General features: G+C 64.2%; 52 protein-coding genes and 1 other RNA gene (2 of these 53 cut by a window edge). 15 read left to right on the top strand and 38 right to left on the bottom strand.

Going from position 1 to position 56,612, the window contains the following annotated elements:
• Positions 1-185, top strand: partial view of a hypothetical protein gene (locus AC3CB8_RS23170; protein ID WP_015317249.1) — the 3' portion only. 13 nt of this gene lie to the left of the window's left edge; 185 of the gene's 198 nt are visible here — the last part of the coding sequence; its start codon lies off the left edge, out of view; its stop codon occupies positions 183-185.
• On the opposite strand, the gene AC3CB8_RS23175 is transcribed toward AC3CB8_RS23170, so the two are convergent.
• A complete protein-coding gene (locus AC3CB8_RS23175; protein WP_023769701.1) occupies positions 182-661 on the bottom strand; it encodes an Lrp/AsnC family transcriptional regulator in 480 nt (159 codons plus the stop codon). The genes AC3CB8_RS23170 and AC3CB8_RS23175 overlap by 4 nt on opposite strands.
• An 89-nt stretch (positions 662-750) precedes the next feature.
• Between AC3CB8_RS23175 and AC3CB8_RS23180 the strand changes: the two genes are divergently transcribed.
• From AC3CB8_RS23180 to AC3CB8_RS23190, 3 genes are all read left to right on the top strand, one after another.
• Positions 751-1,659: an EamA family transporter gene (locus tag AC3CB8_RS23180; protein ID WP_023769700.1), complete on the top strand. Its 909-nt coding sequence runs from the start codon at positions 751-753 to the stop codon at positions 1,657-1,659.
• 185 nt (positions 1,660-1,844) lie between these two features.
• Complete coding sequence (locus AC3CB8_RS23185; protein ID WP_198026127.1) at positions 1,845-2,951, top strand: histidine kinase dimerization/phosphoacceptor domain -containing protein; 1,107 nt, start codon at positions 1,845-1,847, stop codon at positions 2,949-2,951.
• Positions 2,948-3,394, top strand: a complete 447-nt coding sequence (locus AC3CB8_RS23190; RefSeq protein ID WP_023782682.1) for a response regulator — start codon at positions 2,948-2,950, stop codon at positions 3,392-3,394. Before AC3CB8_RS23185 ends, AC3CB8_RS23190 begins: the two co-directional genes overlap by 4 nt.
• Positions 3,395-3,403: 9 nt before the next feature.
• Here the strand turns inward: AC3CB8_RS23190 and AC3CB8_RS23195 are convergent, their stop codons facing one another.
• Positions 3,404-4,291 (bottom strand): dienelactone hydrolase family protein, encoded by an 888-nt coding sequence (locus AC3CB8_RS23195; protein WP_023769697.1) that lies wholly within the window; start codon positions 4,289-4,291, stop codon positions 3,404-3,406.
• 254 nt (positions 4,292-4,545) lie between these two features.
• Between AC3CB8_RS23195 and AC3CB8_RS23200 the strand changes: the two genes are divergently transcribed.
• Both AC3CB8_RS23200 and AC3CB8_RS23205 read left to right on the top strand, forming a co-directional pair.
• Positions 4,546-4,701, top strand: a complete 156-nt coding sequence (locus AC3CB8_RS23200) for a hypothetical protein (protein WP_023792110.1) — start codon at positions 4,546-4,548, stop codon at positions 4,699-4,701.
• A 9-nt stretch (positions 4,702-4,710) separates the two neighbouring features.
• Positions 4,711-5,148, top strand: coding sequence for a hypothetical protein (locus tag AC3CB8_RS23205; protein ID WP_023782684.1), 438 nt, complete (start codon positions 4,711-4,713; stop codon positions 5,146-5,148).
• Positions 5,149-5,179: 31 nt separating this feature from the next.
• On the opposite strand, the gene AC3CB8_RS23210 is transcribed toward AC3CB8_RS23205, so the two are convergent.
• The gene (locus tag AC3CB8_RS23210; protein WP_023769694.1) at positions 5,180-7,495 is read right to left on the bottom strand and encodes a glucose/quinate/shikimate family membrane-bound PQQ-dependent dehydrogenase; all 2,316 of its coding nucleotides are present in this window, start codon (positions 7,493-7,495) and stop codon (positions 5,180-5,182) included.
• 256 nt (positions 7,496-7,751) lie between these two features.
• Between AC3CB8_RS23210 and AC3CB8_RS23215 the strand changes: the two genes are divergently transcribed.
• On the top strand, positions 7,752-10,472 hold the full coding sequence (locus tag AC3CB8_RS23215; protein WP_352563879.1) for an ATP-dependent helicase: 2,721 nt from the start codon (positions 7,752-7,754) through the stop codon (positions 10,470-10,472).
• A gap of 31 nt (positions 10,473-10,503) precedes the next feature.
• On the opposite strand, the gene AC3CB8_RS23220 is transcribed toward AC3CB8_RS23215, so the two are convergent.
• From AC3CB8_RS23220 to AC3CB8_RS23230, 3 genes are all read right to left on the bottom strand, one after another.
• Positions 10,504-10,818: a ferritin family protein gene (locus AC3CB8_RS23220; RefSeq protein ID WP_352563913.1), complete on the bottom strand. Its 315-nt coding sequence runs from the start codon at positions 10,816-10,818 to the stop codon at positions 10,504-10,506.
• 122 nt (positions 10,819-10,940) lie between these two features.
• Entirely contained in the window at positions 10,941-12,494 is a 1,554-nt protein-coding gene (locus AC3CB8_RS23225; RefSeq protein WP_352563878.1) for a trimethylamine methyltransferase family protein, read from the bottom strand.
• A gap of 15 nt (positions 12,495-12,509) precedes the next feature.
• On the bottom strand, positions 12,510-12,782 hold the full coding sequence (locus AC3CB8_RS23230; RefSeq protein WP_352563877.1) for a glycine cleavage T C-terminal barrel domain-containing protein: 273 nt from the start codon (positions 12,780-12,782) through the stop codon (positions 12,510-12,512).
• Positions 12,783-13,012: 230 nt separating this feature from the next.
• On the opposite strand from AC3CB8_RS23230, the gene AC3CB8_RS23235 reads away from it, so the two are divergent.
• The gene (locus AC3CB8_RS23235) at positions 13,013-14,482 is read left to right on the top strand and encodes an esterase-like activity of phytase family protein (RefSeq protein ID WP_352563876.1); all 1,470 of its coding nucleotides are present in this window, start codon (positions 13,013-13,015) and stop codon (positions 14,480-14,482) included.
• A 279-nt stretch (positions 14,483-14,761) separates the two neighbouring features.
• Positions 14,762-16,234 (top strand): MATE family efflux transporter, encoded by a 1,473-nt coding sequence (locus AC3CB8_RS23240; protein WP_352563875.1) that lies wholly within the window; start codon positions 14,762-14,764, stop codon positions 16,232-16,234.
• 33 nt (positions 16,235-16,267) lie between these two features.
• Here the strand turns inward: AC3CB8_RS23240 and AC3CB8_RS23245 are convergent, their stop codons facing one another.
• Positions 16,268-17,314 carry an MFS transporter gene (locus tag AC3CB8_RS23245; protein ID WP_352563874.1) on the bottom strand — a complete coding sequence of 349 codons (1,047 nt, stop codon included), beginning with the start codon at positions 17,312-17,314 and terminating at the stop codon, positions 16,268-16,270.
• Positions 17,311-17,475, bottom strand: coding sequence for a hypothetical protein (locus AC3CB8_RS23250; protein ID WP_352563873.1), 165 nt, complete (start codon positions 17,473-17,475; stop codon positions 17,311-17,313). Before AC3CB8_RS23250 ends, AC3CB8_RS23245 begins: the two co-directional genes overlap by 4 nt.
• 351 nt (positions 17,476-17,826) lie before the next feature.
• Between AC3CB8_RS23250 and AC3CB8_RS23255 the strand changes: the two genes are divergently transcribed.
• Positions 17,827-18,438 (top strand): TMEM175 family protein, encoded by a 612-nt coding sequence (locus AC3CB8_RS23255; RefSeq protein WP_352563872.1) that lies wholly within the window; start codon positions 17,827-17,829, stop codon positions 18,436-18,438.
• A gap of 168 nt (positions 18,439-18,606) precedes the next feature.
• Here AC3CB8_RS23255 and AC3CB8_RS23260 read toward each other — a convergent pair whose 3' ends face one another.
• Positions 18,607-18,888 (bottom strand): hypothetical protein, encoded by a 282-nt coding sequence (locus AC3CB8_RS23260; protein WP_023792142.1) that lies wholly within the window; start codon positions 18,886-18,888, stop codon positions 18,607-18,609.
• Positions 18,889-19,023: 135 nt separating this feature from the next.
• Between AC3CB8_RS23260 and AC3CB8_RS23265 the strand changes: the two genes are divergently transcribed.
• Complete coding sequence (locus AC3CB8_RS23265; protein ID WP_352563871.1) at positions 19,024-19,890, top strand: SDR family NAD(P)-dependent oxidoreductase; 867 nt, start codon at positions 19,024-19,026, stop codon at positions 19,888-19,890.
• Between the two features lie 77 nt (positions 19,891-19,967).
• On the opposite strand, the gene AC3CB8_RS23270 is transcribed toward AC3CB8_RS23265, so the two are convergent.
• From AC3CB8_RS23270 to AC3CB8_RS23285, 4 genes are all read right to left on the bottom strand, one after another.
• The gene (locus AC3CB8_RS23270) at positions 19,968-20,411 is read right to left on the bottom strand and encodes a low affinity iron permease family protein (RefSeq protein WP_031240724.1); all 444 of its coding nucleotides are present in this window, start codon (positions 20,409-20,411) and stop codon (positions 19,968-19,970) included.
• A gap of 404 nt (positions 20,412-20,815) precedes the next feature.
• Positions 20,816-21,457, bottom strand: coding sequence for a transferase hexapeptide repeat family protein (locus AC3CB8_RS23275; RefSeq protein WP_023782694.1), 642 nt, complete (start codon positions 21,455-21,457; stop codon positions 20,816-20,818).
• A gap of 75 nt (positions 21,458-21,532) precedes the next feature.
• Positions 21,533-21,826, bottom strand: a complete 294-nt coding sequence (locus AC3CB8_RS23280; protein WP_488377346.1) for a ClpX C4-type zinc finger protein — start codon at positions 21,824-21,826, stop codon at positions 21,533-21,535.
• Between the two features lie 83 nt (positions 21,827-21,909).
• The gene (locus AC3CB8_RS23285) at positions 21,910-22,404 is read right to left on the bottom strand and encodes a CreA family protein (RefSeq protein WP_023782695.1); all 495 of its coding nucleotides are present in this window, start codon (positions 22,402-22,404) and stop codon (positions 21,910-21,912) included.
• A gap of 256 nt (positions 22,405-22,660) precedes the next feature.
• Here AC3CB8_RS23285 and AC3CB8_RS23290 point away from each other — a divergent pair, with 256 nt between their 5' ends.
• From AC3CB8_RS23290 to AC3CB8_RS23300, 3 genes are all read left to right on the top strand, one after another.
• The gene (locus AC3CB8_RS23290) at positions 22,661-23,239 is read left to right on the top strand and encodes an SCO family protein (RefSeq protein ID WP_352563870.1); all 579 of its coding nucleotides are present in this window, start codon (positions 22,661-22,663) and stop codon (positions 23,237-23,239) included.
• An 11-nt stretch (positions 23,240-23,250) separates the two neighbouring features.
• A complete protein-coding gene (locus AC3CB8_RS23295) occupies positions 23,251-24,123 on the top strand; it encodes a 50S ribosomal protein L11 methyltransferase (RefSeq protein ID WP_352563869.1) in 873 nt (290 codons plus the stop codon).
• Between the two features lie 233 nt (positions 24,124-24,356).
• Positions 24,357-26,201 (top strand): aminopeptidase P family protein, encoded by a 1,845-nt coding sequence (locus AC3CB8_RS23300; protein WP_352563868.1) that lies wholly within the window; start codon positions 24,357-24,359, stop codon positions 26,199-26,201.
• 139 nt (positions 26,202-26,340) lie between these two features.
• On the opposite strand, the gene AC3CB8_RS23305 is transcribed toward AC3CB8_RS23300, so the two are convergent.
• The 23 genes from AC3CB8_RS23305 to mraZ all read right to left on the bottom strand — a co-directional run bounded on the left by AC3CB8_RS23305 (position 26,341) and on the right by mraZ (position 53,674).
• Positions 26,341-26,637: an AzlD family protein gene (locus AC3CB8_RS23305; protein ID WP_023769676.1), complete on the bottom strand. Its 297-nt coding sequence runs from the start codon at positions 26,635-26,637 to the stop codon at positions 26,341-26,343.
• Complete coding sequence (locus tag AC3CB8_RS23310; RefSeq protein WP_023769675.1) at positions 26,634-27,362, bottom strand: AzlC family ABC transporter permease; 729 nt, start codon at positions 27,360-27,362, stop codon at positions 26,634-26,636. The genes AC3CB8_RS23305 and AC3CB8_RS23310 overlap by 4 nt, the downstream gene beginning before the upstream one ends.
• A gap of 111 nt (positions 27,363-27,473) precedes the next feature.
• Positions 27,474-28,166 carry a DUF2461 domain-containing protein gene (locus tag AC3CB8_RS23315; RefSeq protein ID WP_023792162.1) on the bottom strand — a complete coding sequence of 231 codons (693 nt, stop codon included), beginning with the start codon at positions 28,164-28,166 and terminating at the stop codon, positions 27,474-27,476.
• Complete coding sequence (ligA, locus tag AC3CB8_RS23320) at positions 28,166-30,370, bottom strand: NAD-dependent DNA ligase LigA (RefSeq protein WP_352563867.1); 2,205 nt, start codon at positions 30,368-30,370, stop codon at positions 28,166-28,168. The genes AC3CB8_RS23315 and ligA overlap by 1 nt, the downstream gene beginning before the upstream one ends.
• Positions 30,371-30,522: 152 nt before the next feature.
• A complete protein-coding gene (gene recN, locus AC3CB8_RS23325) occupies positions 30,523-32,196 on the bottom strand; it encodes a DNA repair protein RecN (RefSeq protein WP_352563866.1) in 1,674 nt (557 codons plus the stop codon).
• A 185-nt stretch (positions 32,197-32,381) separates the two neighbouring features.
• Positions 32,382-33,251 (bottom strand): outer membrane protein assembly factor BamD, encoded by an 870-nt coding sequence (locus AC3CB8_RS23330; RefSeq protein ID WP_023769671.1) that lies wholly within the window; start codon positions 33,249-33,251, stop codon positions 32,382-32,384.
• Between the two features lie 258 nt (positions 33,252-33,509).
• Positions 33,510-34,460, bottom strand: coding sequence for a UDP-3-O-acyl-N-acetylglucosamine deacetylase (lpxC, locus tag AC3CB8_RS23335; RefSeq protein WP_352563865.1), 951 nt, complete (start codon positions 34,458-34,460; stop codon positions 33,510-33,512).
• Between the two features lie 281 nt (positions 34,461-34,741).
• A complete protein-coding gene (gene ftsZ, locus AC3CB8_RS23340; RefSeq protein ID WP_015317216.1) occupies positions 34,742-36,427 on the bottom strand; it encodes a cell division protein FtsZ in 1,686 nt (561 codons plus the stop codon).
• A 66-nt stretch (positions 36,428-36,493) separates the two neighbouring features.
• On the bottom strand, positions 36,494-37,801 hold the full coding sequence (gene ftsA / locus AC3CB8_RS23345; protein ID WP_023782702.1) for a cell division protein FtsA: 1,308 nt from the start codon (positions 37,799-37,801) through the stop codon (positions 36,494-36,496).
• Positions 37,798-38,739 carry a cell division protein FtsQ/DivIB gene (locus AC3CB8_RS23350; RefSeq protein ID WP_352563864.1) on the bottom strand — a complete coding sequence of 314 codons (942 nt, stop codon included), beginning with the start codon at positions 38,737-38,739 and terminating at the stop codon, positions 37,798-37,800. The genes ftsA and AC3CB8_RS23350 overlap by 4 nt, the downstream gene beginning before the upstream one ends.
• Positions 38,727-39,653 carry a D-alanine--D-alanine ligase gene (locus AC3CB8_RS23355; RefSeq protein WP_023769667.1) on the bottom strand — a complete coding sequence of 309 codons (927 nt, stop codon included), beginning with the start codon at positions 39,651-39,653 and terminating at the stop codon, positions 38,727-38,729. Before AC3CB8_RS23355 ends, AC3CB8_RS23350 begins: the two co-directional genes overlap by 13 nt.
• 302 nt (positions 39,654-39,955) lie before the next feature.
• Entirely contained in the window at positions 39,956-40,921 is a 966-nt protein-coding gene (gene murB / locus AC3CB8_RS23360) for a UDP-N-acetylmuramate dehydrogenase (RefSeq protein ID WP_031251925.1), read from the bottom strand.
• Positions 40,918-42,318 carry a UDP-N-acetylmuramate--L-alanine ligase gene (gene murC / locus AC3CB8_RS23365; RefSeq protein WP_023769665.1) on the bottom strand — a complete coding sequence of 467 codons (1,401 nt, stop codon included), beginning with the start codon at positions 42,316-42,318 and terminating at the stop codon, positions 40,918-40,920. Before murC ends, murB begins: the two co-directional genes overlap by 4 nt.
• A complete protein-coding gene (murG, locus tag AC3CB8_RS23370; protein ID WP_352563863.1) occupies positions 42,315-43,442 on the bottom strand; it encodes an undecaprenyldiphospho-muramoylpentapeptide beta-N-acetylglucosaminyltransferase in 1,128 nt (375 codons plus the stop codon). The genes murC and murG overlap by 4 nt, the downstream gene beginning before the upstream one ends.
• A 1-nt stretch (position 43,443) precedes the next feature.
• On the bottom strand, positions 43,444-44,595 hold the full coding sequence (gene ftsW, locus AC3CB8_RS23375) for a putative lipid II flippase FtsW (protein WP_015317209.1): 1,152 nt from the start codon (positions 44,593-44,595) through the stop codon (positions 43,444-43,446).
• Positions 44,595-45,995: a UDP-N-acetylmuramoyl-L-alanine--D-glutamate ligase gene (murD, locus tag AC3CB8_RS23380; protein WP_352563862.1), complete on the bottom strand. Its 1,401-nt coding sequence runs from the start codon at positions 45,993-45,995 to the stop codon at positions 44,595-44,597. Before murD ends, ftsW begins: the two co-directional genes overlap by 1 nt.
• Before the next feature lie 8 nt (positions 45,996-46,003).
• Positions 46,004-47,086: a phospho-N-acetylmuramoyl-pentapeptide-transferase gene (gene mraY / locus AC3CB8_RS23385; RefSeq protein WP_023769662.1), complete on the bottom strand. Its 1,083-nt coding sequence runs from the start codon at positions 47,084-47,086 to the stop codon at positions 46,004-46,006.
• 17 nt (positions 47,087-47,103) lie between these two features.
• Positions 47,104-48,561 (bottom strand): UDP-N-acetylmuramoylalanyl-D-glutamyl-2,6-diaminopimelate--D-alanyl-D-alanine ligase, encoded by a 1,458-nt coding sequence (locus tag AC3CB8_RS23390; RefSeq protein ID WP_023782707.1) that lies wholly within the window; start codon positions 48,559-48,561, stop codon positions 47,104-47,106.
• Positions 48,558-50,012: a UDP-N-acetylmuramoyl-L-alanyl-D-glutamate--2,6-diaminopimelate ligase gene (locus tag AC3CB8_RS23395; protein ID WP_352563861.1), complete on the bottom strand. Its 1,455-nt coding sequence runs from the start codon at positions 50,010-50,012 to the stop codon at positions 48,558-48,560. The genes AC3CB8_RS23390 and AC3CB8_RS23395 overlap by 4 nt, the downstream gene beginning before the upstream one ends.
• 54 nt (positions 50,013-50,066) lie before the next feature.
• Positions 50,067-51,791, bottom strand: a complete 1,725-nt coding sequence (locus AC3CB8_RS23400) for a peptidoglycan D,D-transpeptidase FtsI family protein (RefSeq protein ID WP_023769659.1) — start codon at positions 51,789-51,791, stop codon at positions 50,067-50,069.
• The gene (gene ftsL, locus AC3CB8_RS23405) at positions 51,788-52,183 is read right to left on the bottom strand and encodes a cell division protein FtsL (protein ID WP_023769658.1); all 396 of its coding nucleotides are present in this window, start codon (positions 52,181-52,183) and stop codon (positions 51,788-51,790) included. The genes AC3CB8_RS23400 and ftsL overlap by 4 nt, the downstream gene beginning before the upstream one ends.
• Positions 52,184-52,187: 4 nt before the next feature.
• Positions 52,188-53,204: a 16S rRNA (cytosine(1402)-N(4))-methyltransferase RsmH gene (gene rsmH / locus AC3CB8_RS23410; protein WP_352563860.1), complete on the bottom strand. Its 1,017-nt coding sequence runs from the start codon at positions 53,202-53,204 to the stop codon at positions 52,188-52,190.
• Complete coding sequence (mraZ, locus tag AC3CB8_RS23415) at positions 53,201-53,674, bottom strand: division/cell wall cluster transcriptional repressor MraZ (RefSeq protein ID WP_352563912.1); 474 nt, start codon at positions 53,672-53,674, stop codon at positions 53,201-53,203. Before mraZ ends, rsmH begins: the two co-directional genes overlap by 4 nt.
• A 409-nt stretch (positions 53,675-54,083) precedes the next feature.
• Here mraZ and AC3CB8_RS23420 point away from each other — a divergent pair, with 409 nt between their 5' ends.
• Entirely contained in the window at positions 54,084-55,199 is a 1,116-nt protein-coding gene (locus AC3CB8_RS23420) for a cystathionine gamma-lyase (protein WP_023792186.1), read from the top strand.
• A 190-nt stretch (positions 55,200-55,389) separates the two neighbouring features.
• On the opposite strand, the gene rnpB is transcribed toward AC3CB8_RS23420, so the two are convergent.
• An RNA gene (rnpB, locus tag AC3CB8_RS23425) (RNase P RNA component class A) lies at positions 55,390-55,789 on the bottom strand.
• 65 nt (positions 55,790-55,854) lie between these two features.
• A protein-coding gene (locus AC3CB8_RS23430; protein WP_023769653.1) for a lytic transglycosylase domain-containing protein crosses the window boundary here: on the bottom strand, positions 55,855-56,612 show its 3' portion. The gene runs 7 nt beyond the window's last position; the window shows 758 of its 765 coding nt (coding positions 8-765); its start codon lies beyond the right edge, outside the window — the gene reads right to left on this strand; its stop codon occupies positions 55,855-55,857.

Raw genomic sequence — 56,612 nt, forward strand, 5'->3', positions numbered from 1 at the left:
TCAAGGTCGAAGTGGATAGGCTGGCGGCTGATCCGCGCATATCGGACTACGATTTCTGGCGTTCGCTCAAGAATGTCGACAACGAGATCTTTCACATCGCCAACAACAACGAACCGATCCCGTTCGACATGATCCGCTGGCGCAGCATCCTTAAGCGCGCCCGCCTGAAGCGCGGCCACGCTTAGTGCCGTTGCCTGATCGCCGCCAGCGGCGAGCGCGCGATCACCGGCGACGACTGGATGATCGCCGTGTTGGTCATCGCATAGGGGATGATGCGGTCGATCACCCGTTCGAGCTCGGCGACCGAGCCGACATGCGCCAGCGCGATGAAACAATCCTCACCGGTCACTCGGTCGCATTGTGCGATCTCCGGCAACTCACGGATGATCTCGGCCACGACTGACAATTGCCCAGGCACCGGCCGGATGCGCAGCCACGCCGACAGGTTCAGACCGAGCGCCGCGGGGTTGATCCTGACGCAATAGGCTTCGATCACGCCGTTCTCCTGCAGCCGCTTGATGCGCTCCGCCACGCTTGGCGCCGACAGGCCGACCGAACGGGCCAGTTCCGCGGTGCTGATGCGCGCGTCCTCTTCCAGCAGGCGCAGGATCTTCATGTCGGCCGCGTCGAGATCGATATTTTCGTTTCGAAGGCGTTTCATGAAAAAATCCTTGCTTAGGTGAAACGAATGATTGGGAAATCTAGTCATCGTCCATATGAATAGGGAGAATTGGCTACGATACTGATCCCGTGGATGACCAGAGGCAAGCCCCGCATTCCAGCCCTGCCGCTGCCAGCCAGGCCCTAGCCGGGCTTGCGACAAGATTGCCGCCTCATATCTGGTTCGCCGTCAGCGCTGTCTTCCACTATCTCGGCCCGGCCTTCGCCGTGCTGCTTTTTGCGCATGTCGGCGTGCTCGGCATGGCGTGGCTGCGCATAGCCACCGCGGCCCTGGTCTTCGCGCCATTGACCCGCCCATGGCGAACCTTCGCCAGCGCCGATCCTCCGACGCGGCTCCTGCTCGTTGCCTTCGGTGCTTGCCTGGCGGTGATGAACTGTTCGTTCTACCTGGCGCTCGACCGCCTGCCGATCTCGCTGGTGGCCGCGATCGAATTCGTCGGCACCATCGGCGTCGCGCTCGCCGGCCTCAGAAGCACCCGCAATCTCACCGCTCTTGCCGTCGCCGTCACCGGCACCTTGCTGCTGATCGACGTCAAATGGTCAAGCGACCCGGTCGGGCTGGTCTGGGCGTTCCTCAACGGCGCGCTCTTTGTCGGCTACATCGTGCTTGGCCACCGTGTCGCCCGCGCGGGCACCGGCGACGGCATCGCTGGCCTAGGTGCGGCCATGGCGGTCGCTTTCGTCGTCGTGCTGCCCGTTGGCTTCACCCAGGCTCGGCCCGCCTTTTTGTCCCCGCCGCTGCTCGTCGCGGCCATCGGCGTCGGCATCTGCTCGTCGGTCATCCCGTATGTCTGCGACCAGCTCGCCATGGCGCGGTTGCCGCGCGCGAGTTTCGCGCTGATGCTGTCGCTGCTGCCGGTCACCGCAACGCTGATCGGCGTCGTCGTGCTGCGCCAGATACCCGGTCCGTCCGATTGCCTCGCCATCGCGCTGGTCGTGACCGGCGTCGCGCTTCACAGGCCGGCCTCGGCTGGCTAGCCGAAAAACGCCCTCCTCGCGGTCGGTTGCGGAAAGCCTCTATCGGTTCCCTGCCTGCGACGAACTGCGACAGACGCCCGTAATTGAAACCAAATTCGGCTTTGAGCCGTTGTCTCCCGCGAAAAATGGCTTGGAGTGACGCTATGGAACGGAAACGGACCAGGGAGCCGGCGGACGCATGGCACATGACCGACGACCTTCATGTCGAGCACGGCAAGGGCGACCCCTTCGCGGCGGCCATCCGCGCCACGCGCATGTCGATGATCATTACCGATCCGCGCCGGCAGGACAATCCGATCGTCTTTGCAAACGAAGCCTTCCTGCGCCTGACGGGTTATGAGCGCGACGAGGTTCTCGGCAAGAACTGCCGCTTCCTGCAGGGGCCGCAGAGCGACAAGGAAGCTATCGCTCAGATACGCGCCGCGATAGCCGATGAAACCGACATCAGCGTCGATATCCTGAATTACCGCAAGGACGGGTCGACCTTCTGGAACGCGCTCTACATAAGCCCGGTCTCCAACGACAAAGGCGAACTGCAGTTCTTCTTCGCCTCGCAACTCGATGTTTCGGACCGGAAGCTCTGGGAAAATCGTATCACCGCGGACAAGGAACGTTTTGAAAAGGCTGTCAAGGAACGCACGGCTGAGCTCGAAGCGGCGCTTGAGGCGCAGACCACGCTGCTGCATGAAGTCGATCATCGCGTGAAGAACAATCTGCAGATGATTTCCTCGCTTATCCTCATGCAGAGCCGCACCGTCTCCGACGCGAACCTCAAGCGCTCGCTTGGCACGATGTTGGAGCGCATAGAAGCGCTCAGTACCGTGCACCGCCGGCTCTACCAGTCCAAGGATGTCAGCAAGTTCGATGTTTCCGACTTCGCCAAGGATCTCATCTCCGACCTGCTCACGGCTTCGGGACGTTCGGAAATCAATCCGACACTCGATCTCGAACCCGTCGTCGTCCCGGCCGAGAAGGCGACGCCGGTGGCACTGATGGTCAACGAACTCGTCACCAACGCGCTCAAGCATGCCTTCAAGGAAAGGCCCGACGGCACGAGATCGGGCAGCATCGGCATCAAGATGAGCCAGCCGGACGGCCATTTGAACATCGAGGTCTCGGATGATGGCGTCGGCATGGCGGGCGCCAATGGCGACGCCTCCTTCGGCATGCGGCTGATCAAGTCGCTTGCCCGCCAATTGCGTGCCGACATCGAGTGGCGCGATGCCGGTCCCGGCACTCGCGTTGTCATCTCGATGCCCAACGGACCACAGCACAAAGGGAACCTGTCATGATTGAACCACTCAAGGTCCTGATCGTCGAGGACGAGGCGCTGCTGGCCATGGAGTTGGAGAGCCTGGTCGAGGACGCCGGGCACAGCGTCGTCGGCTGGGCAACATCGCTCGCCGAAGCAAAGGACATGGTCGATACCACGCAGGCCGATATCGCCTTTGTCGACATCCATCTCACCGACGGCCCGACCGGCATCGACGTGGCCGAATATATTGGCGACAGGAAAAACTCGATGGTCATTTTCATGACCGCCAACCCGAAGCGCATCCCCGACCACTTTGCCGGCGCGATCGGCGTCATCGCCAAGCCCTACACGATGAACGGGCTGACCTCGGCCCTGCGCTATTTGCAGGAAGGCGTGCGGCGCCCGCCGCCGAAATCGGAGCGCCCGGCGGGCTTCACCCTGTCGCCTGCCTTCGAGACGATCTGGGCGCCGGCCGCCTGAAGGCGATGGTCATGCCAGCTTCTGCCTCAGGAAGGCGATCGTCCTGCCCCAGGCGAGGTCGGCCGCCTTCTTGTCGTAGCGCGCCGCCGAGGTGTCGTTGTTGAAGGCATGGTTGGCGCCTTCATAGACATAGACCGTGTATTCGACATGCGCGGCGTCGAGTTCCTTCTTGAAGGCATCGATGCCGGCATTGGTGCGCTCGTCGAGACCGGCATAGTGCAGCAGCGACGCGGCCTTGATCTTCGAGACGTCGGCGGCCTTCGGCTGCATGCCGTAATAGGCGACGCTCGCGGCAAGGTCGGGCGCGTTGACGGCCAGCATGTTGGCCGTGCCGCCGCCCCAGCAGAAGCCGATGGCGCCGACCTTGCCGTTGCCTTCCTTGTCGCCCTTGAGGAAGGCGACCGTCGCCACGCCATTGGCCACGGTCTGCGCCGGATCGAGTTTCCCGACCATGTCGCGCGCCTTGTCCTCGTCAGTGGGCGAGCCGCCGAGCGGCGACAGGAAATCCGGCGCGAGCGCCACGAACCCTTCCAGGGCCACGCGCCGGGCGACGTCGCGGATATGCGGGTTGAGCCCCCTGTTTTCATGGATGACGATGACCGTTCCGAGCTTGCCGGCCTGGTTCGCGGGTTTGACCAGATAGCCCTTCATCTCGCCGCCGCTGCCGGGATAGGTGATGTCCTTGCCCTTTACGCGGGCATCGGTCTCGGCCACGATCGCCGCCTGGGCCGAGTTCGCCGCCAGCATCGGCGCGATGGCGGCCGCCGCCGCGCCCGATCCGGCAAGCCTGGTCAGTTGCTCCATGAAGCGGCGGCGATCCAGTGTCAGATGCGTGTATTCGTCATAGGCATCGATCATTGCCTGGGTGATGACGGGTTTGGTGGTGACGTCGGCCATGGGCTTCCTCGATCTCGTCTCGACTGCGGTGTCCTGCCGGTCGCAAGCTAGGGGCGAGCCTCTCATCGTCCAGTCACCGGACCGTGACATCTCGCTGCCTTCGCGGCCGCCGGTCAGCCGGCTGAAGATCATCACGTTTTTGTCATCGGTGACAAATCTTGATGGCGCTGCCACAATAGTGGGGGAAACTGGCTAGCCGGCCGGCCCTTTGGCGGTCACGGTCCTATAGGCCCGATCTGAAAGGAACAATGCCGATGACCATGCCCTCGCCGATCCTGGCAACCGCCTTCGTGGCAGCAGTGGCGGCCGTTCTGGCGATGCGCGCGGCTGTTGTCGCGGCAAGCCGCAAGTCGATGGTCAGGGTCCGCAGCCGCAAGCGCCAGCCCGCGAACACGAAAACCCGAGGTTGAGGTGAAGTCATGGACGTCCAGGACATCGTGAACACCGTCTCGCAGAAGGCCGGTCTCGACCAGGCCACGACCGAAAAGGTCGTCGGCACCATTTTCTCGGTGCTCGAGCACGAGGCCGAGGGCACCAGCGCCTCCTCCTTCTTCGCCAAGATTCCGGGCGCCGATGCGCTGGCGCAGAAATATGACGTCATGGCCGCCGCCCCGGCCGGCGGTGGTGGCGGCTTCATGTCGTCGCTGCAGGGCGCGCTTGGCGGCGTTCTCGGCGAGAAGGCCGGCGCTCTGGTCAACGGCCTCGCCGCGCTCAAGGCCTCCGGCCTCGACTTGGCGCAGATCCAGAAGGCTGGCGAGACGCTTGTCCAGCAGGCCGAGGCGGCCGCCGGCCCCGATTTGACCAACCAAATGCTTGGCTCGGTGCCGAGCCTAAAGAGCCATCTGGGGCTCGGCTGATCGTCAGCTCGCCGAGCCCGGTAACGCCTGCCTACTTCGGCAGCGCGTAGGCCATCACATAGTCGCCCGGCTTGGTGCCCACCGAGCCGTGGCCGCCGGCGACGATGACCACGAACTGGCGTCCGTCCGCGACCGTGTAGGTCATCGGCGTCGATTGCCCTCCGGCCGGCAACCGCGCCTGCCAGAGCTGCTTGCCCGACGTCAGGTCGTAGGCGCGCAAATAGTCGTCGACCGCGGCACCCAGGAAGGCGACACCGCCGGCGGTGATCATCGGCCCGCCAATGCCGGGCACCCCGACCTTAAACGGCAACGGCAGCGGCGTCATGTCGTAGACGGTGCCGTTGCGGTGCTTGTAGGCAATGGTGCCGGTGCGAAGATCGACGCCCGCGACATAGCCCCAGGGCGGCGCCTGGCACGGAATGCCGAGTGGCGACAGGAACGGTCCCATCACCACCGCATAGGGCGCGCCGTCATTGCGGTTCAACCCCTGCTCGCTGCCCTTGGTGTCGCCCGGCGGCGGCACGTCGGCGCGCGGCACCAGCCGCGACGTGAAGGCAAGATAGGTCGGCATCCCGAACATCACTTGCCGCACCGGATCGACCGCCACGCCACCCCAGTTGAACGTCCCGAAATTGCCGGGATAAACCAGCGATCCCTGCAGCGAGGGCGGCGTGTAGCGACCTTCATAGCGCAATTTGTGAAGCGCGATGCGGCACGCCAGCTGGTCGAACATGGTAATGCCCCACATATCGTGCTCGGTCAGTGGCGGCGGGTTGAAGGAAAGGTCGGACGCGGGCTGCGTCGGCGATGTGTGGTCACCCTCGATGGCGCCGCCGGGCGCCGGCACTTCCTTGACCGCAATGACCGGCTCGCCGGTGCGGCGGTCGAGCACATAGAGGTCTCCCTGCTTGGTCGGGCCGACCAGCGCGGGCACCACGGAGCCGTCGGCCTTGGTGATGTCGACCAGGCTCGGCTGCGCAGGCACGTCCATGTCCCATAGGTCATGGTGCACGGTCTGACGCACCCATTTCAACTGCCCGGTGTTGAGGTCCAGCGCGGTGATCGAGGAAGAGAATTTCTCGACATTGGCGCTGCGGCCCATGCCGAGCTGGTCCGGCGTCTGGTTGCCGAGCGGCACGTAGAGCAGGCCGAGCTTCTCGTCGGCGCTCGGTGTCGACCACATGTTGGGCGAGTTGGCGGTGTAGGTCTGGCCGGCCGCCAGCGGCGTCGTCTGGTCCGGATTGCCGGAATCCCAGTTCCACAGCAATTTGCCGCTGCTCGCATCATAGGCGCGGATGACGCCGGACGGCTCCTGCGTCGAATAATTGTCGTTGACAGCGCCGCCGACGATGATCTTGCCGCCGGCGATCAGCGGCGCCGAGGTCGAATAGTAGTAGCCCGACTTCGGATACGGCATGCCGGTCAACAAATTGAGCGTGCCGCCCTCGGCGAAGGCTGGGCAAACCTGCCCGTTGGCGGCATCGAGCGCGATCAGCCGCGCATCCGAGGTCGGCAGGTAGACGCGCGCCGCGCAGGGCTGGCCGGCGGCGCCCGCCGCATCGGCATAATAGGAGACGCCCCGGCAGGTCTGGTGCTGGCGGTCCTTGTCGAGCTTGATCTTGGGATCGTAGCGCCACTTCTCCTTGCCGGTCGCCGCATCGACGGCGATGGCGAAGTTGTGCGGCGTGCAGATATAGAGCGTGTCGCCCACTTTGAGCGGTGTCACCTGATAGGTGGTCTCGCCGACATCGTCGGGGCCCTTCACGTCGCCGGTGCGATAGGTCCAGGCCGGCTTCAGGTTGGCGACATTATCCGGCGTGATCTGGTCGAGCGGCGAATAGCGCTGGCCGAATGGCGTGCGCCCGTAATAATGCCATTCGCCCGCCGGCACATCGCCGCCGAGATTGGCGTTGGGGATCACCTTGTCGGTGTCGAGCACACCGCCGATATCCTTCGGGTCCGTGGTCATCGAATAGCCGGCCACCGCCAGCGATGCCAGCACGGCAAGGATCAAAGGCGCTCGCCCGTCCGGACCGGCAAGGCCGCGCCGCGCCCACGGCGTCAGCAGCCACAGCGCCACCAGCACGATGATGCCGCCGCGCGGGCCGAGCTCCCACCAGTCGAAGCCGGTTTCCCAGACCGCCCAGGCCAGCGTGCCGAGCACGATCGCCGCATAGAGCCAGAGCGCCGTGGAACGGCGCCGGTAGAGCAGCCAGGCGGCGACCAGGAAGGCGAGACCGACGACGATGTAATACCAACTGCCGCCCAGCGAAGCCAACCAGATGCCGCCGGCGCCAAGCGCCAGACCTATGAGGAAGACAATGATGGAGGTGATAGTGACAGCCAAGATGATACTCCTTCGACTGTTGCGCGCATGAGGCGGCCTGGGCCAACCCGGCATTGCGTGTTGCCCGTGCAACTTTCTCCCGACCGCGGCGCCTGTCAAGCGTAGGTCGTGGCCCGCGGGCAGCATCCTCGCTCCGCCTGGGATTGTTCCACAGCGGCGGTTCCCGTATCGGTGAAGCGGCCGTATCAGGCACTTTGCCGGAACAAAACGTAGACAGTTCTGGTCTTTCGCTCCCGAATCACTACATTCGGGGGAGATGTCCGGCTTTTCCGAAGACATGCCCTTTTTCGATGAACCCAATGCGCGGCCCACGGCCCCGTCGGGCATTGCCGCGCGCGCCATGGCTGCCCGCGGCGGCCAAAACAATGCGCCCGACTATCTCAGGGGCTTGAATCCCGAGCAGCGGCTGGCCGTGGAGACCACTGAAGGCCCGGTTCTGGTGCTGGCCGGCGCCGGCACCGGCAAGACCCGTGTGCTGACCACCCGCATCGCCCACATCCTTGCCACCGGCAGGGCCTTCCCCTCGCAGATCCTGGCCGTCACTTTCACCAACAAGGCCGCGCGCGAGATGAAGCAGCGCATCGGCATCCTGATCGGCGAAGGCAATGTCGAGGGCATGCCCTGGCTCGGCACCTTCCACTCGATCGGCGTGAAGCTGCTGCGCCGCCACGCCGAGCTTGCCGGCCTGAGGTCCGACTTCACCATCCTCGACACCGACGACGTCGTGCGCTTGATCAAGCAGCTGATCCAGGCCGAGGGCCTGGACGACAAGCGCTGGCCCGCGAAGCAGTTCGCCCAGATGATCGACGGCTGGAAGAACAAGGGCCAGGGTCCGGCCGATATCGCCGAGGGCGATGCGCGCAGCTTCGCCAACGGCAAGGGCCGCGAGCTCTACAAGGCCTATCAGGAGCGGCTGCAGACGCTGAACGCCTGCGATTTCGGCGATCTGCTCTGCCACCCGATCCGCATCTTCCGCGCCAATCCCGATGTGCTGAAGGACTATCACCGGCGGTTCAAATACATCCTCGTCGACGAGTACCAGGACACCAACACCGCCCAATACATGTGGCTGCGCCTTTTGGCACAGCGGCCGGATGCAGGACGTAACAACTCGACGCCGACAGATGTGCCTACGGCCGAAGGCCGCAAGCCCGACCGGGCGTCCGAGCCGTTGCGAGGCCCCTCCCGCGACGCCGAAGGCGCGCAAAAAAGATGGGGCGGAGGGCCCGCGCCGGCAGGCGCGGAACAGCCCGTGAGCGAAAACAAAGTCAACATCTGCTGCGTCGGCGATGACGACCAGTCGATCTATGGCTGGCGCGGCGCCGAGGTCGACAACATCCTGCGCTTCGACAAGGATTTTCCGGGCGCCACCATCATCCGGCTGGAGCGCAACTACCGCTCGACCGCGCACATACTGGGCGCCGCCTCCCATCTCATCGCCTACAATGAGGGCCGTTTCGGCAAGACGCTGTTCACCGACCGCAACGATCCCGAGGACGGCAAGGTCAACGTCCACGCCGCCTGGGATTCGGAGGAGGAGGCTCGCGCCATCGGCGAGACCATCGAGGCCTACCAGCGCCAGAAGCATAATTTGAACGACATGGCGATCCTGGTCCGCGCGTCGTTCCAGATGCGCGCCTTCGAGGACCGCTTCATCACGCTCGGCCTTAACTACCGCGTCATCGGCGGTCCGCGTTTTTACGAGCGCATGGAAATCCGCGACGCGCTGGCCTTCTTCCGCGTCGTCGCCAACAGCACCGACGACCTCGCCTTCGAGCGCATCGTCAATGTGCCCAAGCGTGGCTTGGGCGAAGCGACCATCCGCCAGATCCACGACACGGCGCGCGGCTTGCGCATCCCGATGCTGGAGGCGGCGGGTACACTCGCGGAAAGCGACGAGTTGAAGCCGAAACCGCGCGCCGCGCTGCGCGAGGTCGCGTCCAATTTCGAACGCTGGCAAAAGGCACTGGAAGCCACGCCGCACACCGAACTCGCCGAGACCATTCTCGAGGAGAGCGGCTACACCGACATGTGGAAGAACGACCGCTCGGCGGAAGCCCCCGGGCGGCTGGAGAACCTGAAGGAACTGATCCGTTCGATGGAGGAGTACGAGTCGCTGCGCTCCTTCCTCGAACATGTCGCGCTGGTCATGGATGCCGAGCAGAATGCCGGGCTCGATGCCGTCTCCATCATGACGCTGCACTCGGCCAAGGGCCTCGAATTCGAGACCGTCTTCCTGCCCGGCTGGGAGGAAGGTCTCTTTCCCCATCAGCGCGCGCTGGACGAAGGCGGCCGTTCGGGGCTGGAGGAGGAGCGGCGGCTCGCTTATGTCGGCCTGACGCGGGCGAAGAAGAACCTGCATATCTGGTTCGTCTCCAACCGCCTCATCCACGGGCTCTGGCAATCGACCATCCCGTCGCGCTTCCTCGAGGAACTGCCGGAAGCCCATGTCGAGGTCGCCGAAGCCGGCAACTCCTATGGCGGCTACGGCAATCCGTATGGCGGCGGCTCGTTCGCATCCGGCCGTGGCGGCGGCCAGGCGGCAGGAAGACAGAACCCGTATGGCGCCTCGCGCTTCGACAATATTGGCGGCAATTCGGGCGGCGGGGAAAAATCCGGCGCCTTCTCCAACACCTATTCGACGCCCGGCTGGCAGCGCGCGCAGGCCAACCGCACCGAGGCGACCGACCGCAACTGGGGCACGCGCTCGGGCCATCAGGTCGAACGCATCGGCTATGGTGAAACAGACTCCGGCTATGGCGCCGGCCGCACCAGCGTCAAGGGCCGCACCATCGACGGCGAGCTGGTCGCCAAATCCGTCTCCGACACGCCGTCCGCCTTCAGCGTGGGCGACCGCGTCTTCCACCAGAAATTCGGTAACGGCAACATTTCAGCCATCGAGGGCAACAAGCTGACCATCGACTTCGACAAGGCCGGCCAGAAGCGCGTGCTGGACGGGTTCGTGCTGCCAGTGTGAGGCTGCCAGCCTCGAAGGCTGACGTCCCGCCTCAATCCACCTTCTTCTCGCCCCGCTCCCCGGCCTTCACGATATCCCCTGTCGTAAACAGGATTTCCTTCAGTTCCACGCGCCAATCCGTTTTCTGGCGCAGCAGGAATTCTAGGTCCATGCCGAAATGCTTGAACTCCTCGCTCTGCGCGTTCTTCATGATCGCCTTGGCCTGCGGGTTCTTCTCGACCGACATGCGCTGTTCGTACCAGCTGATCGCTTCCGCCTCCTCGATCAGCGAGGTGATCATGCGGGCAAAGGTCCGCACTGCCTGCGACAGTTCTTCCGGCGGTTCGTGGTACTGGTCGAAACCCATGTCGTCCTCCCTCAACGGCTCGCGGATGGAGCCAGGCATTGGCCCGCATCCATGAATGCGCGGGACGCGCCGCGGGTTCCTGGATCACGGCCGCAATTCGGGATGATGGATCTGCAACTATCTCACGACACTGGCGCCGCGCCGCCCTCTTCCGTGCGCCGCGCGATGAACGCGTCGAGCACGCCTGACGTGGCGGCGGCCGCAGCCGGCGGCGTGAAATCGGCAAGGGTGCGCTTCCAGATGCCGGTGGCGCGTTCGGTCGCGGTCTTCGACCCGCTTTGCGTCCAGTTGCCGAAATTCGACCAGTCGGCCACCAGCGGCTCGTAGAAGGCGGTGCGGTAGCGCGCCATGGTGTGGCCGGCCGAGAAGAAGTGGCCTCCCGGCTGCACTTCGGCGATCGCCTCGAAGCCAATCGCGTCGTCGTCGCCAGGGGTCGCCGCACAAAGTTCCGCGACCGTCTGCAGCGCCTCGATGTCGGTGACCAGCTTTTCCAGGGAAACGCTCAAGCCCCCTTCCAGCCAGCCGGCCGCGTGGATGCAGACGGTGGCGCCCGCCAGCACCGAGCCCCACAGGGCGAACTGCGTCTCGTGCGCGGCCTGCGCATCCGAAACGTTGGCCGCGCTGCCGCCGCCCGAGCGCCAGGGCAGACCGGTGAAGCGCGCCAATTGGCCCGCACCCAATGTCGCCTTCACATGCTCCGGCGTGCCGAAGGCCGGTGCGCCCGATTTCATGTCGACATTGGAGGAGAAGGAACCGTAGACCACCGGCGCGCCCGGCCGCACGATCTGCGCCAGCGTCAGCCCGGCCAGCGCTTCGGCATGCTGCAAGGTCAGCGCGCCGGCCACGGTGATCGGCGCCATCGCGCCCGCTAGGCAGAACGGCGTGATGATCAGGACCTGGCCCGCCTTGGCGAAATCGATGATGCCTTGCGCCATCGGAATGTCGAGCTGGCGCGGCGAGTTGGTGTTGATGACGGTGTAGCAATGCGCGCCCGAGCGGAACTCGTCCTCGGACAGCCCCCGGGCCAGCCTGATCATCTCGAAACTGTCATCGACCTGCGGCGTGCCGCGCGCGAAAACGAACGGGAATTTGTCCGACAGGGTCAGCTGCGCCCGGTTGACTGCATAGTGGCGGAAACGATTGTCGATGTCCTGCGGTTCGATGCACGGCCCCAGCATGTGCAAGACGTCGAAATGCTGCACCAGCTTGATCAACTCCTCGAAGGCGACCAGCGTTCCGGGCCGCCGGCCGCGCTCGAGATCGGTGACATTGGGCGCGCCGGAACCAGCCAGGAACGTCATCGAGCCCAGTTCAAGCGACAGGTCGCGAGCGCGCGCGCCGGCATAAGCGTGGATCGATCGCGGCGCCGAGGCTAAGACTGCCGCCACCATGTCGCGGCCGATGCGCACCATGTCGGTGTCGGGGTCGACCAGGGCGCCGGCGCGGGCGAGCACCTCGCGCGCCTCGGGCAGCAGCACCTTGATGCCCAGTTCCTCCAGCACGCGCAGCGCCGTGTCGTGGATCGACGCTACCTGGTCGTCGGAAAAGATCGGCTGCGGCAGGAATGGATTCTTCAGCGACCGGTAATTGGGCTTGCGGCTTGATTCGCTGCCTGCCTCGCCCATGCGCCCGCGCCGGCGTTCGCGCCTCGTATCCTGTGCAGCGTCATCGACCATCAGAAAAACTCCTCCTTATTGCCGCACCGCCCCGCGTCGGGGATCGTAGACCGAGGCCGCGATGACCCGCGCCGTCCGTTCGACGCCGACAATGTGCACGCAAAGCGCCATCCCCTCCCCGGCGAAACCGTCGTCCACCAACGCCAGCGCGACGCTCTTGCCGATCGTGTAGGCAAATCCGCCCGAGGCGCCGACAACGCCACCCCCGATGACCACTGCGCGATAGCGCGGCTTCAAGGCTTCCCCTCCCGGTCCGGTCGAAGCCGGCACCATATTCGTACTAGACATAAGTGTCTAATAGGGCAGGCACGCTCCATGGGAGGTCACTAATCCCGCTCTCCAGCTTTTTTTATCCGCACATGGAGATACCGGCGGACCCGTATCGCGCACTGTCACGCAAGCATCATGTTGACGCCTTAGATCGCTTTCGGGGAGGCACGCGCCGCATCATCGATGCGGCACCTCTTTTGATTTTCCTTCGGCCGCTCCGGCGTGCTTCGTCATAAAGAGGATTGTCCATGAAACCCCTGCACCGAACCGCCTCGCTTGGCGTCGCGCTGGCCTTGTTCACCGCCCTCACCCCGGCGCTTGCCGATGGCGTGGCCTATATCAACAAGGGCCTCGTCGGCGTCGGCCGCATCCCGGCCGACCAGCGCGACAAGTTCGGCGAGACCTTCGGCTCGGGCTCGGGCATGGCGATCGACATGTCGGGCTGGACGCATGATGCCGGCATCTACAAGGGATCGCTCTGGCTCCTGCCCGACCGTGGCTACAATGTCGCCGGCACCACCGACTACCGGCCGCGCCTCAACACCATCGCCATCGAATTCACGCCTGCCGCGCCGGGCGCTGCTTCCGCGGCCGGCCAGGAGCAGACGGGCGTCAAGGCGACGCTTGCCGACAGCATGCTTCTGACCGACGACAAGGGCGCCGATGCCACCGGCCTCGATCCGCTGTCGGACGTACGCGCCGCGGCCGGCGACATGCCGATGCTGCCCGTCGCCACCAATGGCAAGCTTGCGCTCGACAATGAAGCCATCGTGCGGCTGCCGGACGGCTCGATGTTCATCTCCGACGAGTACGGCCCCAACATCTACAGGTTCTCCGCGCAAGGCCGCCTGATGTCGGCGACCCAGCCGCCCGCGGCCCTCGTGCCGATGCGCAAGGGAGCGCCGAACTTCTCCTCCGACAACCCCGGCCCGGGCGCCGCCGACCCTGATCCGAAGGATCCCGAAACCGGGCGCCAGAACAACCAGGGCCTCGAAGGCATGGCGATGACGCCGGACGGCAAGTTCCTGATCGCCGTGCTGCAGTCGGCGCCGAGGCAGGACGGCGGCGATTCACCCTCGACACGGCAGAACACGCGGGCGCTGGTCTACGATGCTTCCGACCTCGCCCATCTGAAGCTCGCGCATGAATATGTCGTGCCGCTGCCGGTGTTCAAGGATGCCAAGGGCAAGACCAAAATCGCCGCGCAGAGCGAGATCGTGGCGCTTTCGGACACATCCTTCCTGATGCTGGCGCGCGACAGCGGCAACGGCCAGGGCCTGAAGAAGGGTGACGCTTCGCTCTACCGCCAGATCAACATCGTCGACGTCTCCGGCGCGACCGACATCGCGGGCGGCGCCTTCGACGCGGCCGACAAGCCGGTCGCACCCAAGGGCGTGCTTGATCCCTCGGTGACGCCGGCCAAGCTGACGCCGTTCATCGACATCAACGACGCCACCGCGCTTGGCCACTTCGGCCTGCACAATGGCGGCGGGAAGGACCACAATGAGCTTTCGGAGAAGTGGGAAGCGATGTCGTTGGCCAGCGTTCTCGATCCGAAGCTGCCCGACGACTATTTCCTGTTCGTCGGCAACGACAATGACTTCCTCGCCCAGGACGGCTTCCAGGTCGGCGCCGCCTACAAGGCCGATGACGGCGCCGATGTCGACACCATGTTCCTGGTCTATCAGGTCACGCTGCCGGGTCTCGGCAAGAAGTAACGATCACTGCTCAAGCGGGCGCGCCTGGCGCGTCCGCTTGAGCACACCCCCGGTTATGCATAGGGTCTCGGGGAATGCGGCGCCAGTTTCAGGACCAATATCCCATTCCGCAAGACTTGAGAATGAGTGGATCAGAGCAAGCGGACTGCCGCCTTCAGCGCGCCGCCAGCGATCAAGCCTGGCCCGATCGAACGGTCACTGCTCCTCGGCGCAGGGTGCATCTCGGTCCGGCCTGAGATATCCTCGCGGGCCAGAGTCACACTTCCCAGGTTGCCCGCCATGGACGAAAAAAAGCCCGCACGCCGGCGTACCGGCGACCTGACCAGCGGCCCGATCCCACGCACGCTGCTGCTCTTCGCCTTGCCGGTGCTCGGCTCCAACGTGCTGCAATCGCTGAACGGCTCGGTCAATGCCGTCTGGGTGGGCCGCTTCCTCGGCGAGTCGGCGCTGACCGCGACGTCCAACGCCAACCTCGTCCTGTTCCTGATCCTCGGCACGGTGTTCGGCATCGGCATGGCGGCCACCATCCTGGTGGCGCAGGCGGTCGGCGCTCGCGACCTGGCCGAGGCGCGCCGCATCGTCGGCACCAGCGCCACCTTCTTCTTCCTCGTTTCGGTGGTGTTCGCGGTCTGCGGCTGGATCTGGGTCGACGCCATCCTGGGCGCGCTCGGCACGCCGGCCGACGCCTTGCCGCTCGCACGCTCCTACCTGCGCATTATTTTTGTCGCCGTGCCGATGATGAACCTTCTGTCCTTCGTCATGACCGTGCTGCGCGGAGCGGGCGATTCACGCACCCCCTTCATCTTCATGGCGCTGGCGGTCGTGCTCGACATCGTGCTCAATCCCCTGCTCATCCGTGGCATCGGCCCGTTTCCTGAACTCGGGATCGCCGGTTCCGCCACCTCGACGCTGATCGGCCAGACCGTGAGCGTCGTCGCCATCCTCGTCGTGCTCTATGCGCGCAAGCATCCGTTGCGGCTGGCCGGCGCCAATCTCATCCTGCTGCGCCCGGATCCGGCGCTGTTGCGCATCGTCGTCTTCAAGGGCGTGCCGATGGGCCTGCAGATGATCGTCATCTCGGCGGCTGCCCTGACGGTAATGGGCATTGTCAATTCCTACGGTTCGCAGGTCGCCGCCGCCTACGGCATCGCCGCGCAGCTCTGGACCTACATCCAGATGCCGGCGCTCGCCATCGGCGCCGCGGTCTCGTCCATGGCGGCGCAGAATGTCGGCGCAGGCCGGTGGGACCGGATCGGCCGCATCGCCGCCTCTGGCGTCGGTTTCAACCTTGTCCTGACCGGAGCCCTCGTCGCGCTGCTATGGGTCTTCGACCGTTCGATCCTGAGCCTGTTCCTGAGCAGCGACAGCGCGGCGATCGATATCGCCGCCCATATCAACACGGTCGCTTCCTGGTCGTTCATCCTGTTCGGCATCACCATCGTGCTGTTCGCCACGGTGCGCGCCACGGGTGCCGTGATGCCGCCGCTGATCATCCTGGTGATCTCGGTGCTCGTCGTGCGCACCGGCTTTGCCTATTACATGCGCGGCGTGATCGGCGAGGAAGCGCTGTGGTGGAGTTTTCCGGCCGGTTCGATCACGTCTCTGATCCTGGCAGCGATCTATTACCGCTTCGGCGGCTGGCGCGGCTTGCACATGATCGAGAACAGGCCGGCTGCCGGCGAACCGCCCGACACCGGGCTTGGCGTGCCGCGCCAGCGGGCGAACATGGCGCCTGAAACCCCGAACGGCTGATGCGGTCTGCCTTGCCGGGCTGGCGCGGCGGTCTCAGCGCCTCTGTCTGAGCCCGAAGGCGAGCGCCACCAGCGCGAACGCGATGATCATGGCCGCGAAGGCCAGGCTCGCGGCGACAGCACTGGCATAAGTCGACACGATGCCAATGCCGATGACAGGCAAGGCGTTGCCGACAAAGCAGCAGATGAAGAAACTGGACACGACCTCGGCGCGGCGATCCCGCGGCGCGATCTCGTTCATCACTTGCAGGCCGCCGCGATAGCCGAGCGCTGCCACCACGCCGCAGCAGGCGGTCGCCGCGATCATCAGCGCCATCGAGGCCAGCATCTGTGCCGCCACCACAAGCACGGCGCTTGGGATCATCAAGGCCAGCGCGGCCAGCATCGCCTTGCTGCTCCCCATCCGCGCCAGCGCCACGATGCTGAGCGCCGCGACCATCGCCAGCTCGAAGAACAATGCACCGGCCACGGCGTGGTTGGCCTCATGCAGTTGCTGCGCCAGGATGCTCGGCGCCACCGCCGCATAGAAGCCGACCAGCGCCATCGCGCCAAACCCGGTCACCGCCGGCGCCACGAAGCGCGAGCGGATCTGCGCCGGCACGGAAAGCCGCGGCCGCATGGAGACCTTGCCAAGGCCGCCTGGCTTCGTCACCGTTTCGCGCGTGCGCCAGACCAGGATCGTCACCACCGCGAGCGCCGCCAGGTAGACAATGAAGACCAGACGCAATGGCCACGGCTCAAATTGGGCAAGCAGCCCCGAAACAAGCGCCCCGAAACCCAGGCCGATAAAGTTGGTGCTGGTGGCGATGACGCTGGCGCGCGACTTGCCGGCCTCTGGAAGAAGCTCGGCGATCCACGCGGTTCCCGTCCCGGCGCCCACGCCGATGCCAAGCCCGCTCAGGATCCGCGCAACATCGAGCGACGCGACATTGCCGGCAAACAGGAACACAACCGCGCTGATGACGGCGACGATCATGGCTGCAAGCGCCGCCGGCCGGCGCCCGATGACATCCGAAACGCTGCCGAACACCAGCAGGGCGCCGAGATTGCCGACGACATAGACCGCGTAGATCAGCGTCAAGGTGATCTGCGAAAAGCCGAATTGCTGCTTGTAGACGATATAGAGGGGGTCAGCACCGTGCTGCCGGCAAACAGCACCGCGATCATCGCCGCGACAGTCGGGATCGCGAGGACGTCGCTGCCGGCTTCGTTGTGAGTTTGCGCCAGATCGCGAAAGGCCATGGCCAACCTCGTCATCAGTTTCTGGGGTCGCGACGTTAACGCGTCCTCACCGCCGACGTTCCGGTCGACGACCATGCTCCTGACACCACGGTGGGCGTTGCCCGGCCAGGCAAGCCGATGATCGCAAAAGCGTATCCCGCGTTGGTCCCGGTACGTACGTTGAGGCTAGTCTTGGTGTGGGCGCCGTAGGCGAAGGCCGCGGCGGGATGTCCCGAAGGCGGCGGTCAGAATGGTCGCTACTGCAAGCAGAAATCGAATCTCATCAGTCCCTCCATTCGAGCGCCGGCGGTTCGACTGCTTCGGTCAGGACTGCATCGCAACGGAGAGGCCGGGCCGAGAAAAGTCAACAAGTTGGCAAGGCCGATCACCACGTTCACTGGTTCCGGCGTGGAAGTTTCCCCTGATATAGCTGAGCAATTTTGTGTACGCCGTTTATCGGCGTGCCAACATCCGCTAACGATTTACTTTCTTTCGGCAATTCGTCGTGGACGGGTGGTGATCATGGGCAAGGGCAGGGTCGAGGCATTCACCGATGGCGTGGTGGCGATCATCATCACCATCATGGTGCTGGACCTGAAGGTACCGGAAGGCGAGGATTTTTCGGCGCTGCTGCCTCAGTGGCCGGTCTTCCTGTGCTACGTGCTTTCATTCATCAATGTCGGCATCTACTGGAACAATTTGCACAACATGTTCCATACCGTGCAGCGTGTCGACGGCCGCGTGCTTTGGGCGAACCTGCATCTGCTGTTCTGGCTGTCCCTGATGCCGGTGACGACCGCCTTCATGGGGGAGAACCATTTCGCCGCGGTTCCGGTCGCGGTCTATGGTTTTGACCTTGTAATGTGTGCGACCGCCTACAGCATCCTGGTCATTGCGCTGCATCGGCAGCATGGCCGGACACCGCATTCGCCAAGGCAATCGGCCGCGATCGCAAGGGAAGGATTTCGCTCGCCGTCTACATAGCGGCCGTTGGGCTAACCTTCCTCGACCGGTGGATCGGAGTGGCGCTCTATGTCGCCGTCGCCCTGATCTGGCTGGTGCCGGACACGCGCTTTGCGCGGGTGATCGAAAAATAGCCATCTGCCTGTCGCGATCCCGGAGGGCAAACCGCTTCACACTTCGTGGAATTGCTTAACCGCGCATCGCCTTCAGCTTTTCCGCCACGGAAGCGGCCAGATCGGCATAGCGCTCTTCCAGCCGCTCCGCCGCCTTGATGATCGAGAAATCATGGCCGAATTTTTCCAGCGCCATGCGCAGTTTCTCGACGAACTCGGCCTGTTTTTCGAGCGCCGAAAACAGAGTCTTCACCTGGGCTTCGCTGATATCGGGGTTTGCCAGCATCTGCGGCACCTCGCGCCCCATCTGGTCGCCGGTGGCGGTCTGCTCCTTCAGAATTGCAACCCAATCCGTCAATCGGAAATCTCCTTTTTGGCATCGCAGCATGCGCAGCCGCGACCGGACTGGTCAACCCGACACGCCCCGACGCAGGCTTGCGCAAGCCCATTCCGGCGCTAAGTTCGGCGCCATCAAAAAAGGAAACCATCGCCGATGATCGCCGACACCGAGATTCAGATCGCCCTTCCGGCCCTTGGCCGAGGCAACACCGCCGTCATCACCGGCGCCGCCAGCGGCATCGGCCTTGCCGCGGCCAAACGGCTGGCGCTGATGGGCATGAAGATCGTGCTGGCCGACATTGGCGGGCCGCGCCTCGACGATGCCTCGCGGGCCGTCTCCGCGATAGCCGGCGACGACGCCGTGCTTGCCGTCGCATCGGACGTTTCGAAGGCCGGTGAGGTCGACCGTCTCGCCGACCGGGCGTTCGGGGCTTTCGGCGAGGTCTCGCTGCTGATGAACAATGCCGGCGTCGGCGATAACCCGGGAAAGCCCTGGGAAAACCGCGACGGCTGGAAACGGCTGCTCGACATCAATTTCTGGGGCATCGTGCATGGCGTCGAAGCCTTCGCGCCGCGCATGCTGGCGTCGGCCAGGCCGGGCCTGATCGTCAACACCGGTTCCAAGCAAGGCATCACCACACCGCCCGGCAACCTCGCCTACAACGTTTCCAAGGCCGGCGTGAAGACCTTTACCGAAGGCTTGGCGCATGCGCTGCGCAATGAGCCCGCCGCCCGCCTGTCGGCGCATCTACTCATCCCCGGCTTCACCTATACCGGCCTGACCGAAGGCGCGACGGAAAAGCCGGCGGGAGCGTGGACCGGAGAGCAGGTGATCGATTTCATGCTGGAATCGCTGGTCAGGGGCGACTTCTACATCCTGTGTCCCGACAATGAGGCGGCGCGGCCCATGGACGAAAAGCGCATGGCCTGGGCCATCGGCGACATCATCGAAAATCGGCCTGCCCTGTCGCGCTGGCATCCCGACCACAAGGATGCATTCGCGGCGTTCATGAAGCGATGAGCATGCCCGGAACATTGGCTGCTGTGCGGATCACATAACTCGAACACCGGCGGAACTGTCGGAGATTGACCGCGGGTTCAGCCGCCGGCGCTTCGTGCCACCTCTTTTTTCGGTTTGCGTTTTGCCGCCACGACCTTCTTTGCGGCCATGGTCGCGACTTTGTCGTCATGCCGCCTCGCCGCGACCTCGCATTTGGCGCGGATCTCCTGGACCTCGGCTTCAGTCAGGTGCTCGATGCCGATGAAGGTGTTTTTGGCCTCGCTGACACGTATCAACTCGTCGAGCTTGGCCTGGATCGCGGCGCCGTCCCGATTCTGGGTGTTCTGGATGAGAAACACCATCAGGAAGGTGATGATCGTGGTTCCGGTGTTGATCACCAACTGCCAGGTGTCGGAAAAATTGAAGAACGGCCCGCTCACCGCCCAGACGATGACGATGAGGCAACACACCGCAAACGTCAGCGGTAGTCCGGTGAGATGGGCGATCTGGTTGGAGAATTTGGTGAAAAGCTTCTCGATCATGTGGTCCCTCAAAACAGCGCCGCGCCATGCGGTCCGCCGGAAGAAACAACCAGCAGCCATTTCGGGTTCCCGCCGGTAAAAAATACGACCCACGCAATTGAGTGCACGCAAAGCGCGCATCTGGTGCAAAACACACCTTATCGGTTTAAGATCATTGTAACCGGGCAGGTACAGCGCCTGCTCCTTCCGCTTCACGGCGGTTTACCTCCAGCCCCTTCCGTTGCGCCACCCCCGCATGGCGGAAGGGGTTTCATTCCGGAGAGCGCGGGGCATGGTTTCTCGCCGGCCAGCGCGGTTGCTCCACTTTCCCGCAGCTCATTGATTACAGCCAAGGCTTCTTGCCCGAATGGAATGCGCGGCCGTTGGAACAACGGGAAGCGAGCGGGACAGGCGTGGATGCCGGCCTAACCGGCGTCGTTTTCCCACCGATCGAGGAAGGCCTCGATCGGCATGGACTGGATGTCGGGAACCGCCCTGGCGAGTTTGTCGACCGGCCAGTCCCACCAGGCGAGAGCGTCGATCCGCGCCGCTGTGTCAGGCGCAAAGCGCGGCCTGAGCGGCTTCGCCGGCACGCCGGCGACGATCGTGTAGGATGGCACGTCCTGCGTCACCACCGCATTGGCGCCGATGACCGCGCCATTGCCGATGGCGATGCCGGGCATGACCACCGCGCCGTGGCCGATCCAGACGTCATGGCCGATGGTCACAGTTTTTGCCCGCCGCCGCTCGCGGAACGCCGCATCGACACCCAACCAGCGGAAATACTCGTTCGGCCGATAGCTGACCTTGTGCTGGGTCAATCGCTCAATCGGATGCTCCAGCGCGTTGATGCGGCTGTTGGCGGCGATCGAGCAGAATTTGCCGATGCTCGTATAGATCGCCTCGGCATGACGCTCGAAATAGGAGAAGTCGCCGACGCTCACCTCGCGCAGCACCACCCGCTCGCCGATCGAAGCGTAGCGGCCGAGCTTGCACGCCTTCAGCTCCGCGGTCGGATGGATGCGCGGCTCGGAATCCTTCAGGACGAGGTTTTCGGAACGGTCCATGCGGGCGGCTTTACGCCGGGATGATTGGTACCGCAAGCCGGGTACCCGACCAGTCACTACTCCCGTTACAGCAGCTCAATTTATAGCACCCAGCCGCTCAGTTGCGAGGCTGACGCACTCGTCGCAAATAAACGAGATCTTTTCAGCCATAAATCGCCTCTTTCCATCATTCTGGAAATCACACACCGAGCACACGATAGCCATTAGACCCGCTTTTGATTTCCAAAGGGCGTCCTTGAATGCAGGAGCAATGCATTTCTCGCAGGTGTATCTAGAAAGACCGGCAACGAATTTCCTGTCGTCGTCATTTTTCGCGCCGCAGAAGTCACATGAAATTGGCCGAGATCGGCTCCAGGGCGGCGGGGACATCACCAAATCTCCTCATGCATTTCGTGTAAAGAGCAGGCTTCTGTCTGCAACTCAATGGTGCCCTATCGGGACCAATCGCCCGCCTATTTCGGCTGGCCCTTGCTCCACACCACGTTCTGGCCGTAGAGCGGCACTGTCGTGACCGACATTTTCGCCGAGCCGTTCTGCACCTGGCGCGAATGCGAGAGATAGATCAACGTCTCGTTGGTCTTGTCGTAGATGCGGTTCACCACCTGCTTCTTCCAGATCAGGCTGATGCCTTGCTTGAAAACCTCCTCGCCGCCTTCGCTCGTATCAATATCCCCGATGGTGATCGGACCGGTCTGACGGCAGGAGATCGAGGAATCGCTCGGATCCTCGAACCAGTTGCCCTTGTGCAGGCGGTCGATGACGCTGCGATCGAAATAGGAAACGTGGCAGGTGACGCCCTCCACTTTCGGATCCTTGATCGCCTCGACGATGATGTCGTTGCCGATCCAGTCGACGCCGACCTTGCCGACTTCCTCGGCAATGGCGCTACCGGCGGCAAGCACGACACACGCGGCCAAAGCACCGCCGATCAGCTTTCGTCCGATCAAGCCTCGCCCGATCAATCCTGGCTCAGTCAATCCCGGCAAAGAATCCTCCTGCGGTTTGAGTTGCCGGGGTCTCAGGTGGGGCCAAGGCCGACACATTGCAAGGCGCAAGATCCGGGCGAACCGCAGGCATCCGCCACAGGCGGTTGCGTCAACGCGGCATCTTTGCGTGTACCCCGTCGAACCGCTAAGACTGTGGCCGGACAACGGGCGCATGGTTCTGGCCGGCGCACCGTGACATTACGGACGGACTTTTCTGATGATGCGTTCTATCCTGGTCGGCATTCTCGTTCTGATGGCGGCCGGCATCGGCTGGCTGACCTTCGACTGGTATCGCGGCCATTATGGCGGCGAACCGTTCGGCGCGGCGTTCACCCTGGTCGACCAGAAAGGCGCACCGATCACCGAGGCCGCCTTCCGGGGCCAGCCCAGCGTCGTCTTCTTCGGCTTCACCCACTGCCCCGAGGTCTGCCCGACCACGCTGTTCGAACTCTCCGGCTGGCTGAAGACGCTCGGCGACGACGGCAAGAACCTGCATGCCTATTTCGTCTCGGTCGATCCGGAGCGCGATACGCCGCCGGTGATGAACGCCTATGTCAGCAATTTCTCCGACCGCATCACCGGGATTACCGGCGACCCGGACAAGGTACATGCCATGGCCAAGGCGTTCGGCATCTATTGGAAGAAGGTCGATACCGGCGACGGCGATTACACCATGGACCACACCGCCTCGGTGCTGCTGCTCAACGCCAAGGGCGACTTCGCGGGCACGATCGCCTATGGCGAAAATGCCAGCACCGCCGTGGAGAAGCTGAAGCGCCTCGCCGCGAAGGGCTGACAAGAATTCACATGACCCAGACGCGGCTCCATTTCACCACCGGAAAGATCGAGGCCGAGCGTATCTTCGCGGCGCTCGAAACGGCCTTCGAGGATGAGGGCCTGCCGATCGCGGTGCTGGAGGTCGACGAAGACGCCGACATCCATGAGGTCTCGCTCTACGCCGATGGCGACGTCGAGGCGGTCGAGGCGCGGCTGAAGGATGTTCTCGCCGGCCTCGCTTTGTCGAGACCGGTCGAGCGCGAGGCGCTGCCCGACATCGACTGGGTGGCACGTTCCCTGGAAGGGTTGAAGCCGGTCCGCGCCGGCCGTTTCTTCGTCCACGGCGCGCATGACAGCAGGAAGCGCCACAGCGGCGAGCTCGCTATCGAGATCGAGGCCGGCCTTGCCTTCGGCACCGGCCACCACGGCACCACCGCGGGCTGCCTCGAAATGCTGGAGAAAGTCGTGCGGCGCGAGCATCCGCGTAACGCACTCGACCTCGGTACCGGCAGCGCGGTGCTGGCGATCGCCGTCGCCAAACTGGCCCATATTCCGGTGCTGGCCACCGACATCGATCCGGTTGCGGTCAAGGTTGCCGCGGCCAATGCCCGGCTGAACCACGTCAAAGGCCTTATCGAGACAGTGACCGCGCCTGGCTTTCACCACCCGATCTTTGCCAGGCGCGCGCCCTTCGACCTCATCGTCGCCAACATATTGGCCCGGCCGCTGATGCGGCTGGCGCCGCAAATGGCCGGGCATATCGCACTTGGCGGCTCGATCGTGTTGTCAGGCATCCTCGACCGCCAGCGCGACGCGGTGATCTCGGCCTATGTCGGCCAGAATTTCCGCCACGTCAGTACCTTGCACCGCGATGGCTGGGTGACGATCCATCTCAAGCATTAAGGCCGGCAAGGCGGTTGCCGGCCCTCAACGGTCCCAATTGCTGGGACTCCGATGCGTGTCGCCAGGGCGGCATAGCCAAGAGAATGCCGGCGCGGTCCCCTTTCGTGCCATGGCTGGACCAGCCTCATTTGGTTGTCAGCCAGGCGATGCTGTTGCAATTTGCGCCTCCGGAAAATCGATTCCGCTTTCCAGGCCCATAGGCTACGGTCGCGCGGATACCAAGGAGGCCCATCATGTTCCAGACCTTCGATTCCGCGGGCGATCCGGCGGTCGGCAAGCCGCGCGTGGCGCTGCTGCGCCAGTGGCTGGCCGCGAACGGCCTCGACGGCTTCATCGTTCCGCGCGCCGACGAGCACCAGGGCGAATACGTCGCCAACCGGTCGGCACGTCTGAAATGGCTGACCGGCTTCAGCGGCTCGGCCGGCGTCGCCATCGTGCTGCGCGACCGCGCCTTCGTCTTTGTCGACGGGCGCTACACCCTGCAGGTGCGAGGTGAAGTCGATCTCGGCATCTTTTCGATCGAAAGCCTGGTCGACAATCCGCCCGCTGTCTGGCTCAAGGACAACATCGGCAAGGGGGCGCGGCTGGGGTTCGATCCCTGGCTGCACACGATCGGCGAAGTCAAGGCGCTGCAGGCCTCCGCCGACAAGACCGGCGCGGTGCTGGTGCCGCTCGAACGGAACCCCATCGACATCATCTGGAAGGATCAGCCCGCGGCACCCGTGACCCCGGTAGAGCTGCACCCGATCGGCTTTGCCGGCGAACTCGCCAAGGACAAGCTGGCGCGGCTGGCGACGTCGATCGGCAAGGACGGCGCCACCCATGCGGTGCTGACCGACCCATCGTCCATCGCCTGGGCCTTCAACATTCGTGGCGGTGACGTGCCGCACACGCCGCTGGCGCTCGGCTTCGCCATCCTCGCCGCCGACGGGTCGCACCAGCTTTTCATGGATCGGCGCAAGTTCTCGCGCCAGGTGGCGGCCTACCTCAGCCAACTTGCCGATCCGCAGGAGCCCGGCGAATTCGAAGGCGCGATCGGGGCACTTGCGAAAAGCGGCGCGAAAATCGCGCTCGATCCGGTGCTGGCCGCCGACCGGTTGCGCATGCTGGTCGAGGACAATGGTGGCACGGTGATTGCCGCGCCCGACCCTGCCCGCATTCCGCGCGCCACCAAGAACCAGGCCGAGATCAACGGCTCGCGCGCCGCGCATCGCCGCGACGGCGCGGCGGTGGCCAAGCTGTTGTGCTGGCTGGAGCGCCAGAAACCCGGCTCGCTCGACGAAATCGCGGTTGTCACCAGGCTCGAAGAAACCCGTCGGCAGACCGGCGAGGAAACGCAGATGCCGCTGCGCGACGTCTCTTTCGACACCATTTCGGGCGCTGGCCCGAACGGTGCCATCATGCATTACCGCGTCTCGCGCGCCACCAGCCGCAAGCTGCAGGCTGGTGAGCTGTTCCTGCTCGATTCCGGCGCGCAATACCAGGACGGCACGACAGACATCACCCGCACCGTGCCGATCGGCCAGCCGACCGAAGAGATGCGCGAGCGCTTCACGTTGGTGCTGAAAGGGATGATCGGCATTTCCACGCTGCGCTTCCCCGCCGGCACGCGCGGCTCGGAGATCGACGCCGTCGCCCGCATGGCGCTGTGGAGGCATGGCTGCGACTTCGCCCATGGCACCGGCCACGGTGTCGGCTCATACCTGGCCGTGCATGAGGGTCCGCAGCGCATCGCCCGCACCGGCACCGAAAAGCTGCTCGAAGGCATGATGCTGTCGAACGAGCCCGGCTACTACAAGGAGGGCGCCTACGGCATTCGCATCGAAAACCTCATCCTGGTGACGCCGGCCGAACAGATCGAGGGCGGCGACATCGCCATGCACGGTTTCGAGACGCTGACGCTCGCCCCGATCGACGTGAGGCTGGTGCGATCGGATCTGCTGACCCGAGACGAATTGCACTGGCTCGACGCCTACCATGCCCGCGTGCTGGCCGAGATCGGTCCGATGCTCGACGGCGAAACGCTGGCCTGGCTGGAAAAGGCGACGGCACCGCTGCCGCACGACGCGAAGATTTGATTTCTGAAGCGCTGAAGGGCGTGTCGAGGTTCAGGCCGGGCCGAGCCGAAAAAACGGTTGATGCCGAGAACCGGATTGGAGCACCGAAGCGCGGGTATCAGCCGTCTGCAGGCCGGAATCACCTGGATATCGATGCGCCCTACCCGACGAACTGGCGCGCTACGATCAACACCGCCGCGCCCGCCAGAAACATCGCCATCAGCCCGCCACGCAGCGCCACCAGCGCGGAGACGACCAGCGCTGCCCACTCCGCCGGGCCCGCGCCGAGCGCGGCCGGCGCCACAAGCGTCGTCAGCACCGCCGCAGGCACGGCGTTGAGCCCGGCCTCGACACGCGGATGGATGTGGTCGAAGCGCGAGATGACCAGATGCCCGCCAATACGGGTGAGATAGGTGGCGATGGCGCCGGCGATGATGATCCAGAAGGTCGTGCTCATGGCCTTGTCTCCACACCGCTGTGATGCGGCGGCAGGACGACGGCGAGCAACACGCCGGCGACGGCGCCGATCGAAACGTGCCAGGGCGAACCCACTGTCTTGTAGGCGATGATCGAGGCGAAGGCGCTGGCGATGACCACCGGCAGCCACAGCGGCCGCTTGCGGAAGCCCATCACCAGGCCAAGGAAATAGATCGGCAGCAGGAAATCGATCCCCAGCGCATGGGGATCGGGAATAAGCTTTCCAAACAGCGCACCGAGCGCGCTTTCGATGGTCCAGAATACATACACCGGCAGCCCAAGTCCCAGATACCAGGCAAAGCCGACGGTCTGGCCTGACTGGGCCCTGGCCTCGGCGACGGCGAATTGCGGATCGGTGAGGATGAAGAAGCCGAGCGCCTGCTGCACCCCGGACCAGTGCGCGATGCGCCGGCCAATGCCGGCGGAATAGAGCACGTGGCGGAAATTGACGGCGAAGATCGATAGCACGATCAGCCACGGCGCGACATGCTGGCCGAACAGTTCTATGCCGACCATCTGGCTGGCGCCGCCGAAGATCAGCGCGCTCATCAGGAAGGCTTCGAAAACGGAAAAGCCGTTGTCGACGGCAATCGCGCCGAACAGCAGCCCGAAGGGCGCCGCCGCCACCACGACCGGCACGGAGAGCCGTACGCCTTGCCAGAAGTCGCTTTTCGCGCCGGTCTCGGAAATTGCTTGCGCCGACATGTCTCTCCCCGGTCAGAGGGCTGATTTAGGAAGCACTGCCCTGGTTGTCACACGAATTCGCTTGAGCCAAACGATCAGCGGAAATGATCGTCGCGACCGTCGCGTGGGAACTCAGTCCCTCGCTCCCGTGCCCTCGACCGCCCTGCCCCAGTCGAGCAGCGGCTTGGCGCGCATGGTGAAGTCGAGGAGTTCCTCGACCAATTCCGGCCCGTGGATACCAGCTGGATCGATCGGGTGACGGACGGCGAAATGCCGGTTGCGAATGGCGCCGGCGAGGTCTTTGTCAGAGACGTGTTCGAAGCCGCGCGGCGTGCGTTTCATGCCGCCTTCGGCATCGAGTTCGAGGCCATTTTTGTTCAACGCCTTCACCATGGCGCGAAACCGCTCGGGCCATGTCTCGATGGCCCGACGCATCGACAACAGGAGCGCGGCCTCCGGCTGCCACCAGGCGACGCCGGCGTAGCATCCCTCCAGCCCGATATGGACATAGAAGACACCCTGCACCGCCTTGCTGCCGTCCGGCGACAGGATCGCCGAGACATGCCTGTTGTAAGGCCGCTTGTCCTTGGCGAAGCGCACGTCGCGATTGATGCGAAACAACGACTTCTTGCGATCGCCGCGCAGGCCGAGGCCGGCTTCCGCAAATCGCCGCGCAAGCGTCTCGACGAGATCGCCCAGTGGATCGCGCAATTCCTTTTCGAACAGCTCGCGGTTCTCCAGGAACCACTCGCGGCTCTGGTGGAAATCGAGCGCTTTCAGGAACGGAATGGCCTTGGGGCCGAACCCTTTGAACGCTTCGCCCATCACGACTTGCCGACCCGCTGCAGCCAGGTGTCCTCGTCGATGACCTCGACGCCGAGTTCGCTGGCAAGCTTGAGCTTGGAGCCCGCACCCGGTCCCGCGACCAGCAGATCGGTCTTGGCCGAAACCGAGCCGGCCACCTTGGCGCCGAGACGTTCGGCCATCGCCTTGGCTTCGGAACGGGTCATCTTTTCCAGCGAACCGGTGAAGACGATCGTCTTGCCGGCGACCTCGCTGTCGGCCGAAACGGTGACGATATAGGGCTTCGGCTTGACCTGCTCCAACAACTTCTCGAGCACCTCGTCATTGCGCTCATTGCCGAAGAAATCGCGCAGCGCATCGATCACCGTATCGCCAATGCCATTGATCGATGGGAAGACGGCATGCGGATTCTCCGCCGCGGCCGTCTCCTTGGCGACTTGGATCAGCTCCTCGATGGTCGAGAATGTTCGCGCAAGCACGGCTGCCGTCGTCTCGCCTATATGGCGGATGCCGAGCGCGAAGATGAAGCGGTCGAGCTCCGGCTCGCGGCGCGAATCGATGGCCGCGAACAATTTGTCGAGGCCTTCGTAATTGCGGTCCTCGACGCTGCGCACATTCTTGCGGGTCTTGCCGGATGCGGCCTCGCGCTGCCTAGCCTGCTCCTCGCGCCGCTCGGCCAGCGCCTTGGTCACGGCCGGGCGGCGCTCCCTGAGCGTGAAGATGTCGGCGGCTGTCTTGATCAAACCCGCATTGAAAAACAGGTCGATGTTCTCCGCGCCCAGGCCTTCGATATCCAGGGCGCCGCGCGACACGAAGTGGCGCAGCCCCTCCACGGCCTGCGCCGGGCAGATCAGTTCGCCGGTGCAGCGGCGGCGCGAATCCTCCTTGCCGGTCTTCTCGTTGATCTCGCGCGTCGCCGGCGAGCCGCAGATCGGGCAAGAGTGCGGGAATTCGTACGGCACGGCATCGGGCGGACGCTTGTCGATAACGACGCTGACGATCTGCGGGATGACATCGCCTGCCCGCTGGATCACCACCGTGTCGCCGATGCGCACGTCGATGCCGTCGCGGATCGGCTGCCCTGTACTGTCCAGGCCCTTGATATAATCTTCATTGTGCAGCGTGACGTTCTCCACCACCACGCCGCCGACCGTCACCGGGGCGAGCCGCGCGACCGGCGCCAGCGTGCCCGTCCGGCCGACCTGGATGTCGATCCTGTGCACGGTCGTCATCGCCTGTTCGGCCGGGAATTTGTGGGCAATGGCCCAGCGTGGTTCACCGGTGACGAAACCCCAGCGGCGCTGCAGCTCCAACTGGTCGACCTTGTAGACGACGCCGTCTATGTCATAGCCGAGCGACGAGCGCTGCTCCTCGATCAGGTGATAATGCGCGACCAATTCCTCGACCGATTTCGCCCGCACCAGCAGCGGACTGATCTTGAAGCCCCAATCGGCGAATTTCTGCACTGATTCGTATTGCGTTGGTGCCGGATCCGCTGTCGTGTAACCCCAGGCATAGGCAAAGAATTTGAGGTTGCGGCTGGCGGTTACGGATGGATCCTTCTGGCGCAGCGACCCGGCCGCCGTGTTGCGCGGATTGACGTAATCCTGGCCGCCGACAGCCGCCGAGCGCGCCTTGAGCGCCTCGAATTCGGCATAGGTCATATAGACCTCGCCACGGATCTCGATGGTCTCGGGCCAGCCTGAGCCCTTCAGCTTAGCGGGAATGTCGGCGATGGTCCTGAGGTTGGCGGTGATGTCCTCGCCGACAGCGCCGTCGCCGCGCGTCGCGCCTTGCACGAACACGCCCTTTTCGTAACGCAGCGAAGCCGACAGCCCGTCGATCTTCGGCTCGGCGGTGAAGGCAATGTCGAGGTCTTTGTCGCGGTCGAAGAAGCGCCGGCCGCGCTCGATGAAATCGGTGACGTCGGCGTCGGTATAGGCCTTGGCGAGGCTGAGCATCGGCACGGCATGGCGCACCTTGGTGAAGCCTTCCGCCGGGGCGGCACCCACCCTGAGCGAGGGCGAATCCTCGCGCACCAGCCCGGGAAAGCGCTCCTCGATAGCAAGATTGCGCCGCCGCAGCGCGTCATACTCCGCGTCCGTGATCGTGGGCGCGTCCTCGGCATGGTAGCGCCGGTCATGACCGGCGATCTCCTCGGCAAGGCGCTGGAGTTCCGCTTCAGCCTCGCTTTCGCTGAGCGAATCGACAGGTTTTTCAGCCATGCTTTTTGTCCCTGAACGGTGGCGCGTCACAATAGAGCATGATCTTGAAAGGTGGGAACCGGTTTTCGGAAAAGATCATTCCTGAACAGCAGGATGGAGCCATATCCTGACTCGCCCCATGACACCTGATCGTCTCATGACACCGGATCGTCTCACGCCGCGTTTGTATTCTCGCGCAACAACCGCTCGGCGGCGGCGCGCGCCTCGTCGGTGATCGTGGCGCCGGCCAGCATGCGGGCGATCTCCTCCTGCCGCGCAGTCCTGTCCATCTCGGCAATTCCGGTCGCGACACGGTCGGTGCTGCCCGATTTGGAGATCAGGAAATGTGTTGCCGCGCGCGCCGCCACTTGCGGCGCATGGGTGACGGAAAGCACCTGGACGCGCTTCGACAGCCGCGCCAGCCGCTGGCCGATGGCGTCGGCCACGGCGCCGCCCACCCCGGTGTCGATTTCGTCGAAAACCAGAGTCGGCGCCGAACCACGGTCGGCCAGCGCAACCTTTAACGCCAGGAGAAAGCGCGAAAGCTCACCGCCGGAGGCAACCTTCATCATCGGCCCGGGCCGCGTGCCAGGATTGGTGCGCACCCAGAACTCGATCTGGTCGATGCCCTCTTCCATGCGCGCCTCGGCCTCGCTCTTCATCTCGACGATGAAGGCCGCGCGTTCGAGCTTCAGCGCCGGCAGTTCGGCCATGACCGCCTTGGTCAGACCGACCGCCGCGGCATGGCGAAGTGAGGATAGCTGTGCGGCGGCGATATCATAGGCTTCGCGCGCGGCGGCTGCCTGCTTTTCCAAGCCGTGCAGGCGTTCTTCGCCGGCATCGAGATCTGCGAGATCGGCAACCATCGTGTCGCGCAGCTGCGCCAGGTCGTCGACGGCGACGCTGTGCTTGCGTGACGCCGCCCGCAGTGAAAACAGTCGTTCCTCGGCTTTCTCCAGCCGCTGTGGATCATACTCCGTGGCACGAAGCGCGGCCTCGACGCCCGACTGCGCCGCGTCGAGCGACAGCATGGCTTCGTCCAGCGACTTCACCACGTCCTCGAGCAGGCCGGGCGCTTCCGACGCCTTGCGCTGCAGCCGTCTCAGCAGGCTGGCCAGTTGCGGCAAGGGCGAGGACGGGCCGGATAGCACATCCTGGGCGTCGTGAATTTCGGAAGCGATCTTCTCGGCGCGCATCATGTGGGCACGCAGCTCGGCAAGTTCGGTTTCCTCGCCCGGCTGCGGATCGAGCTTGGTCAGTTCGGCAACCGCGGCGCGCAGATAGTCCGCCTCGCGCGCGGCGGCTTCCACCTTGGCGCGATGGCGCGTCAGCTCCTGCTGGGCGGCGCGCCAGTGCCGCCATGCCTCGCCGGTCGAGCGGACGGCGCCGAGATGGCCGCCGAAAGCATCGAGCACATCGCGATGCGCCCCGGGATCGACCAAGGCGCGTTCGTCATGCTGGCCGTGGATCTCGACCAGCGCGCGGCCCACATCGCGCATCAACGTCACGCTGGACGGCTGGTCGTTGACGAACACACGGGTCCGGCCGTCCGCCGTTTGCACGCGCCGCAGGATGACGTCGCCATCGTCCTCGATCGCGTTTTCGGCAAGCAGCGCGCGCACCGGATGGTTGCGCGGAACATCGAACACGGCAATGACCTGGCCCTGGGACGCGCCGTGACGCACCAGCGAGGCATCGCCACGCGCCCCGAGCGCCAGCGACAGGGCATCGAGCAGGATGGACTTGCCGGCGCCGGTTTCGCCGGTCAGCACGGAAAGACCCGGCTGGAAGTCGATGTCCAGCTTTTCGATCAGGACGATATCGCGGATCGACAGTCTGGAAAGCATGAGAAACCGGACCTATTGCATGCCGCCCAAAAGTGGACCCGCTCCGGGATAACGACAGGCACGAAAACAAAAAGATAAAGGCGGCACCCGACAGTTGGAGTCGCAGCGCCGCACTATCTTTTTGTTTGAGCTTCGGATCAATCCGAAAAAGCGCGCTGTGCGCGCTTCGCTCGGAGGCTCTGCGGTCAGGCGCCGGTGATCAGCTTCCCGGCCTTGGATATCCACGACCCGGCATTTTCGCGCGGCGCCAGCCCGTTGCTCTGCAGCAGCTTGTAGGAATCCTTGTACCACGAACTGTCGGGATAGTTGGTACCGAGCACCGCGGCCGCCGTCTGGGCCTCCGAGGTCAAGCCCAACGCGTAATAGCTTTCGGTGAGGCGCGCGAGCGCTTCCTCTACGTGGCGGGTGTTGGAATAGCTTTCGACCACGGTGCGGAAGCGTTTGACGGCGGCGATGTACTCGCGGCGCTCCAGATAATAGCGGCCGATCTGCATTTCCTTGCCGGCGAGCTGGTCGTTGGCGAAGCGGATCTTTTCCTTGGCATCGTCGACATACTCCGACGTCGGCCAGCGTGTCACCAGGTCCTGCATCGTCTGCAGGGTCTGGCGTGCTTCCTTCTGGTCCTGCGTCACATCCTTGATCTGGCGATAGTAGCTGAGACCAATGATGTACTGGGCATAGGCCGCGTCATCCGTTGACGGATAGAGAGCCAAGTACCGCTTCGCCGACTGGATCGCATCGTCGTAGCTGCCCTTTCGATAGTCGGCGAACGCGCCCATCACCATCGATTTGCGGGCCCATTCCGAATAGGGGTGCTGGCGGTCGACCGCGTCGAATTTCTTGCTTGCCTCGTCCAGGCGGCCGGCATTCAGATTGGCCAGGCCCTGATTGTAGAGAACGTCGGCCGGTTCGGTCTGATCGACATAGGTCGACAGATCGATGTCTTTTTCCGACGACATGCAAGCCGCCAGAAAGAGCGATGGAACAACCACCGAAAGCGCCAGGAAGACAGACCGCTGCGGCGCTTTCGATTGACCGAATCGCTTGAAGAACATGATTGGATTGCGCCCTTTCGGCGTTATTTTAATGCTCGTTGCATGCAGTTGTCCCAAAACTGGTCCCCACTTTTGAGCGACATGCACTAATCAACGGCAGCAGCCATAAACCATAACCGCCTTGCCCGGCAACGCTATGTCCAGCCAATCGCGCATTTTTGTGGCGGCGGACCGCGGCTTGAAAATCTACGCAATTTCGCCGGTGGATGATGCATTCATGCAACACCCACATCCATAAAATCCAAAAAAATTAAGAAATCAGATCATCCAGGGCGCATAGAGAGGCGCATTGACGGCGTTCATCTCGGCGGCCCGGCCACGCTCGCGGCGTGTCGTCTCGACGATCTCGAAGGCGGTGCGGTCCGAAAGCAGGCGCCGCAGCGCCGCGGCGTTCAGCCGATGGCCGCCGCGATAGGAGCGGAAACATCCGATGAATCGCGCGCCGGCCAGCGCCAGGTCGCCCATCGCGTCGAGCGTCTTGTGGCGCACGAATTCGTTGGGATAGCGCAGGCCGCCCATGTTGATGACGCGGTTGTCGTCACCGATCACCAGGGAATTTTCCAGCGAGGATCCCAGAGCATAGCCGGCGGCCCACAGCCGCTCGACGTCCTTCATGAAGCCGAAGGTGCGGGCCCGCGCGATGTCGCGGCGGAAAATATCGGCATTGATATCGGATGCGAAGAACTGACGGCCGATCGCCGGGCTTTCGAAATCGATTTCGACCTCGAAACGGGTACCGTCATAGGGCCTGAACTCGGCCCAGGAGGCGCCGTTCTCGATGCGGACCGGCTTGACCACCCTGATATAGCGCCGCTTGACGGCCAGCGTCTCGATGCCGGCCTGGTCGATGGCTTCGACGAACGCCATGGCGCTGCCGTCGAGGATTGGGACCTCTTGGCCGTCGATCTCGATGATGACGTTGTCTATGCCGAGTCCTAACAGGGCGGCCATGATGTGCTCGACCGTGGCGATATGCTCGCCCGAAGGATCGCCAAGCATGGTGCAAAGGTCGGTGGCGCCGATCTCGGAAAACAGGGCGCGGAACTCACGGCCCCGCCCTACTCCTTTCAGGAGCTGGAACGCGATGCCGGTATCGGCATCCGCGGGTAGGAAACTGATGGAAACTTCTTTGCCGCTGTGGACGCCGGTGCCTGTAAGCGACGCGCGCGTCTTCACTGTCGTCTGATGGTCGTGCAAGACAATCCCCATGAGCCCGTAATGCCTAGGTCCGCTTCTCCAGCCCGAGGGCGCGGCTCTTGTTAAATCGGCAAGCAGGGCGACTTCCCCCGAAATCCTGGCAAACCGACTATCGTAGGCAGCGAAGATAATGTCCCGGCAGGGAGACTCCAAATCACGGTTTCTTACTCTTTGTAACCGCGAACTGGAACACGTACGACGTCATAATGCATTGATTATACGCTATTTTTAAACGTTAACAGGCACGCAATTTCTTGCTTGCCTGTTAACGTTTGTTACAGTCCGTTAACCGCTCAGTTGGCCTGGCGGCGCAGGAACGCTGGAATCTCGAGCTGGTCGTCGTCCTGAGTCGCCCTGGTCTGCGGCGTCAGGCGGCCCTGATCGTCCAGCTGGCCGCGCCGCGGCGCGTAAAGCTGGGCGTCCTGGCTGGCGAGGCGGCGCACTTCCGGTGCGGCTTGGCGCAGCTTGGGCTCGCGCGGCTGCGCCGGCTGCAGCCGTGCAGGCTCCTCCTCGCGGCGGGTCAGGCCGTTGGTCAGGCGCTTCAGGAGGCCCATCGGGCCGCTGTTTTCGTGGTCGGCCGGACGGCTCTTGGCGTCGACCTCGGCCTTGACGACGGGCGGAAAGTCCTCGACGCGCGGCATGCGCTGCGGTGCCATCGCCACCGGCTGCTGGACCTCACGCAGCATTTCGCGCGGCTGCGGAGCCGGCTGCATCATCTGTTGGACGACCGGCTGCACCATCGGCTGCGGCTGTGCGGGCGGTGCCTGGAAGATCTTGCTCTGCGGGCGGAAATCGTCCGCATGGGCGACCGGAGCCGGACGAGCCTGAGCCATGGCCGCGGCATTGGCTTCGGCCAACTGGATGGCTTCGGCAACCGGATCGGCGGCGCGTGGCTCATACACCGTCTGCTGGACCGGCGCCGGGCGGCTTTCCACCGGGGCGACGGCCGGCCGGGCAGCCTGCTTCGGCGGCGCGGTACGGATCGAGATCGGCGCGGCGGCTATTTCGGCCGCCGACTTGTCGATGCCGGTGGCGACCACCGAGACCCGGATGACGCCTTCGAGCTCCTCGTCGAAAGTGGCGCCCAGGATGATGTTGGCGTCCTGGTCGACTTCCTCGCGGATGCGGGTCGCCGCTTCGTCGACTTCGAACAGGGTCAGGTCGCGGCCGCCGGTGATCGAGATCAGCAGGCCCTTGGCGCCCTTCATCGAGGTCTCATCGAGCAGCGGGTTGGCGATCGCGGCTTCCGCCGCCGCCATCGCGCGGCCCTCGCCCGAAGCCTCGCCGGTGCCCATCATCGCCTTGCCCATTTCGCGCATCACCGAACGGACGTCGGCGAAGTCGAGGTTGATCAGGCCTTCCTTGACCATCAGGTCGGTGATGCAGGCCACACCGGAGTAGAGCACCTGGTCGGCCATCGCGAAGGCGTCGGCGAAGGTGGTCTTGTCATTGGCCAGCCGGAACAGGTTCTGGTTGGGGATGACGATCAAGGTGTCGACGCATTTCTGCAGCTCCTCGATGCCGAAATCGGCCGTCTTCATGCGGCGCTGGCCTTCGAAGTGGAACGGCTTGGTGACGACGCCGACGGTGAGAATGCCCTTCTCGCGCGCTGCACGGGCAACAACCGGAGCAGCACCCGTGCCGGTGCCGCCGCCCATGCCGGCGGTGACGAAGCACATATGGGTGTTGGTGAGATGGTCGAGGATCTCGTCGATGCACTCTTCCGCCGCCGCGCGGCCGACTTCCGGCTGCGATCCGGCACCGAGCCCCTCGGTGACATGCGCGCCAAGCTGAATCAGCCGAGAGGCCTTCGACATGGTCAGCGCCTGCGCGTCGGTGTTGGCCACGACGAACTCGACACCGCGCAGTCCGGCGGTGATCATGTTGTTCACGGCATTGCCGCCGCCGCCGCCCACACCGAACACGGTGATGCGCGGCTTAAGCTCGGTGATGTCCGGCTTCTGCAGATTGATGGTCATTGTCTCCGTCCTTTGCCTTTCACGCCGCTTCGCCGCCGCGGCCGCCTATGGGGCTGTCCCCGTCAATTAGAAACTGTCTCTCAACCACTGACTCATGCGATGCAGTTTTCCACCCGTTCCGGTCATTCTGAGACCGGAAATGCCTTTCGCCGGATGGCTCTCGAAGCTCGCCATCTGCGGATAGATCAGAAGCCCGACCGCGGCCGAGAAGGCAGGGCCTTTCGCCGCTTCGGGCAGGCCCGCCACGCCGAGCGGGCGACCGATGCGTACATTGCGACCCAGGATGCGGCGCGCCGCTTCCGGCAGGCCGGCCAGCTGGCTGGCGCCGCCGGTGAGCACGACGCGCTTGCCGACCGCATTGCCGTAGCCGGACTTGTTCAACCGGTCGCGCAGGAGTTCGAGCGTCTCGTCGATCCGGGCGCGCACGATGCGCGTCATCACCGAACGCGGGATCTGCAGCGGCACGTCGCCATCGTCGCCGATCGGCTGGATCGAGACCAGGTCGCGGTCGTCGGCGCTGCCTGGCAACGCCGAGCCGTGCATCACCTTCAGCCGCTCGGCGGCATCGAGCGAGGTCGAAAGTCCCTTGGCCATGTCGAGCGTGACATGGTTGCCGCCGATTGCGATGGCGTCGCCATGGACGAACTTGCCTTCCGAAAACACCGAGATCGTCGTCGTGCCGCCGCCCATGTCGATGCAGGCGGCTCCGAGTTCCAGCTCGTCGTCGACCAGTGCCGCCAGCCCGCTGGCATAGGGCGTCGCCACCATGCGCTCGACCGACAAATGCGAGCGGTTGATGGAGAGCTCCAGATTGCGCATCGGCGCCGCATCGCCTGTCAACACATGCATGTCGACGCCAAGCGTGTCGCCCACCATGCCACGCGGATCGCGCACGCCACGCTCGGCATCGAGCGAGAAGCCGACGGGCAGCGAATGGACCACCTCGCGCTCGGCCTTGAGCGCCTGCTTGGCACCGGCGCCGAGCACGCGCTTGACGTCGGCTTCGTCCGCCTCGTGGCCGCCAAGATTGATGGTCGCCGAGAAGCTTTCGCTCTTCAGCCGGCCGGCGGTCATGTTGACGATCAGCGAATCGACCGTCAGCCCGGCCATCCGTTCGGCGGCGTCGACGGAGAGGCGAATGGCATGCTCGGCACGGTCGAGATCGACGATGACGCCGGACTTCACGCCTTGCGATTTCTGGTGGCCGATGCCGATGACCTGGATGCGATGCGAGCGGCCGCGCAGGAGCTTGCCGTCATCGTTCGGCTTGAGCTTGGCCACCATGCAGCAGACCTTGTTCGAGCCGACGTCCAGCACCGTCAGGGTGCCCGACCGGCGCGACGAGGCATCGCCAGAACCGCCAAGCCAGCTCATATCTTCGTCTCCGGCTTGCGCTTGAGGGTTTTCGGCTTCTCGTTGAGCGCGGCTTCGCGCTGCGTCGCCGCCTGCGGCGTCAGCTCCACGACCAGCCGGTCTGTCAGGCGCATGTCGACGGCGGCGATGTCGCGCGACAACAGCCCCTTGTCATGGTCCATCTTGACGAGTTCGGCGAGCGCCTGATCCTCGTCATCCTCGGGCAACTTGATCGTGATGCCGTTATCCAGCTTCAGGTCCCAGCGCCGTTCGCCAACGCGGACATAGCCTTTGATGCGGGCGGCGAGGTCGGGATAGTGTTCGATCCTGGCCAGGAAATCAGGCGCCTTGGCGGGCGCACCGGTGCCGATCAACAGCGGCAGGAGCACCTGCCTGCCGCCTGAGAACGGCACGATGACGGCGCCATCCTTCTCGATGACGGAGAGGTCGTTGCCCTGCTGCCAGAGCGCGAAAGCCGCACGCTCCTCGACTCGCACTTCCAGCGTGTGCGGATAGACCTTGCGCACCGCGGCAACTTGGATCCACGGCAGGGTCGCGATACGCTCCCGCGCGGCCTCGGCATCGAAGCCGATAAGCGACGTCCAGCCATCGAGTTCCAGCCTATCGAGAATGTCGATCTCCGAAGTCTGGCGGTTGCCGACCACCTTGACCTGGTCGACCGCGAAGCCGGTGCGGGCGGTGATGCTTTGAATGATGCCGTCGGCATGACCGCCGAGGTAGGCGCCATAGGCGCCACTCGAGGCCAGCAGCACCGATGACATGATCGCGGCGGAGAAGCGCGGCGCCTGGAATTCACCATCGCCCAGGCGCGTCATGATGCGGACCGGGCGGCGAAGCACGCGCGGCAGAACGAAATGGTCCAACGACAATGGCAGGCCGAACAGCGACGGCCCGGCCGCGCCCCTCACCTTACCCTGTCCCCATTTCAACGCAGACACGAAGCGTCCTCCACCATCCAACTCAACAATTCACCAAACGAATGCCCGGCATGGGCGGCAATTTCAGGCACCAGAGACGTCGGCGTCATGCCCGGCTGAGTGTTGACCTCGAGCCATACAACCTCGCCATTTTCGGAGTGACGATCGTCATAACGGAAGTCCGACCGGGAAACGCCCCGACAGCCGACAGCTTGGTGAGCCTTGAGCGCCAGTGTCTGTATTTTTTGGTAAATATTCGGTGAAACTTTTGCGGGGCATTCGTGTTTTGATCCGCCCGCGACATATTTTGAATCATAGTCGTAGAAGGAATGGCCCGTCGGGATGATCTCGCAGACGCCAAGCGCCACATCGCCCATGACGGCGCAGGTCAGCTCGCGCCCATGGATGTAGCGCTCGACCATGACGGTATCGCCATATTTCCAGTCGGACGACCCGATCACCTGCGGCGGGTGCGATTGCCCCTCCGACACGATGACGACGCCAAAGCTCGACCCCTCGCTGACCGGCTTGACCACATAGGGCGGCTTCATCGGATGCTTGTTCTGGATGGAGAACCGGTTGGCGACCTTCGATTCGGCAACGGGGACGCCGACCGACTTGACGATCTTCTTCGCCTGTTCCTTGTTCATGGCAAGCGCCGAGGCCAGCACGCCGGAATGGCTGTAGGGAATGCCGAGATATTCGAGGATGCCCTGGATGGTACCGTCCTCGCCAAAAGGCCCGTGCAACGCATTGAAGGCGACGTCAGGCTTGAGCTCGGCAAGCACCGAGCCGACATCGCGCCCGACATCGACGCGGGTGACCTGGTAACCCTCCTGCTCCAGCGCATCGGCACAGGCCTTTCCGGAAGAAAGGGACACGGGCCGCTCGGACGAGAAACCTCCCAGCAATACGGCCACATGCTTGCTTTTCATTCCCCGTCATCCCCTCTCACCGCGGACCAAAAACCCAAGATTTCCGCTACATTGAGTCCGAGTCTCCCGGCAGGTTGCCCCCCCAGACGGAAAACGCTGAAAACGCGTCGAACGACTCAAATCAGGAAACGCTTTAGGGCAGAGAATCAGAGAGTTGATTCACTGGCAAGCACTTATGATTCCGAGAGATTCACTTTCTGAGAAAATGGATCCGAAAGCCGTGTCGCTGAGTCTTTGCAGCAACTATTTCACGGCATTTCGATCCGGTTGAAGTTCACGCATCACGTGAACTTCAAGAGGCGCTAGAGAAGCTGGCCGAGGAACTCCTGGACGGCGTATCCGGAACGGAAATTGCCGATGCGCTTGATCTCCCACTGCAACCGGATGCCGGAATGCTCGAGCACCCGCGCACGCACCGTCTCGCCGAGGTATTCGAGGTCGTAGCCGGTCGCGGTTCCGGTGTTGATCATGAAGTTGCAATGCATCGGCGACATCTGCGCACCTCCGATCATCAGCCCGCGGCAACCCGCCTTGTCGATCTCCTTCCAGGCCGAAGTGCCTTCCGGATTCTTGAAGGTCGAGCCGCCCGTCTTCTCGCGGATCGGCTGCACGGTCTCGCGATGGTTCTGCACCGCTTCCATCGCCGCCTTGATCACCGCCCTGTCCTCGGCAAAGCCTTCGAAAACGGCCGAAGTGAAGATCAGCCCGGCGGGCGCCGCCGAATGGCGGTAGGCATAGCCCATCTCAGCATTGCTCAGCGTTTGGGCGTTGCCCGCGCGGTCGAGCGCCCGGACCTCGACGACGCGCTCGCGCGTCTCGACCCCGTTGGCGCCGGCATTCATCCTGAGCGCGCCGCCGATAGCGCCTGGAATGCCGTGATAGAAATGAAAGCCGCCAATGCCGGCCTCGAGCGCCACCGCCGCCATGCGCTTGTCTGGCGTGGCGGCACCTGCTTTGATCCTGATCGGGGAAACGATCTCGGCCTCGCCAAAGCCCTTGGCCGAAAGCCTGATGACGAAACCCGGAATGCCGCCGTCGCGGACCAGAAGGTTCGAGCCTACACCAACGATGGTCAAGGGTATCTCTTCTGGAACGGCTCTGAGGAAGGCCGACAGATCCTCCTCGTCCGCCGGCTGGAACAGCGCCTCGGCAAGGCCGCCAGCCCGGAACCAGGTGATCTTGTCCATCTCGGCATTCGGCGTGATGCGGCCGCGCAGGCCGGCCAGGCGGTCGCCAAGTCTGTCGATCAGGGCCTGGCCGTTCATCATGGGGCGGCAAGCTCCTTCGGCAGCGCATAGGCCCACTGAGTGATATTGCCGGCGCCGAGAAAGACGACGAAGTCGCCGGGCTTGGCGATGTCGCGGATGACGGGCGCGATGTCGGCCGGCCCCTCGATGTAGCGGGCGTCGCGATGGCCGCCGGCGCGGATACGTGACACCAGCGCGTCCGATGTCACGCCGTCCATCGGCTCTTCGCCGGCGGCGTAGACCGGGGCGACCATCACCGTGTCGGCATCGTTGAAGCAGGCGGAGAACTCGTTGAACAGATCATGCAACCGGGTGAAGCGGTGCGGTTGGGCAATGGCGATGACACGCCCGTTGGTGGCGCTGCGCGCCGCCTTCAGCACCGCCGAGATTTCGACCGGGTGGTGGCCGTAATCGTCGAACACGTCGACACCGTTCCAAGAACCGGTGTGGGTGAAGCGGCGCTTGACGCCGGCGAAGGACGACAGGCCCTTCTTGATCGCCTCGGCCGACAGGCCGAGTTCGTGCGCGACCGCGATCGCGGCGGTCGCGTTGGAGACATTGTGGCGGCCGGGCATCGGCAAGCGCAGGCCCGATATCGCCGTCTGGCCGCGCCCCTTGCGGTCGCGGATGATCACGTCGAACTCCGAGGTCGCCCCCGCCATGCGATGGTTGGTGAAGCGCACATCGGCCTGCGCGTTCTCGCCATAGGTGATGACGCGCCGGTCCTCGATGCGCCCGACCAGCGCCTGCACTTCCGGATGATCGGTGCACATCACTCCGAAGCCATAGAAAGGCACGTTCTCGACGAACTGGCGGAACGCTTCGCGCACATTGTCGAAATTGCCATAATGATCGAGATGCTCGGGATCGATGTTGGTGACGACGGCGATGTCGGCCGGCAGCTTGAGGAAGGTGCCGTCGCTCTCGTCGGCTTCGACCACCATCCACTCGCCATCGCCCATGCGGGCGTTGGTGCCGTAGGCATTGATGATGCCGCCATTGATGACGGTCGGGTCGAGCCCGCCGGCCTCGAGCAGCGTCGCCACCATCGAGGTCGTCGTCGTCTTGCCGTGCGTGCCGCCGATCGCCACCGCCTGGCGGAAACGCATCAGTTCGGCCAGCATCTCCGCGCGGCGCACGATCGGCAACAGCTTTTCACGCGCCGCCTTCAGCTCCGGATTCGACTTCTTGATCGCCGTCGAGACGACGATGACCTCGGCTTCACCGAGATTCTCCGCCTTGTGGCCGACGAAGCATTCGATGCCCTTGTCGCGCAGCCGCTGTACATTGGCGCTTTCGGCCTGGTCGGACCCTTGCACCTTGTAGCCGAGATTGTGCAGTACCTCGGCGATGCCGCTCATGCCGATGCCGCCAATGCCGATGAAATGCACGAGGCCGATGGTCTGCGGCATCTTCATGGGTGCGTCCCCTTCCTGAAATCCGATACTGTTTTGCGGGACGCAATAGCCTCTGTGAGGTCGGCGAGCAACCGCGCCGCGTCGGGCCTGCCCACCGACTTGGCCGCGGCAGCCATCGTCGCCAGCCGCTCCGGTTGGTCTATCAGGGCGCCGAGCAGTGCCGCGATGCGCTCGGGCGAAAGCGAGGATTGCACATGCACTTCGCCACCGCCAGCGGCCGCAAGCGCGGCTGCATTGGCCGCCTGGTCGTGGTCGAGCGCGAAGGGGTAGGGCACCAGCAACGCCGGCCGGCCGATGACGGCTATTTCCGACACGGTCGAGGCGCCGGAACGCGAGATTACAAGATGCGCGGCCGCTATGCGCGCCGCCATGTCGGTGAAGAACGGCGAGACCTCGACGGCGACTCCGAGCGCGGCATAGGCCGCCTTCACCCGAGCCACGTCGTCCGCGCGAGCTTGTTGGGTCATGACAAGGCGCTTGCGCTGTGCATCGGAAAGCAGCGCGATTGCCCCCGGCATGGCATCGGAAAAGAATTGTGCGCCCTGGCTGCCGCCGAACACCAGCAGGCGGAAGGGCTCATCCCCGGTTGAAGCAGCGTAAGGCGTCCTGGCCGCTTCGAGCACAGCCGGGCGGACCGGATTGCCGGTCGTCACCGTCTTGGCGCCGGCCGCGCTTTCATCCTGCGGCAGGAAGCCGCCGGCGATCGCGTCGACACGGCCGGCCAGCGCCCGGTTGGCGCGCCCCATCACCGCGTTCTGCTCGTGGATCAGCGTCGGCACCTTGCGCCGCGTCGCCGCGTAGAGCGGCGGCAAGGTCGGATAGCCGCCAAAGCCGACCACGGCCTCCGGCTTGATCCTGCCGACGACGGCGGAGGCCTGACGCACGCCGCTCCAGATTTTCCAGAAGGCGCCGAGCAGGGCAAAGGGATTTTTCGAGCCTAACGTCGCCGACTGGATCGGATGGACGGCGGCCGCCGGAAAATGGGCGGCAAACCGTTCGGCCCGGGTGTCGGTCGCCAGATGCACCGCCCAGCCGCGCTCGAGGAGTTCATGCGCCAGGGCTTCGGCTGGAAACAGATGTCCGCCGGTTCCGCCCGCGGCGAGAAGGATAACGCCTCTGGCCATGTCACTCCGCCGGCATCGCGCGCTGCGGCAGGGTAAAGCCCATCTGCTTGCGCTTTTCCGGCCGCTTGCGCGTCAGCGCCAGCACCATCCCCATTGAGATGGCGATGGCGATCTGCGAGGAGCCGCCATAGGAGATGAAGGGCAGCGTCATGCCCTTTGCCGGCACCAGTTGCAGGTTGACGCACATGTTGATCACGGCCTGCAGGCCGAACACGGTGACGAGACCGCCGACCGCATAACGGGTGAAGTCGTCATGCTCCTTGAGCGCCGTGTTGAGACCGCGCAGCACGATGAAGGCGAAGATCGACATGATGAAGAAGCACATGATCAGCCCGAACTCCTCGCCCGCGACCGAGAAGACGAAGTCGGCATGGCTGTCGGGGATGACACGCTTGACCGTGCCCTCGCCCGGCCCGACACCGAACCAGCCGCCATTGATCAGCGCATCGCGGCCCATGTCGACCTGGAACGTGTCGCCCTCGCCGGTGAGAAACTTGTCGATGCGCAGCGCGACGTGCGGAAACACCGTATAGGCGGCGAAGACACCGCCGACGCCGGCGGCGCCCAGCACGATGATCCAAAGCCATGGCAGCCCCGCCATGAAGAACATGATGCCCCAGGTGCCGGTGGTCAGCATGGTCTGTCCGAGGTCCGGCTGCGCCACCAGCAGCGACACGACCAGCACTAGGAGCAGCATGGCGAACAGATTGCCCGGAATGTCGGGCTGGCGCTTGTGTTCGGCGAACAGCCACGCGCACATGATGACGAAGGCCGGCTTCAGGAACTCGGACGGCTGGATGGACAGGCCGGCGAGCGACACCCAGCGGCGCGCGCCCTTCACCTCGACGCCGACATAGAGCACCGCCACCATGAGCACCAGCATCAGACACAGCATGATCAGCGACATGCGCCGGATCTGCCTGGAATCGAGGAAGGAGACCGCCAGCATCACGCCGAGCGCAGGCACGGTGAAGATGATCTGCCGGGTGGCGAAATGGAAACTGTCGAGGCCGATGCGTTCGGCCACCGCGGGACTTGCCGCGAAGGACAACACGATGCCGAGCCCCATCAGCGACAGAAACGCCGCCAGAAACCAGCGATCTATGGTCCACCACCAGGTTGCGACCGGACTTTTGTCGAGACGGCTCTGCATTATCGTGCCCCTCCGATGGGTTTGACGCCATCCATAGCGCTCGCAGCTTGCCTGAAGGCTTCGCCACGGACCTCGAAATTCTTGAACTGGTCGAAACTGGCGCAGGCCGGCGACAACAGCACCACCGCCTCGCCACTGTCGTCCTTGGCCGCGTCATGCGCGGCATGCTCGACCGCCGCCGCCAGCGTGCCCGAGATCTCGTAGGGCACGGCCTCGCCGAGCGTCGCCGAAAAGGCGGGCGCCGCCTCGCCGATCAGATAGGCCTTGGCGATGCGCGGGAAGAAACCGCGTAGCGGCTCGATGCCGCCTTCCTTGGGCAGGCCGCCGGCGATCCAATAGATGCGATTGAAGCTGGAAAGCGCGGGTGCGGCGGCATCGGCATTGGTCGCCTTGGAATCGTTGACGAACAGCACATGGTCCTTGCGGCCAACCTGCTCCATGCGGTGCGCCAGACCCGGGAAGCTTTCCAGCCCAGACTGGATCTCGCCAAGGTTGAGCCCGACCTTGAGGCAAGCCGCGACGGCGGCCAGCGCGTTTTGCGCATTGTGCTGACCACGCAGCGAGCCAATGCCTTCGAGGAAGGCAACCCGGCTGTAGCGGCCGTGCACGGCTTCCATCAGATTGGTGCCGTCGGCGAAATAGCCGTCGGTCAGCGGCAGGCGCTTGGAAATGCGGACGACCTGCCGCCCTGCCCGCTCCAGCCGATCGGCGATCTGCGCGCACCAGGAATCGTCGATGCCGATGATCGCCGTCTCGCTGCCCGCCACCAGCCGCTCCTTGATGGAAGCGTAGTGCTGCATGGTGCCGTGGCGGTCGAGATGGTCGGGCGTCAGATTGAGCAGGATGCCGGCCGTCGGATTGATCGAGGGCGCAAGGTCGATCTGGTAGGACGAGCATTCGACTACATACTGCCGGCCGGGCTTCGGCGGATCGAGCGTCATCACGGCACGACCGATATTGCCACCCATCTGCGTGTCGCGCCCGGAGGCTTGAAGAATATGCGCCGTCAGCGCCGTCGTCGTCGACTTGCCGTTGGTGCCGGTGATGGCGATGAAGGGAGCATCCGGCGCACGCTGCATCCGTTCCCTGCAGAACAGCTCGATATCGCCGATGATCTCAACGCCAGCCCCGCGCGCCAATTCCACGCTCCAGTGCGGCTTGGGATGGGTCAGCGGCACGCCGGGCGACAGCACGAAGGCGGAAAAACCGGCCCAGTCGGCGCTACGCAAATCGCCGGTGGCGATGCCGGTCGCGGCTGCCTTGGCGACGCTGCCGGGATTGTCGTCCCAGGCCAGCACCTCGGCTCCGCCCTCGATCAGCGCGCGCGCCGTGGCGATCCCCGAGCCGCCGAGCCCGAAGAGCGATACACGCTTGCCTGCGAAGGATGCTGCGGGGATCAAGTAGCGGCCTATCTGAGCTTGAGGGTGGAAAGGCCGACCAGCGCCAGGATGACGGCGATGATCCAGAAGCGGATCACCACCTGGCTTTCGGTCCAGCCGAGCTTTTCGAAATGATGGTGGATCGGCGCCATCAGGAACACGCGCTTGCCGGTCATCTTGAAGTAGCCGACCTGGATGATGACCGAGAGAATCTCGACCACGAACAGGCCGCCGACGATGACGAGCACGATCTCGTGCTTGGTGGCGACGGCGACCGTGCCGATCAGGCCGCCCATGGCCAGCGATCCGGTGTCGCCCATGAAGATCGCCGCGGGCGGCGCGTTGAACCAGAGGAAGCCGAGGCCGGCGCCGATGACCGCGCCAAGCACGACCGCCAGTTCACCTGTGCCGGGCACGAAATGGATCTGCAGATATTCGGCGAAAACCGCGTTGCCCGAGAGATAGGCGATAACGCCAAAGGACGCCGCCGCGATCATGATCGGCACGATCGCCAGGCCGTCGAGGCCATCGGTCAGGTTCACCGCATTGCCGGCGCCGACGATGACGAAGCAGGAGAACGGAACGAAGAACCAGCCCAGGTTGATGATGAATTCCTTGGCGAAGGGGAATGTCAGCGACGACGAGAATGGCGCCTGGCCATTGTGCATGATCGCCCAGGCGGCGATGCCGGCGATAGCGAATTCCAACGCAAGCCGCGCCTTGCCGGAGAAGCCGAGATGCGACTGCTTCGTCACTTTCAGATAGTCGTCATAAAAGCCGATCGAGCCGAAGCCGAGCGTCACCAAAAGCACCACCCAGACATAGATGCTGGACAGGTTCGCCCACAATAGCGACGAGCCGATGATGCCGGACAGGATCATCAGTCCACCCATGGTCGGCGTGCCTGCCTTCTTGAAATGGGTCTGCGGCCCGTCGGCCCGGATCGGTTGGCCCTTGCCTTGCCTGAGCCGCAGCGAATTGATGATGGTCGGCCCGAAGATGAAGACGATCAGCGCGGAGGTGATCAGCGCCCCGCCGGTGCGGAACGTGATGTAGCGGAAGACATTGAAGACAGAGACCTTGTCCGCGAAATCGACCAGCAGTGTGAACATGCGCTTTCGTCCCCCGACTAGGTCTGGTTGCTTGTTGTCGTTTCAGCCGGGAATTTGCCCAGCAGCGCATCGACCAGTTTTGCAAAACCGATGCCCTTCGACGATTTGATCATCACCACGTCGCCCGGCTTCAGCGCGGCGAGCAGCACCGGCTTCAACTCCTCGACACCGGAGCGGTATTCCGTCCTGATATCCTCCGGCAGCGCTTCCGCCAGCGACCGCATTTCCGGGCCGCCGAGAAAGACTGTCCGCGTGCCCGTGCCGACGATGAGATCGGCAAGCGCGGCATGCAGCTTGGCTGAATGATCGCCGAGTTCGAGCATGTCGCCAAGCACGGCGATGCGCCTGCCCTCGCCCGTCACCGGCGTCGCGTTGAGCAGCGCCATCGCGGCCGCCATCGAGGCCGGATTGGCGTTGTAGCTCTCGTCGATCAGCGTGATCGAACCACCGGCCTGGCCCGAAATCGGGCTCCCGGGATGCCTTAGCACGTGGCGCTTGCCGCGCCCGCGCTCGGCCGAAAGATCGGCCAGCGCCAATGCAACCTTGTCGAGATCGGCGCCAACCAGATGCGCGGCGCCGAGCACCGCCAGCACGTTCTGCACCATGTGCCGGCCGGGCGCGCCGATACGGGCGATCATATCGTGGCCGCTGATCCTGGCGGCGATGTCGGAATGGTCGGCATGCAACTCACACTTGACCAGCTTGAAGGTCGAGCGCGCATTCTCGCCGAAGCCAAGGATATGCTCGACGCCGGCAGCCCGTGCCATCCTGTCCAGCAGCTTGAAACGCGCGTCGTCACGGTTGAGGACGGCAGCACCATCGGGCTCAAGGCCCTCGAAAATCTCGGCCTTGGCCTGGGCGATCTCGTCCAGGTTGCGGAAGAAGCCAAGATGCGCGGCCGCGATCATGGTGACGATGGCGACATGCGGCCGCACCATCTTCACCAGCGGCCGGATCTCGTTGGGGTGGTTCATGCCGATCTCGAACACGGCATAATCGCAATCGGCGGGCATGCGCGCCAAGGTCAGCGGGACACCCCAATGATTGTTGAAGGACTGCGCCGAGGCATGCACCTTGCCGACGGCCGAAAGCACGTGGCGCAGCGCCTCCTTGGTCGTGGTCTTGCCCGCCGAGCCGGTCACCGCGACGATCTTGGCTTGCGAGCGGCCGCGTGCCGCGACGCCTAGCTTTTCCAGCGCGACCAGGACGTCGTCGACGACAATGATCGGCGCGGTCAACCGACCAAGTGAGGGCAGCTTGCCTTCTGCCACCACCAGCACGCCGGCGCCGGCCTTGATGGCCGCGGTGACGAAGTCATGGCCGTCCATCGCCTCGCCCTTGATGGCAAAGAAAGCGTCGCCCGGCTGCAGGCTGCGGCTATCGATCGAAATGCCCGATATGCCTTCGGGCATGGGGCCGAGCGGCCGCCCGTCCGTGGCGGCAACCAGCGCTTCCGACGTCCACAGCAAGCTCATGCGGCATGCTCCCGGAGCGCGGTGCGCACTTCCTCGTGGTCGGAGAAATGCAGGGTTTCCGAGCCGATCGTCTGGCCTTCCTCATGGCCCTTGCCGGCCACGATCAGTGTGTCGCCGGCATGCAGCATGGCGACAGCCTCGTGGATAGCCTTGCGCCGGTCGCCGATCTCCATGGCGCCGGGCGCGGCCTCAAGAATGGCGGCGCGGATGGTTTCGGGCACTTCCGAGCGCGGATTGTCGTCGGTGACGATGACGACATCGGCAAGCCGTGTCGCGATCTCGCCCATGATAGGTCGTTTGCCACGATCGCGGTCGCCGCCGCAGCCGAAGACGACCATGACACGGCCGGTGGTGAACGGACGCACCGAGGCTAGCACGTTTTCGAGCGCGTCGGGCTTGTGTGCGTAATCGACATAGACCGGCGCGCCGCTCGCCGTGGTGCCGACGAGATCGAGCCGGCCCGGCGCGCCTTTCAATTTCTGCAATGCCGCCAAGGCTTTGGTGACAGGCATTCCAGTGGAAATGGCAAGCCCCGCCGAAACCAGCGCATTCGCAATCTGGAAATCGCCAGCGAGCGGCAGGTCGATCTCGTGGATCACACCGTCGGCCTCGACCTCGGCACGCTGGCGATGACGCTCATGCTCGACCCGCTTCAGCCTTAGGAAATCGCCATGGCGGCCGACCGTCAGCACGTCGAGCCCGGCGGCCCGCGCTGCCTTTATCGTCGGTTCGGACCACGGATCGTCGGCGAAGACGATGGCGGGGGCGCCCTTCGGCAGCAGCGTATCGAACAGGCGCAATTTGGCGCGATGATAATCCTCGATCGTCGGATGGTAATCCATGTGGTCGCGGCCGAGATTGGTGAAGCCCCCGGCCGAGAGCTTCACCCCATCGAGGCGGCGCTGGTCGAGCCCGTGGCTGGAGGCCTCCATGGAGGCGTGGGTAACGCCGGCATCGGCCAATTCCCTGAGCAACCGGTGCAGGGCGACCGGATCGGGTGTCGTCAGCGAACCATATTCGTTGCGGCCGGGCGCGACCACGCCAGTGGTCCCGATCGAGGCGGCGGCGTATCCCGCCTGTTCCCAAATCTGCCTGGTGAAGGCGGCGACCGAGGTTTTGCCGCTGGTGCCGGTAACCGCGACCATGGTTTGCGGCTGTTTGCCGAAGTAGCGGGCGGCACTCAACGCCAGCGCTAGGCGCGGATCATCGACCGCCAGCACCGGAACCGGCAAATCGGCAAGGGCGCTGCCTTTGCCGACCACGATCATGGCGGCGCCACGCCGGGCCGCGTCGGCGGCGTAGCTCGCGCCATCGGCCTTGGTCCCGGCAAGCGCGAAAAAGACGACGCCCGGTTTTACCTGGCGGGAATCGGACGAGATGCCGGTAACCTCCAGATCGGCGGAAGCTGTTCCTTCGACTGGCAGGATACCGGCTAGATCTTTGAGCTTCATCGAGTCCCGTTCACCGCAACAAAATAGCGCGCAGTTGCCGGCGCGCCCTAAGAATCACTGATAGGAAACCAGCGTTGCACCATTTTCATGGCTGAAATCTGGCTTCACGCCAAGCATGGCCGCTGAACGCCTGATAATATTGCCGGCCATAACCCCGGCATTGTTGGCGGCGACGTCGGTCATCCCAGGCTTTTCCGGATGCGGGGCGTCGGCGATCGTGAACACCAGATATTGCGGATCGTCCATCGGAAAGGCGGCGACAAAGGTGTTGAAATTCAACTCCTTCGAGTAACGGCCGTTGATGACCTTCTCGGCCGTGCCGGTCTTGCCGCCGACGCGGTAGCCGGGAACGCGGGCGTTTCTGGCCGAACCCTTCTCGGCGTTGAGCGAATAGAGGTAGCGCATGCCCTCGACAGTCTTTTCGGCAACCACTTTCTTGGCCGCCGCCATCGCGTCCTCTTGGCTGCGGACCAGGAATGTCGGCTGCATAAGGAAGCCGCCATTGACCAGCGCCGCGCAGCCGACAGCCGCTTGCAGCGGCGTCGTCGACACGCCATGGCCAAAGGCGATGGTGAACGAATTGACCTGCTTCCAGACTTTCGGTTCGGTCGGGCGGGCGACTTCAGGCAGTTCGGTCTGCATCTTCTCCAGGATGCCGAGGCGATGCAGGAATTCGCGGTGCGCCTCGATGCCGACCAGCTCTGCTTCCCTGGCCGATCCGATGTTGGACGAATAGAGGAACACCTCCGGCAACGACAGCACACGGTTCTTGCCGTGGAAATCGTGGATGGCCTGGTGGCCGACGCGGATTGGATGCGAAGCGTCGAAGCGGCTCGACATCGTCGCCTTGCCGGAATCGAGCGCCATGGCCGAGGTGAAGCTCTTGAATGTCGAGCCCATTTCATAGAGCCCAGCCGACATCCGGTTGAGCCGGTCCTTGTCCTGCGCATTGTAGGGGTTGTTCGGATCGAAATCCGGCACCGAGGCCATGGCCACCACTTCGCCGGTCTTGACGTTGAGCACGACAGCGCCCGCGCCCATGGCGCGATAGCGTTCCAGGCCGGCGGCGATCTCGTCGCGCACCACATGCTGGATGCGCAGGTCGATCGAAAGCTTCACCGGCCTGAGATCCTTCGCCACCGCCAGGCCCGACGCCTGCAGGTCGCTCAGGCCCTGCTCATCGATATATTTCTCCATGCCGGAGATGCCCTGGTTGTCGATGTTGGTCAGGCCGACAACGTAGGACGAGGTTTCGCCGCTTGGATAGAAACGGCGCTTTTCGGTGCGGAAGCCAAAACCGGGAATGCCGAGCTGCATGATGTCGGCCTGCTGCTTGGGCGTCAGCTGCCGCTGCAGCCAGACGAAGCCGGCGCCGCTCTTCAGCTTGTGATAGGTCTGCTCGTAGTCGATTTCGGGCAGCACCGTCGACAGCTTCTCGATCGCCTCGTCGGCATCGACGATGCGGCGCGGCTCGGCGAACAGCGACGCCGTCTTGATGTCGGTGGCCAGCACTTCGCCGTTGCGGTCGACAATGTCAGGCCGCGAGGCGGTCACCCGGCTCTGCGGGCCGCCCGACAGGTCGGGTGTCTGGAAACCGAGATAGACCAGCCGCCCCGATATGGTCGAGAAGATGCCGAAGAACACCGCCATCGTCATCACGATGCGCGCCTTGCCCTTGCCGCCAGTCGCCTTGCGGGCGCCTTCGACCACGATCGATCTTTCCTCGCCCGTCCTGGCGCGGCTTACCGACGCGAAGCGCTTCAGCAGTTTGCCGATCATTGGGCAATATCTCCGGTCACGACGGGATCCTTGTCGCCTGAAGGCGCCTTGTCGGAATTGTCGGCCATGGCGCCCTGGCGCCCGTTCAGGATGTCCTGGATATCGAGGGCCTTGGCCGGCAGGTCGCCCAGGCCCACGATCTGGCGGGCACTGACCGGCTCCAGCGCGAGCTGCGCTTTATAGAGTTCGGCCAGCTTCTGCAGGCGCGACGGCTGGGTGAGCAGGCTCCAGTCGGCTTTGAGCAGGTCGATCGTGTCCTCCTCGTAACGTATCTCAGCGTGGATCTTCTGCACGGCCGCCAACTGGTCCTCGGCCTCGCGCTTGGCCTTGTAGGTCAGGGCGGCCGCCGAAACCATGACGGCGATCAGGACTATGTCGCTGGTACGAAACACGTGCTTACCTCTCCCCCGGCCGGTCGATGCCGGGAAGCTTTGGAAGGCCGAAAATCGAAAAATCGTCGCCCCGCGCCGGAGCCTCGGTGCGGATCGCGGCACGCAGCCTGGCCGAGCGGGCGCGTGGGTTGGCCGCAACCTCGGCGTCGCCTGCGGTCACCCCGCCACCAGCCTTGCGGAATGTCGCGGTGCGCGCCTGCGCCTCCGGCATGTGGCGCGAGCCGGTCATGGCCTCGGCGCGGTCGGCGATGAAGCGCTTGACGATACGGTCTTCCAGTGAATGGAACGTCACCACGGCGAGCCGTCCACCAGGCTTCAGCACGCGTTCGGCCGCGAACAGCGCCCTGGCCAGTTCGCCGAGCTCGTCATTGACGAAGATGCGTAGCGCCTGGAAGACGCGGGTCGCCGGATGAATCTTGTCCTTCGGCGCGCGTCCGATATGGGTTTCGATCGCATCAGCGAGTTCCAGCGTGCGCTCGAATGGCCGTTTTTCCCGGCGCGCCTCGATCATGCGGGCGATGCGGCCGGCGTGACGCTCTTCGCCGAGGAAGCCGAAGATGCGGGCAAGGTCGCCCGGCTTGAAACTGTTGACGACATCGGCAGCACTCAGGCCCGCCTGCGCCATGCGCATGTCGAGCGGTCCGTCGCTGCGGAAGGAAAAGCCACGCTCGGCCTGGTCGAGTTGCATGGAGGAAACGCCGATGTCGAGCACGACGCCATCGGCGCTTTCTACCTTGTCGTCGAGCGTCGAGAACGGCGCCTGCACCAGCTTCAGCCGGCCGCCGGATTGCGCCTCGAGGTCGCGCCCGGCCGCGATCGCATCTGGATCGCGGTCGATGGCAATCACGGACGCGCCCGTCGCCAGGATGGCCTTGGTGTAGCCGCCGGCGCCGAACGTGCCGTCGATGACGATGTCGCCCTCCGCCGGCGCCAGCGCTTCCAGCACTTCGCCAAGCAGGACCGGAATGTGGCGGACCGATCCGCCAACGGCGTTGACATCATCGCCGTGGTCCACCGTCATTCCGGTCGCTCCCCAGCCTTGGCCTCGTGAGCCTTCGTCCCCTGCCGAAGCTGCAAAAGCCTGGCACGCGCCTGCGCCCCATAGGTCGCTAGCCGTCCCGGCTCCCAGATCTGAAAGAAATTGCCGCGCCCGACAAAGGCCACCTCCGCGGAGATGCCGGTATGTTCGCGAATGAAATCGGTCATGGTGATGCGGCCGTCCTGGTCGAGTTTCAGGAACGCTCCGTCGCCATGGCAGAAGAACGACATGTCGTCCGCGGTCCGCAGGAACGGGTCTTCCTGCGCGATGCGTTGCTCGTAGCGGTCGAGCAGATCGAGCCCGCCGACATCCATCGCAGGCAGGTCCAGGCAACGCAACGCGTAAAGTTCCGAATAGCCGCGCTTCTGCACCACGGCACGGAAATGCGCCGGCACGGACACCCGCCCCTTCACATCGATCCTGCTCACCGTGTTCGACAGAAACCGGTCCATCACACGTTGCGGCCGCCTGCGCAGCCGCACCCCTCTTCATCGTGTCGTACGCGCCACCGCAGCGCTGCGTCTGCCCCGCACCAACCCCGTCCACACGGGCGAAAATCCGCAAACGCGCAGCCGCCGCGGCTGCCCGATTGGCGTACGCTTTACCCTGACGCGGAACGAAGGCTTTGATGTCGAAATGGGATACCATGGGGCACTATGGGCGTCAACGGGAATAGGGCTTCGCAACCATGCGCATCACGCCCGTGAGAAAGGCTATGACGGCACGTTTCGTCTTTATGGTCTATTAAGCCTAACGAACCGTTTAGAGCCTCGCTGGTCCAACTGGAGATGCCTTGCCGCGAGCCGCGGCCGGGCATAGCGTCTCCCCCATCTCACCGATCGCCAAGGGATTTGAAACTCGATGTCTGAAACTGCCAGATCGCGCGCCGCGGCCCTTCCCCATTTGCGTCGCAGCGGGTTTGCCATGGGCGATTCCATTCCCCTGCCACTGACCATGGCCGCCATCTTTCATGCACCGGGCGATGCCACCGGCTTCAATCAGTACGGCCGTTTCAGCAACCCGACATGGGATGCCGTCGAACACATGTTGTCCCATTTGGAAGACGCGCCCTGCGTCGGTTTTCCCTCGGGAATGGCAGCGATCTCGGCGGCATTCTTTGCCGTGCTCAAGGCTGGCGACCATGTCCTGCTGCCTTCGGACGGCTATCACACCACCAGGGCGCTGGCTGATCGCTTCCTGAAACCGCTCGGCGTCTCCTACGATGTGCGGCCGACATCGACTTTCCTCGACGGCGGTTTTGCGGGCTACCGCCTCGCCTTCGTCGAAACGCCGGCCAATCCGGGGCTGGACATCTGCGATATCGCCGCTGTCGCCGATGCCGTCCACAAGGCCGGCGCGCTGCTGGTGGTCGACAACACGACGATGACGCCGTTCGGCCAGCGTCCTCTCGATCACGGTGCCGATATCGTTGTCGCCGCCGACACCAAGGCACCCAATGGCCATTCCGACGTGCTGTTCGGACATGTTGCCAGCCGCAATGCGGATATCATCGCAGCCGTGACCGGCTGGCGCGAGGTCTCGGGCAGCATCCCCGGGCCGTTCGAAGCCTGGCTGGTGCATCGCGGCCTGGAAACATTGGATGTGCGCTTCGACCGCATGTGTTCGTCGGCGGAAGTGATCGCGCGGCGCCTGCAAGGCCATCGGGCGATCAACGGCTTGCGCTATCCCGGCCTGGAAGGCGATCCCTCGCACAATCTTGCCCGCGCCCAGATGGAGCGCTTCGGCTTCCTCATCTCCTTCGAACTTGCTTCGGAGCAGAAAGCCGAGGACTTCATCAACAATTGCGACCTGATGCAGGCCGCAACCTCCTTCGGCGGCGTCCACAGCTCGGCCGAACGGCGCTTGAAGCGAGGTGACGCGGTTCCGGCTGGCTTCGTTCGCCTGTCGGTCGGTTGTGAGCCGGTGGAAGAACTCTGGAAGGCGATCGAGGCCTCGCTGGACAGGATCAGCGACTGAACGGGCTGATCACGACCCGAGGTCGTCGGCTTCGATGTTGCGATGGCCGTGCAGCACGCGAAGTATTCGATCACATCACCGCGGGCCCGATCCAAGGTGAGATATTCGCCGACAATCAGATGGCGTATGCCGGGCGCTATGGCGCAACCTTCCGGTCCCAAAGGCTTAATCCCAGATGTCGTGGAGAGAAACTGCCAGCTGGCCTGTAAGCCGGGTTTTGTATGGCCCTCGCCCCTTGCGACGCGAGAACGTGGCGGCCATTCATCTTGGGCGCATGTTGCCATGCGCCTCACGCAACCTACCCGGACGGTGGGCCGGAAACAGCCCTCGAGGGTTTCCCCTCGCACCGCCCCTATTCGGTCTTGCTCCCGGTGGGGTTTACCGTGCCGCTCCTGTTGCCAGTCGCGCGGTGGGCTCTTACCCCACCCTTTCACCCTTACCCCGACAAAGTCGTGGCGGTTTGCTTTCTGTGGCACTTTCCCTGGGGTCGCCCCCGCCGGCCATTAACCGGCACCGTGTTTCCATGGAGCCCGGACTTTCCTCACCCGCGGCCTTTCGGCGTTTGCGGGTGCGGCCGCCCGGCCAGCTGGCAGGGCGTATAAAGGGGTTAACACCGCAAAACGCAACCGAAAAAGCCAGCCGTGGTCGGTTCTTATCAAGCCGGTGCCCCGACAGCCGCCAACTGAACCTTGACCTTACTGCAATAGGCCGCCGAAACCGGGTTCATGCGGGTGGCGCCATGGCCGGCATTGTATTTCAGGATGGTGCCGCAGGTCGTGCCGCCGCCGAGGTCGCGCGCCATGGCGAGATACTTCATGCCGTATTTGATGTTGGTGTCGGGATCGAACAGGCCCTTGGCCGACCCGCTGTAACCCATCATGCGCGCGGTTGCCGGCTTGATCTGCATCAGTCCGATCTCGCCGGCGCCGCCGACCATGTTCGGCCGGTAGTTGCTCTCGATCTTGATCACGGCCTGGGCCAGCGACGCCGGAACCCCGTAGGTCGCCGCGTATCGGCCGACAATCGCGGAATACTGGCCGCCGCTCGTCACCGCCTCGGTCGCCGCAGCGACGTTGCCGAGACCGATCGATGCCGTCGTCGTCATGTCCACGGTTTTGCGGCCGCGCTTTGCCTGCCTCTGGACGGAGGATTTCCCTGCTTTGGTCCAACTAGCCTTGGTCCCACTTGCCTTGGTCCCACTTGCCTTGGCCCAGCTTGCCTTTTCCACTTTCGCGGAAGCCTGCTTCGTCGTCGCCTTCGCACTCTTGCTGCTTTTGGCCGAAATGGCCTTGCCTTTGGCGGATGCCGCGACGAGACCCTGGTCGGCCCGTGGACTTAACGGCGCGGCGTCTGCCGCACTGAAGGCAAAACTCATTACCCCGGCAGCAAGAGCTGCCGTTAAACCGGTCAATT

The organism is Mesorhizobium sp. P160927, assembly GCF_057766385.1.

Coding starts and splice junctions, on each gene's coding strand:
- AC3CB8_RS23175 (WP_023769701.1), bottom strand. CDS start 661: ATGAAACGCCTTCGAAACGAAAATATCGATCTCGACGCGGCCGACATG.
- AC3CB8_RS23185 (WP_198026127.1), top strand. CDS start 1,845: ATGACCGACGACCTTCATGTCGAGCACGGCAAGGGCGACCCCTTCGCG.
- AC3CB8_RS23190 (WP_023782682.1), top strand. CDS start 2,948: ATGATTGAACCACTCAAGGTCCTGATCGTCGAGGACGAGGCGCTGCTG.
- AC3CB8_RS23195 (WP_023769697.1), bottom strand. CDS start 4,291: ATGGCCGACGTCACCACCAAACCCGTCATCACCCAGGCAATGATCGAT.
- AC3CB8_RS23200 (WP_023792110.1), top strand. CDS start 4,546: ATGACCATGCCCTCGCCGATCCTGGCAACCGCCTTCGTGGCAGCAGTG.
- AC3CB8_RS23205 (WP_023782684.1), top strand. CDS start 4,711: ATGGACGTCCAGGACATCGTGAACACCGTCTCGCAGAAGGCCGGTCTC.
- AC3CB8_RS23215 (WP_352563879.1), top strand. CDS start 7,752: ATGTCCGGCTTTTCCGAAGACATGCCCTTTTTCGATGAACCCAATGCG.
- AC3CB8_RS23220 (WP_352563913.1), bottom strand. CDS start 10,818: ATGGGTTTCGACCAGTACCACGAACCGCCGGAAGAACTGTCGCAGGCA.
- AC3CB8_RS23225 (WP_352563878.1), bottom strand. CDS start 12,494: ATGGTCGATGACGCTGCACAGGATACGAGGCGCGAACGCCGGCGCGGG.
- AC3CB8_RS23230 (WP_352563877.1), bottom strand. CDS start 12,782: ATGTCTAGTACGAATATGGTGCCGGCTTCGACCGGACCGGGAGGGGAA.
- AC3CB8_RS23235 (WP_352563876.1), top strand. CDS start 13,013: ATGAAACCCCTGCACCGAACCGCCTCGCTTGGCGTCGCGCTGGCCTTG.
- AC3CB8_RS23240 (WP_352563875.1), top strand. CDS start 14,762: ATGGACGAAAAAAAGCCCGCACGCCGGCGTACCGGCGACCTGACCAGC.
- AC3CB8_RS23250 (WP_352563873.1), bottom strand. CDS start 17,475: ATGGCCTTTCGCGATCTGGCGCAAACTCACAACGAAGCCGGCAGCGAC.
- AC3CB8_RS23265 (WP_352563871.1), top strand. CDS start 19,024: ATGATCGCCGACACCGAGATTCAGATCGCCCTTCCGGCCCTTGGCCGA.
- AC3CB8_RS23270 (WP_031240724.1), bottom strand. CDS start 20,411: ATGATCGAGAAGCTTTTCACCAAATTCTCCAACCAGATCGCCCATCTC.
- AC3CB8_RS23275 (WP_023782694.1), bottom strand. CDS start 21,457: ATGGACCGTTCCGAAAACCTCGTCCTGAAGGATTCCGAGCCGCGCATC.
- AC3CB8_RS23280 (WP_488377346.1), bottom strand. CDS start 21,826: ATGTCCCCGCCGCCCTGGAGCCGATCTCGGCCAATTTCATGTGACTTC.
- AC3CB8_RS23290 (WP_352563870.1), top strand. CDS start 22,661: ATGATGCGTTCTATCCTGGTCGGCATTCTCGTTCTGATGGCGGCCGGC.
- AC3CB8_RS23295 (WP_352563869.1), top strand. CDS start 23,251: ATGACCCAGACGCGGCTCCATTTCACCACCGGAAAGATCGAGGCCGAG.
- AC3CB8_RS23300 (WP_352563868.1), top strand. CDS start 24,357: ATGTTCCAGACCTTCGATTCCGCGGGCGATCCGGCGGTCGGCAAGCCG.
- AC3CB8_RS23305 (WP_023769676.1), bottom strand. CDS start 26,637: ATGAGCACGACCTTCTGGATCATCATCGCCGGCGCCATCGCCACCTAT.
- AC3CB8_RS23310 (WP_023769675.1), bottom strand. CDS start 27,362: ATGTCGGCGCAAGCAATTTCCGAGACCGGCGCGAAAAGCGACTTCTGG.
- AC3CB8_RS23315 (WP_023792162.1), bottom strand. CDS start 28,166: ATGGGCGAAGCGTTCAAAGGGTTCGGCCCCAAGGCCATTCCGTTCCTG.
- ligA (WP_352563867.1), bottom strand. CDS start 30,370: ATGGCTGAAAAACCTGTCGATTCGCTCAGCGAAAGCGAGGCTGAAGCG.
- recN (WP_352563866.1), bottom strand. CDS start 32,196: ATGCTTTCCAGACTGTCGATCCGCGATATCGTCCTGATCGAAAAGCTG.
- AC3CB8_RS23330 (WP_023769671.1), bottom strand. CDS start 33,251: ATGTTCTTCAAGCGATTCGGTCAATCGAAAGCGCCGCAGCGGTCTGTC.
- lpxC (WP_352563865.1), bottom strand. CDS start 34,460: ATGGGGATTGTCTTGCACGACCATCAGACGACAGTGAAGACGCGCGCG.
- ftsZ (WP_015317216.1), bottom strand. CDS start 36,427: ATGACCATCAATCTGCAGAAGCCGGACATCACCGAGCTTAAGCCGCGC.
- ftsA (WP_023782702.1), bottom strand. CDS start 37,801: ATGAGCTGGCTTGGCGGTTCTGGCGATGCCTCGTCGCGCCGGTCGGGC.
- AC3CB8_RS23355 (WP_023769667.1), bottom strand. CDS start 39,653: ATGAAAAGCAAGCATGTGGCCGTATTGCTGGGAGGTTTCTCGTCCGAG.
- murB (WP_031251925.1), bottom strand. CDS start 40,921: ATGATGAACGGCCAGGCCCTGATCGACAGACTTGGCGACCGCCTGGCC.
- murC (WP_023769665.1), bottom strand. CDS start 42,318: ATGAAGATGCCGCAGACCATCGGCCTCGTGCATTTCATCGGCATTGGC.
- murG (WP_352563863.1), bottom strand. CDS start 43,442: ATGGCCAGAGGCGTTATCCTTCTCGCCGCGGGCGGAACCGGCGGACAT.
- ftsW (WP_015317209.1), bottom strand. CDS start 44,595: ATGCAGAGCCGTCTCGACAAAAGTCCGGTCGCAACCTGGTGGTGGACC.
- mraY (WP_023769662.1), bottom strand. CDS start 47,086: ATGTTCACACTGCTGGTCGATTTCGCGGACAAGGTCTCTGTCTTCAAT.
- AC3CB8_RS23390 (WP_023782707.1), bottom strand. CDS start 48,561: ATGAGCTTGCTGTGGACGTCGGAAGCGCTGGTTGCCGCCACGGACGGG.
- AC3CB8_RS23395 (WP_352563861.1), bottom strand. CDS start 50,012: ATGAAGCTCAAAGATCTAGCCGGTATCCTGCCAGTCGAAGGAACAGCT.
- AC3CB8_RS23400 (WP_023769659.1), bottom strand. CDS start 51,791: ATGATCGGCAAACTGCTGAAGCGCTTCGCGTCGGTAAGCCGCGCCAGG.
- rsmH (WP_352563860.1), bottom strand. CDS start 53,204: ATGACGGTGGACCACGGCGATGATGTCAACGCCGTTGGCGGATCGGTC.
- mraZ (WP_352563912.1), bottom strand. CDS start 53,674: ATGGACCGGTTTCTGTCGAACACGGTGAGCAGGATCGATGTGAAGGGG.
- AC3CB8_RS23420 (WP_023792186.1), top strand. CDS start 54,084: ATGTCTGAAACTGCCAGATCGCGCGCCGCGGCCCTTCCCCATTTGCGT.